Below are 44585 nucleotides of genomic sequence, written 5' to 3' on the forward strand. Positions count from 1 at the left end.
AGACGCACATGGCGGCGATCTTCGCGGACACCCGACCGCGAAGATCACAGCCACTGGATCACGCCACGCAGTTGATCAATTACCCCACACTTTCTCAGGCGGCGAGCGGACGGGCGTGCGAGTGCTCGTGCGGACGGGCGTACGGGTACCCGTGCGGGTAGGCGTGCGAGTGGTCGGCGCCGCCGTGCAGGGCGTGCAGGCCGGCGGCCAGGCGGGCCGGGTCCTGCCGCAGCCACAGCCGCAGGGCGGTGCCCAGCGCGGCGCAGGGCGTGGGCGGCCGGTCCGGGTACTGGGGCGGCGCCAGGCGGACGGCCAGCGCGGGGAGCAGCTCGGCGAGCTCCGGCGGCAGCCAGACCGTCACCGCGCACGGGGCGAACCGGCCCGGCTGCTCGGCGCCCCGGGGCGGGTCCTGGGCGAGCAGGGCGGGCAGCACGTCCAGCAGCGCGTCCGCGACCACCTCGGACACGTCGCCGCGGTGGCCGCGCGCCAGTCGGCGCAGCAGCGTCCGCTCCGCGGTGGTGAGCCGGACAGCCAGCATGACCTCGTCGGATTCCATCGCACGGCCTTCCTGGGCGCCCGCGCCCACCCGATCGGCCCGCCGCGCGGGCCGGACACATCGCTGACCTGGGGTCACTGTCCACACCCGCCCCGGACGCGGGGAAGGGCCGAACGGTCCCGGCCGCAGGGCCCGAACGGCAGCCCGAACGGCGGGCGGGTCGGCGGGCCGGTCGGCGGGCGGGGCGGCGGGCCGGGCGGCGCGGGGTGGAGGTGGGGTCAGCGCCCCGGTCACCGGGCCGCGGACTTCGCTCGGTGCGCCGCTATCAGGTCCCGGTACCAGGCGAACGAGGTCTTCGGGGTGCGCTGCTGCGTCGCGAAGTCGACGTGGACGAGGCCGAAGCGCTCGCCGAACCCCTCCGCCCACTCGAAGTTGTCCAGCAGGGACCAGGTGTAGTAGCCGCGGACGTCGATGCCGTCGGCGGTGGCGCGGGCGAGGGCGTCGAGGTGGCCGGCGAGGTAGTCGGTGCGGAAGGCGTCGTCGAGGGAGTCGTCGGTGGAGCAGCCGTTCTCGGTGACGGTGACCGGGGGGAGGGCGTCGCCGTAGCGCTCGCGGAGGGTCAGCAGCAGTTCGCGCAGCCCCTCCGGGACGACGGGCCAGCCGAAGTGGGTGCGGGGGACGCCCTCGACGGGGGCCTCGGCGAAGGGGAGGCCGGGCCCGGTGGGGGCGGCGATCCGGGTGGGGTTGTAGTAGTTGACGCCCAGTCCGCTCAGGCCGGGGCCGGCGACCAGGTCGAGGTCGCCGTCCCGGACCGCGCCGCACAGGTCCGGCCCGACCCCGTACGCGGACAGGTCGGGGTAGCGGCCCAGCAGCAGGGGGTCGGTGAACAGCCGGTTGTGCAGCGCGTCGTACGCCTCGGCCGCGGCCCGGTCCTCGGGGGCGTCGCTCGCCGGCCGCACCGGGGTCAGGTTGTTGGCGATCAGGACGTCGAGGCCGCGGCCGCGCAGGTCGGCGGCGGCCAGGCCGTGGGCGAGGAGCTGGTGGTGGGCGGCGGGCAGGGCGTCCAGCATCAGCGCGCGGCCGGGGGCGTGGATGCCGAGCGCGTAGCCGTACACCATGTGGACGAACGGCTCGTTCAGGGTGATCCAGGCCGGCACCCGGTCGCCCAGCCGGTCGGCGACGGTGCTCGCGTACTCGGCGAACCGGAAGGCGGTCTCCCGGCGGAGCCAGCCGCCGGTGTCTTCGAGGGCCTGCGGCAGGTCCCAGTGGAAGAGGGTGGGCAGCGGGGTGATGCCCGCGTCCAGCAGGCCGTCGACGAGCCGGTCGTAGAAGTCCAGTCCGGCGGCGTTCACGGGTCCGCGGCCGGTCGGGCGGACGCGGGGCCAGGCGATCGAGAACCGGTACCCGTCCACGCCCAGTTCCCGCATCAGCTCCACGTCCTGCGGCCACCGGCGGTAGTGGTCGCAGGCGACCCGCCCGCTCTCCCCGTTCCGCACCGCCCCGGGCCGCTCGCAGAACGCGTCCCAGACCGAGCGCCCCCGGCCGTCCTCGTCCACCGCGCCCTCGATCTGGTAGGCGGCGGTGGACACCCCCCAGCGGAACCCGGCGGGCAGATCGTGGCGGTCCGTCATGGCGGCCCCCTTGCGCTCGGCAATATGAGGACTGCTCACATTAGGGAGTCCGGCCGCCCGGCGCCAGGCCCCGGCACGGTGCCGGGGTGCGGTCCCAGGGTGCGGCGTCAGCCGGCGGTGGCCGGGCGGGACCGGCCGGGGACCCGTCCGGTGTCCGGAGCGGTATCCGGGGCGGCGTCCGGGGCGGTGTCGTACTGCCGGGCCTGGACCCGGTACATCCGGCCGTAGCGGGTGTCGCCGGCCATCAGCTCGGCGTGGGTGCCCTGTTCGACCAGGCGGCCGTGGTCGAGGACGGCGATGTGGTCGGCCTTGGCGGTGGCGGCGAGGCGGTGGGTGATCAGGATGACGGTGGCGCCGAGGTCGCGCAGGCGGCGGATCTGTTCGAACGCGGCGACCTCGGCGGCCGGGTCGAGGGCGGAGGTCGGTTCGTCGACGACGACCAGGGCCGGGCGGCGGCCGTCGGCGTCGGGGGTGGCCAGCCGCAGGTGGGTGCGGGCGAGCGCGATGGTCTGCCACTGGCCGCCGGAGAGGTTCACCCCGCCCTCGAAGCCCCGGGCCAGCAGGGTGTGCCAGCCCCGGGGGAGGCCGTCCAGGACGCGCTGCAGGTCCGCGTAGCCGGCGGAGGCGTCCAACTGCTGCTGTTCGACCGGGACTTCGGGGCGGCCGAGGAGCAGGTTGGCCTCCAGGGTGAAGGGCCAGCGCTGGTAGGTCTGGTCGAGCAGCACGGTGGAGCGGAACTGCTGGTGCCGGTCGGCACCGGCGGTGTCGACGGCGTCCCAGCGGATCCGGCCGGTCTGCGGCCGGTAGACCCCGCACAGCAGGTGGGCCAGCGTCGACTTGCCGGAGCCGTTGGCGCCGACCAGGGCGGTGACCTGCCCGCAGGGGATGGTGAGGCTGACCCGCTCCAGGGCGGGGGTCGGTTTGCCGGGGTAGGTGAAGGTGACGTCCTCGACGGTGATGGTCTTCGGGCGTTCGGGCAGCGGGGTGCCGCCGGTGGGGACGGCGCGGCGGTGGCCCTCGGTGCGCAGCCGGTCGAGGTCGCGGACGAACAGCGACTCCTCGTACAGCGAGTTGACCCGTTCGACCAGGCCCGCGATGCCGGCGGCGCCGGTGCGGATCGCCAGGACGGCGGTGAACGCGGCGGCGAGCGGGACGGCGTGGTCCAGGACGAGCCAGCCGAGCAGGGCGAAGGCGCCCGCGGTGGCGAGGCCGGCCAGGGTGGCGGTGAGCGTGTCGGTGACGGCCCGGGCGCGGGCGAGGCGGTTCTGTTCGCGTTCGGCGGCCTGGGACATCAGGGCGTAGTGGTGCAGCAGGAACGGGCCGGCGGCGTGGACGCGCTGCTCGGCCGCGGAGTAGGGGTGGATCAGCAGGTCGGCGATGGCGGTGCTGGCCCGGTTGTGCTGGAGCATCGCCCGGGTGGAGGTGTACTGGCGGCGGGCGGTGACCACCGCGCCCCAGCCGCGCGGCGCGGTGATCAGCACCAGCATGGCCAGCAGCAGCGGGTTCAGCACGGACAGCACCCCGGCGACCGAGAGCAGGGAGAGCGCGCCGGTCAGCACGGCGGTGGCCTGCCCGATGATGTTCTGCAGCGACCTCGCGCCCCAGCGGGCGCTGTCGACCACCTCCAGGAACTCCGGGTCCTCGATCGCCGCCAGCTCGGAGCGGCTGACCACCTCCAGGAACTCCAGCGTGGCCAGCCGGAACACGGCGGGCTCCAGCCGCCCGGCCGCCCAGGTCGACAGCGCCTGCAGCAGCGCCGAGGCGGCGGCCAGCGCCCCGGCCACCACCACCGCGGGCGCCGCCGCCCGCATCACCCGTTCGACGTCGCCCGGCGCCAGCAGCGCGGCCAGCACCCGGTTCACCGCGACCAGCGAGGCCGCCGCCGCGACTCCGCGCAGCACCTCGGAGACGACCAGTACGAGCAGCGCCCGCGGACCGGCCGTCCAGGCCATCCGCCCGGCCAGCAGCAGGAACCGCGGGATCTGCCGGGCCACCGCGAGGAACGAGAGCTTCCCGGCGGCGAGTTCGTGCCGGGCCCAGCCGTAGCTGTACCGCATCGGCCCGCCGAACAGCAGCCGCTCGCTGTCGGAGACCGGCGGGTCCGGATCCGCGGGCTTGGTCCTTCGCGTCATGGACACCCTTTCGCGTCGGAGGATCGGGGCGGAGCCGGGGCGCACGGGGGAGCGGCGAGCCGGGACGCACGGGGGAGCGGCGAGCCGGGACGGGCGACTGCGGGACGTCAGGGCGGTGTCAGCGGGTGGCGCCGAGGCGGTGGACGGGCCGGGGCCGGCCGACCCCCGCCGGGCCGGCCGACCCCCGCCGGGTTCGCCGGGTTCGCCCACCGCTTCCGGGTCAGGCGAGCAGGGCCTCCGCGATGGTGAGCAGGTGATCGTCCGGGAGGCCGACGGCGGCCAGCCGCCGCAGGACGGTGACGGCCTCGCGGGCGGCCGCCTGTGCCCGGCTCTCCTCCTCCGCTTCGCTCAGGTGGAGGGAGAGGAGCACCAGGTGCGTGGACAGGTGGTGCGCGTACTCGGTGAACCGCATCGCGCTCAGGTCGCGGAGGATCCTGACCGCGGCTCCGTTCAGTTCCAGTTCCAGTTCCTCGGCTCCTTCCACCGGTCGCAACTCGTTGATCCAGTCGACCAGTCGGGCTGCCAGGCGGTGGAGGATGGGGCGGGGAAGGCCCGCTCCGGCCAGCTCGCAGTGGATGTCGACGGCTTCGAGGGCCGACCGGACGGCCTGTTCCGGTTGTCCGTTCCTGGCAGAGAGCTCGGAGAGGTTGTCGAGGCTCAGGGCGAGATTGGCCAGGTTCTCCGCGGACGGGTCCGCGGCGACCAACCGGCGCCACAGTTCGAGGGCTTCCCGGGCGGCGGCCAGCCCGTCCGCGGCCCGTCCGGAATCGCTGGACCACTCGGCGAGGACGTCCAGGCTCTTCGCCAGCAGGGGGAGGTTCTCGTCGGGGTCGGTCGCGGCCAGCGTCCGGCGGATGTCCACCGACTCCTGGAAGGCGCGCGCGGCCTCGTCCCGGTGCCCCGCCTCCTGCAGAACGGTCGTGAGCTGGTACAGGCTCGGCGCGAGGCGCTTGAGGTAGGACTCCGGATCCGCGGCGGCCAGGACCCTGAAGAGCCCCACCGCTTCCCGGAGTTCGGGCAGCACCCGGACGGCCTCCCCCAGCATCTGGGAACAGGTGCAGAAGTCGATGAGGCTCAGCGCCAGGTCGTGCTGGAAGAGGTACGGGCGGGCGGCGGCGAGTTCGCGGTAGATGGCGACCTTCTCCCGGCCGGGCGCCAGCGCCTCGTCGATCCGGCCGGCCCCCTGCAGCGCGCGGAACAGGCGGTCCAGGCTCATGGCCAGGTCCGGGAGGCACTCCTCGGGGCGGGTGGCGGCCAACTGCCGCCAGAGCCGCACGGCTTCGGCGGCGGCCGCGAGTTCCTCGTCCGGCCGTCCCGCCAGGTGGATCGAGAGGTTGATCAGGCTGCCGGCGAGGAGCCGGGTGTGGACGGCCGGCTGGACGTCGGCCAGCCGCCGGCTGATGTCGACGGCCTCCCGGGCGGTGGCCAGGGCCTCGGCCGGCTCTCCCGCCTCGGCCAGTTCGAGGCTCAGGGTGTTCAGGCTGCCCGCCAGATCGGGGAGGTGCGCGTCGGGACGCGCCGCGGCGACCTGGCGCCACAGCGCGACGGATTCCGTGACGGCGGCGAGCGTCTCCCGGTGCTCTCCGACCGCCCGCAGCTGGATGGCGAGGTTGGCCAGGACCCCGGCCAGGTGGGGGAGGTGGGCGTCGGGCCGGTCGGCCGCGAGCGCGCGGGTGAGGTCCACGACCTCACGAGCCGCGGCCAACGCCTCCCCGGACCGTCCGACCGCTGCCAGCGCCGAGGCGTGACGGCTCAGACTGGTGGCGAGGTCGGAGCCCTGGGAGCCCGGGGAGTCCTGGGCGTTCGGGGAGTCCTGGGCGTCCGGGGAGCTCTGGGTGCCCCGGGCGAGGAGATCGCGCTCGATCTCCACGGCCTCGGCGGTCGCGGCCAGTGCCTCCTGGTGCCGGCCCACCCCCGCGAGGCAGTCGCCCAGGGTGGTTAGGGCCCCGGCCAGGGCGGAGCGGAAGTGCGCGGGGAGCCGGGCGGCCAGCAGGCGGCGCATCCACAGGGCCTCTTCGATCGCCGACAGCGCCTCCTCGGCCTGCCCCAGGGCGCTCAGGCGCGACGAGAGGGTGCCGAGGGTCATGGCCAGCGCGGGGAGGTGCCGCACCAGCCGCTGCGCGTCCAGGCCGCGCAGAAGTGCGGCGGCCTCGTTGGCGGCGGCCAGGGCCTGTTCCTCCTGCCCCGACTCGGCCAGCCGGAGGGCGAGGTTGTTCAGGTTCCCGGCGAGCCCGACGGTGGCGTCGGGATCGTCCGGGGCGGCCCCGCGGTATTCGTCCACGAGGCGCCGGCAGAGGAGCAGGGGCCAGTCGGCCAGGTTCTCGCTGGTCTCCGGGAGGCACGCGGAGAGCCGCTCCAGTTCGGCGAGCGGGACCGAGGGGTCGTCGCTGATCCGGCGGAGGGCGGCGAGCAGGGGGAGCGGGGACTCGACCCGGGTGACGGTGTCGACGGCCGTCCGGGCGAGGACCGTGCGGTGCCGGACGCACAGCTCGGTCAGCGACTCCCCGAGCCGGTGGTCGAAGACCCGGTGGGCGGCGGCCCGGGAGTAGACGGTCAGGAGTTGGGCGGCCTGCGCCTCGGTGGCGCCCTCGACCAGTGCGTGGGCCAGCTCGGGGTCGTCCGCGAGGCGTCGACCGATGAACCGCTCCGCGAGCCGGTCCGGCTGGAGGCTGTCCCAGGGGCGACCACCGGCCGAGGGGTAGAGGCTCCCGATCCAGCTGCGCACGGCGAGGAGCTCGTCGGCGGGCTGGCCGGCCAGCGCCGGAACCCGTTTCAGCAGGGAGTCCGCCTGCCGGTCGTCCTCGGCGCCGCAGAGGAAGGCGGCGACCATGACGTCGTCCCGGGTCCGCGCCTTCGACGACAGCTCCTGCACCTCGGCGGCCCGCTGCCAGTAGCGCTCCTCGTGGCCGAGGAGCCGGTCCTCCACGGGCCGGTCGTCCACGGGCCGGTCCTCCACGGGCCGGTCGGGCTGCGGCGAGCCGGTGGAGGCGCGCTCGGCGGCGTCGAGGAGGTCGACCAGGGCCGTCATGTGGAGGGTCAGCGCGTTCTCCAGGCCCGTCCGTCCCGCGGCAGGACGGGTGAGCTCCTTCGCCAACTCGCCCCAGGGAAGCCCCTGTTGCCCGTGCAGCCGGGGCAGGGCGGCGGCGAAGGCGTTGACGGCCAGCCCGTACGCCCGCGCCTGTCCGGCGGGATCCGGCTCCAACTGCGGGAGTTCGGTGACACCGGCGCCGTCCAGCAGCTCCTCGGTCGCCGGGGTGGACCTCCTCGCCTTCCGCCACCAGTCCCCGGCCGTGCGCGCGAGCATCAGCACCTTGAAGCGGCTCTCCCCCGAGTGCCGGGCGGCCGCGTCCAGCAGCGCGGTCAGCTGGGGTTCGCGCGTCTCGGCGTAGTCGACGATCACCAGCAGGTCGCCCGCCGAGTCCTTCAGCGCGCTCAGCGGCTCGGCCCCGGTGTCGGTCCGCAGCCAGAGGGCCGACCACCGACGGGAGTCCAGGCCGACCGCCAACTGCTGGGCCAGGCGGGTCTTGCCCTGGCCGCCGGACCCGTGGACGAGCCAGGCCCCGAACCCGGGCCGTTCGCACCAGGCGGTGAGCCGGTCCAGCAGCTCGCCGCGCCCGCGGAAGGGAACCACCTGGCGGCGGGCCCGCAGGAGGGCAGCCGGTGAGGTGAGCGGACCGCCGGGCCGGGTGACTTCGCCGGGGTCGGCGAGGTGCTGCCACTCGACCGGTTCCAGGACGTCCGCACCGGGTCCGCAGTGCTCCGCCAGGACGGCCCGGAACTCCGGATCGCGGTGGAGGACGTACGCCGGGACGGCCTCCAGCCGGGAGTGCGAGAAGCCGGCCGGGTCGGAGGCCACGACGCCGGCCAGCAGGCCGTCGCAGAACAGCGCCGCGCCCGACATGCCGCCCAGCGGCGAGGCGGAGGCACCGATCGGGACCGGCGCGGGCTCCTGGAAGATCATCACGTAGCGGTTCCCGACGAACCGGTCCCCGGGGTTGAGCGTGCCGGACGGGTGGAACGCGTCCACGGCCCGGTCGGGCCGCTGCACCACGTTGGGCACGCCCCAGCTCTCGCACTTCACGCCGGTCGTGTAGGTCACCGTGCGGCCCCAGCGCACCGGCGGTCCGGCGACCGGCTCCCAGGTCGGGTCGTCGACGCGCAGCAGGGCCGCGTCGTTCCGCCCGCCGGGTTTCCCCCGCCAGACCACCACCGCGTCGAAGACCGGCGCCCGGCCGGGCCTGAACAGCCGTACGGGCGCCCCGAGCGCCGGGACGACGTGCGCCGACGTCAGTACCAGCCGTGGCGCGACCACGTACCCCGACCCCAGTCCGTGCGGGCCCCGCACCGCCACGACACGCGTACGTTCCACCAGATGCCCCCCTTGCGAAACGTGACCGGTCCGGGCGCCGCCTCCCCGGGCGGCCACCCGGGTGGCGCCGCGTCACGATGCCCGCCGGTCATGGAAGTTGTACTGCACCGGGCCGGCGGAGGCGGGATCCGATGCCGTACCGGGACCGTCACGCGACCGGGGAGTTACCGGGCGGGTCGACGGGATTGTGCGGCAAGGAAATTGACGGTCCGTCAGCGTGTCGAGGGCCCGGCGGCCGCCGGCGTCCTGCCGTCCGCGGCCCCGCAGATTCCCGGTGCAGGGGGGTTGACCCGGGCCGGGAAGTGCCCAAAGGTGGCTCCGAAACATAAAGAACCGGTTTCGAAATTTTCGTAACCCCTGCCGTCGGGAGAGCCGCCATGCACCGACCAGCACCGCAGTTCACCACCGGACGCCGGGCCGCCCTCGGGCTGGGCCTGGGCCTGGGCCTCGCCGCCACCCCGCTGGGCGGGGCCCTCGGCCTGAGCGCCGAAGCCTGGGCCGCCGCGGGCGGCGAGGACGCCAACGGCAACGGCAACGGCAATGGCAACGGCAACGGCGGTGCCCGGCCGACCGATCCGGGCAGCTGGATCTCCTTCACCCCGAGCGCCGGCTGCCTCCCGCTGGTCGAGGACGGCCGCGCCGCCCCGCTGGTGGTCAGCGGCGCGGACCACCCCGGCGTGCTGCGCGTGGTCGGCGACCTCGCGGCCGACCTGGAGCGCGTCACCGGCGTCCGCCCCGCCGTCGTCCGCGACAGCGTCCCGCGCGGCCGCACCGCGGTGATCGTCGGCACCATCGGCCGCAGCCCGCTGATCGACGGCCTGGTCGCCGCCGGACGGCTCGACACCAGCGGCATCGCCGGCCGCTGGGAGACCTCGCTGCAGGCCGTCGTCGAGCACCCGCTGCCCGGCGTCGACCGCGCCCTGGTGATCGCCGGCAGCGACCAGCGCGGCACGATCTACGGCGCCTACGACGCCTCCCGCGGCATGGGCGTCTCGCCCTGGTACTGGTGGGACGACGTCGTCCCGCAGCACCGCGACGCGGTGTACGCGCTGCCCGGGCGGCACACCCAGGGCACCCCGGCGGTGAAGTACCGGGGCGTGTTCGTCAACGACGAGAACCCGGCGCTCGGCACCTGGGCGCCCGCCTTCTTCGGCCCCGGCAAGGCGCCCGGCTTCCCCGGCGGCTTCAACGCCGACTTCTACGCCAAGGTCTTCGAACTGCTGCTGCGGCTGCGCGCCAACTACCTGTGGCCCGCCGTCTGGGGCCGCGCCTTCGCCGAGGACGACCCGCTCAACCACGCCACCGCGACCGCCTACGGCATCGTGATGGGCACCTCGCACGAGGCCCCGATGATGCGCGGCATCGAGGAGTGGAACCGGCACGCCACCCCCGCCGTCCGCGACGCCGCGGGCAACGTCACCACCCCCGGCCACGACCCGTACGGCGGCACCGGCGAGTGGTCGTTCCGCCGAAACGCCGAAGCGGTGAAGGCGTACTGGGCGGACGGCGTGCGGCGGATGACCGAGCAGGGCTTCGAGGGCGTGGTCACCCTGGGCATGCGCGGCAACGGCGACGTCGGGCTGCCCGACGGCGACGGCATCGAGCTGATGACGGAGATCATCGCCGCCCAGCGGAAGATCCTCGCCGAGGTCACCGGCCGCGACCCGGCCGCCGTCCCGCAGGTCTGGACGCTCTACAAGGAGGTCCAGCGCTACTGGGACCGCGGGCTGCGGGTGCCCGAGGACGTCACCGTGGTGCTCACCGACGACAACTGGGGCAACGTCCGCAAGCTCCCCGACCCCGCCGAGGGGGCCCGCAGCGGCGGCTACGGCCTCTACTACCACTTCGACTACGTCGGCGTCGGCCGCAACTACAAGTGGGTGGACACCACCTGCCTGCCCAACATGTGGGAGCAGCTCGACCAGTGCCACGCGCACGGCAACCGCACGCTCTGGGTGACCAACGTCGGCGACCTCAAGGGCAACGAACTGCCAACCCAGTTCTTCCTCGACTACGCCTGGCAGCCCGAGCGCTGGCCGCTGGAGCGGCTGACCGAGTGGGAGACCGGCTACGCCCGGCTGCACTTCGGCGAGGCCCAGGCCCGGCAGATCGCCGAAGTGCTGTCCACCTACGGCCAGTTGCAGTCGGTCCGCAAGCCCGAGCTGCTCAACCGCAAGATCACCGTCGACCCGGCCAAGAACCCGGCCACCGACCCGTCCGCGATCGGCTACGACGACCGGGCCACGCCCTTCTCGCTCACCGACTACCGCGAACTGGAGACCGTCACCGCCCGCTGGCAGGACCTCGCCGCCACCGCCGAACGGATCGGGCGCCGGCTGCCCGCCTCCGCCCAGGACGCCTGGTACGAACTCGTCGGCTACGAGGTCGCCGCCACCGCCAACCTGTACGCGCTGCGCGCCGCCCAGTTCACCAACCTGCACTACGCGCCGCAGGGCCGGGCGCTGACCAACGAGCTGGCCACCACCGCCGAGGCCCGGCTCGCCGACGACTTCGCGCTCGCCGAACGCTTCAACACCCGGGTCGCGGGCGGCAAGTGGAACGGCTTCCAGACCCAGCCGCACATCGACTACGGCGACGTCGACCGGTACGGCCCCAACGCGCCCTGGCAGCAGCCCGAACGGGACAACGTCGCCCTGCCCGACGTGCTGTTCCCGGCCGTCGCCCGGATCGAACTGCCCGACACCGCCGAACTGGGCGTCGCGATCGACGGCTCCGCCGCCTGGTGGCCGCACGAGCAAGCCCCGGCCGTGCTGCCCGAGTTCAGCCCCTACCAGAGCCAACCCGCGCAGTACGTCGAGGTGTTCAACCGCGGCAGCCGGCCCTTCGACTACCGGATCACCACCGGCGCGCCCTGGCTCACCGCGGACCGCCCCGCCGGCCGGATCGACAAGCAGCAGCGGGTCGTCCTCACCGTCGACTGGAACCGGGCCCCGTACGGCAGGACCGAGCTGCCCGTCACCGTCAGCGGGCCGGACGGCGCCCGGGTCGTCGTCAAGGCCGTGGTCAACCGTCCGAAAGTTTCGAAGAACCTCCTGGTGGGCCACGTCGAGGCCAACGGCTACGTCGCCATCGACGCCGAGCACCACACCCGGGCCGTCGCGGCGGACGGCGTCTCCTGGCGGCTGATCCCCGGCATCGGCCGCACCACCGGCGGCATGACCCCCGTCCCCGTCACCGCGCCCCGGCGGACCCCCGGCGGCACCGGCCCGCGCCTGGAGTACCGGGTGACCCTGTTCACCACCGGACCGGTCACCGTCTGGGCCCACCTCTCCCCGCGCAACGACGCCCTCGCCACCGGCGGCCCGGCCTACGCCGTCTCCTTCGACGACCAGCCCCCGCAGACCGTCGAGACCGTGGCCCAGAGCGGCGCCGACTCCGGCACCATGAACGTCCAGTGGGCCCTGGGCACCTCCGACAACGTCCGCCGCAGCCCCACCGTCCACACCCTCACCACCCCCGGCCCGCACCGCCTCACCTTCTGGATGGTCGACCCCACCGTCGTCCTCCAGCGCCTGGTCATCGACACCGGCGGCCTGCGCCCCAGCCTGCTGGGCCCGCCGGAGAGCCACCGCGCCGACTGACGCCGCGCCGAGCGGGCCCGCGGCCCGCCGGACGCACGGAACGCCCGGCCGGAGGGATCCGGCCGGGCGTTCGCGGGTGGTCGGCGGTGTCGGGTCAGGCAGCGGCGGCGGGGACGTCGAGGCCGCGGGTGGTGACCAGGTGGGCGGTGCCGTCGACGAGGCGGTAGGAGAGGCCGACGACGGCGGTGGTGCCCGCGGCGACCGCGGCGGCGAGGGCCTGGGAGCGGTCGAGCAGCAGGGAGACGGTGTGCCGTATGTGCTCGTCGATGAAGTCGGAGTTGTCGGTGTAGCCGGCGGCGTTGGCGGCCAGCACGCTCGGGGTGACCCGCTCGATCACGTCGCGGACGAAGCCCTCGCCGCTGGCGCCGGCCGCGACGGCCTCCCGGGTGGCGCCGACGGCGCCGCAGGAGTCGTGGCCCAGGACGATCACCAGCGGGGTGCCCAGCACGCTCACGCCGTACTCGATGCTGCCGAGCACCTCGGGGCCGAGCACGTGGCCGGCGGTGCGGACCACGAACAGGTCGCCGAGGCCCTGATCGAAGATGATCTCGGCGGCGAGCCGGGAGTCGGAGCAGCCGAACAGCACCGCGAACGGGGCTTGGGAGGGGGCGGTCTGGGCGCGGCGGGCGGCGTCCTGGTTCGGGTGGCGCGGGGAACCGGCGACGAACCTGCCGTTGCCCGCCAACAGCATCTCGAAGGCGGCCTGGGGAGTGAGGTTCTCGGCGTCAGTCATGCCCGCAGACTACGTCCCCCGCCCGCCGCAGGTCGCGTCCGGGCCACCTCCTGGACGTTCCGACACCGGGAGCAAGCCATGATCAAACGGTGCATAGCGTTCGGAATCGTCCGGATATCGGGGTTGCGACGGCGATAATCGCATCCGCACCGGACGGCTGGTGCGAATACCATCGGTCCGGGGCCGGTCGCGGACCGGTGTTGACCGGCCCTGACCGACGGGTGCCGCCGGGGAGCGGCGGGCCGGAACGGGGGGCGCGGTGGGTGCGACGCACGACGGGCGGTCGGCGCCGTTCGACGCGGTGCTGTTCGACGTGGACGGGGTGCTGCTGGACTCGCTGCCCGCCTACCGCCGGATCTGGACGGCCTGGGCCGCACTGCGCGCCCTGGACGCCGAGCACGTCTGGCGGCACACCTTCGGCCGCCGCCCCGAGGACACCGTCCGCGAGGTCGCCCCCGCCCTCGACCCGGCCGCCGAGCGCCGCGTCCTGACCGGGCTGATGCACCGCGAGGGCGACGCCGCCTTCCCCGCGGCGGACGGCGCCGCCGAACTGCTGACGGCGCTGCGCCCGGGCGGCTGGGCCCTGGTCACCTCGGGCGTCCGCGACCCGGTGCGCCGCAGGTTCGCGCTGGCCGGGCTACCGCTGCCCGCCGTGCAGGTGTACGGGGACGACGTGCGGGAGGCCAAGCCGCACCCCGAGCCGTACCTGCTGGCCGCGCGCCGGCTGGGCGTCGACCCGCGGCGCTGCCTGGTGGTGGAGGACGCCCCGGCGGGCGTCGCGGCGGGGGCGGCGGCCGGGTGCACGGTGATCGGCCTGACCCTCTCCCACCCGCCCGCGGCCCTGCCCGGCGCGGCGCTGTGCGCGCCCTCGCTGCGGGCGGCCGGGGCGGAACTGGCGCGGCTGCTGGGGCCGGGCGGGGCGAGCGGGCCGGCGGGCGGCCGGGGTAGCGGGCGTCAGCCGAGGTCGGTGAGGTCGGTGTAGCGGTCGGGGGCGAAGGCGCGCAGGACGGCGGGCAGCTCGCGGCCCCGGTCGGGCAACCGGTCCAGGCGCAGCAGGACGTGGCCCAGGTGGCCGCGGTGGACGAAGCCGCGCGGGAAGGGCAGGACGCTGCCGGGCGCGGCGTACACCACCAGGTGCGGGTGCGCCTCGACGGTGTGCGGGAGGCGGCCGGTGGTGACGGCGCCGATCTCGGACCAGCGGGCGAACACCTCCGGGTCGGCGGGCTCGCGCAGGCCGATGCCGTCCGGGCCGATCCGCAGCCGCAGCGGGCGCAGGTGGCGGCGGACCATCCGCACGGACGCCCAGCACAGCGGGGCGGCGAACGGCACGCCCAGCACGGCCAGCGGTGCGGAGCCCAGCGCGCGGCCGAGGGCGACGGAACCGGCCAGCGGGACGGCGCAGATCGCGGCGGCGGTCGCGGTGACGGCCAGCCGGACGGCGGTGGGGTACCGGCGGCCGGTGAACTCCCGCTCCGTGCCGCCGAGTTCGGGGGAGCGCGCGTCCCGGGGGCCGGGCGGCAGCAGGTGCCGGGGCGCGGTCTCGAACCGGTGCCCGGCGAACTCCCGCAGTGCGCGGACGAGTTCGGACTGCGGCTGGTCGAGGTCGGTGCAGTCGAGCAGGGTGTGTTCGCGCGGGTCGGCGGCGCCGCGCTCGCGGCCCCGGGGCAGTTCCGCGCCCCGGGCGAGCCGCAGCACCAGTCGGGGCGGGGCGGGGCCGGAGTCGCCGTCCTCGGCGGACCGCGGCGGGTGCCGCAGCGCGATCGACTCGACCGCGTCCCAAGGCAGTCGGGCATCGTGCAGGGTGACGCCGGTGTCGTCCAGCACGAGCCGGAAGGGCTTGCGCAGGCGGCGCAGTTCGAGGACGCCGCGCAGCAGCAGGCCCGTGCACAGGACGAGCAGGGCCAGCGCGCCCCGGCGGGCTCCCCCGCCGTCGGTGGCGGCGGCCCAGAGCGCGCTGCCGAGCACGCCGGGCGCGGACCAGCCGATCAGCCGCAGCCCGCGCCGGCGGATCCGCCCGCTGATGGTGAACTCCATGCCCCCGCCCGTCCGTTCGGCTCCACCCGGTGGGGCAATCCTGCCCGCCCGCCCCCGGTTCGGACCGCACGCGGGGACGGGTATGGCGGGGCTGTGACCGACCGGGGCCGCCCGTTCACCCGGCGGCTGCCTGCCGGTGGCGAACGCCGGTGCCCGGCCGGCGCCTTGGAGCCGCCGGCCGGGCACCGTGCCGCTGTCACCCGAGGAGCGGTCAGTAGCAGCGGTACTCCCTGGTGCCCGCGCTCGACACGATGCCGGCCGAGTTGTGGAAGACCACCTTGTAGTCGCCGTAGGCGAGGCCGTTGGCGGCGACGAACCGCTTGGTGAGCGTCTGGGTGTAGGTGCCGCCGCTGGCGCTGTTGTTGTACACGGACGGGCAGCCCTTGCCGGTCAGGTCGGTCGGGCCGGTGGCCGCGAACGCGGCGCCGCCCAGGGTGAGGGCCAGTCCGCCGGCGAGGGCGAGGGTGGTGGCGGCCTTGGCCGCGGTGCGGATGCGCATGAGAACTCCCCGTGGTGGTGGTGTCGGGGCGGGGTCCGGTGCGGGCCGCCCCGTTTCGGTCCTGCTCTGTCGCCGTTCGGCGGGGAGTCGACCCCGCCGAACGGTCACCGTGCCGCTGTCACCCGAAGGGTGGTCAGTAGCAGCGGTACTCCTTGGTGCCCTCGTTCGAGAGGCCGCCGGCCGGGGTGCGGAAGACCACCTTGTAGGTGCCGTACTGGGAGCCGTTCCCGGCGATGAACTTCTTGGTCAGGGTCTGGGTCCACTGGCCGCCGCCGTCGCTGTTGCTGTAGACGGACGGGCAGCCCTTGCCGGTCAGGTTGGTCGGGCCGGTGAGTGCGAAGGCGGAGCCGCCCAGGGTGAGGGCCAGTCCGCCGGCGAGGGCGAGGGTGGTGGCGGCCTTGGCCGCGGTGCTGATGCGCATCGGGATTCCTCTGCTGGTGGGGGTCGGGAAGGAGGAACGGGGCCGGTGGGTGGTGCCCCGTCGCGGGCACGGCCCCCGTCCGCCGTCGGGGGCCGTGCCGCGGGCCGCCGCCCCGAAGGCGCGGCCGGTGCCGGTGGGTGCCGTCGGCCCGGTGGTGTCGGGCCGACGGCACCGCGTCGGATCGCCGCGCGGCCCGGGCGGCACGGGTCGGACGGGGCGGCAACGGCCCGGTCGGACGGGTGCGGGGGCGGGGCGGCGGGCCCGTCCGGGGTGGCCGGACGGGGAGAGCCTCGGGAGGGAGCCCGGGAGAGGGTCGGTGGGGGAGGGTCAGTGGGGGAGGCGCTCCTGCCGCGGGCGCCTCGAAGGGTCGGGCGCACCGGTGGCGGCGCGGGGGCTGACGTCGGGTCCGCCGTGCGGGGGGCCGTCGGCGGCGGTGCGGGTCTGCATGGGGTTCCTTGCTCTGGCCGGATCGTGGGGGACGCCGGAGGCGCAGGGGCCACCTGGTGCGGATGGGGTCCGTTCCGATGCCGACGATCCTCGGTCCGCCACCGGGAACCGTCAATGGTCTGGACCACGGGTCGGCAATCGTGGCCGGATCCACCCCCTCGGGCGGCCGCTCCAGCAGTGGCGATGTCTTCCCGTCATGGCTCGATGGCCGGATCCCGACGCCCCGTACACGAAACCGACCGATCGTCAGAAAGCATGATCAGTGCGGTGGTCGGGCGGATCACCGGGCGCACCGGGCTACCCGGCGGATCGGTGGGCGGACCGGGCGAACCGTGACAGGATCGGCCGGAACGGACCGGAGGGCGGAGGCGCGCATGGGCGAGGGCTGGCAGTGGGACGACACGCTGTTCGCGGGAGCGGCCCCGCACTACGCCCGCGGCCGCCTCCCGTACGCGCCGGGCCTGGCCGACGCGCTCGCCCGGGTGCTGCGGCCGGACGGCACCGGCCGCCTGCTGGACGTCGGCTGCGGGCCCGGCACCCTCGCGCTGGAGCTCGCCGACCGCTTCGCCGAGACGGTCGGCCTGGACGCGGACGCCGGCATGGTCGCCGAGGCCGCCCGGGCCGCCGACCGGGCCGGCCTGGCCGGGCGCACCCGCTGGGTGCACGCCCGCGCCGAGCAACTCCCGCTCGGGCTCGGCCGCTTCGACGTCGTCGCGTTCGCCCAGTCCTTCCACTGGATGGACCGGGACCGGGTCGCCGCGACCGTCCGCGGCATGCTGCGCCCCGGCGGCGTGCTGCTGCACCTGTCCGACTGGAAGGACGAGCCCCGCCCGGTCGGGCCGCTGCCGCACCCGCCGGTGCCGCGGGACGGGATCGACGCCCTGGTCCGCCGCCACCTCGGCCCGGTCCGCCGGGCCGGCCGGGGGCTGCTGCCGGACGGCACCCCCGGCGGTGAGTCGCTGGTCTACGCCCGGGCCGGACTGCTCGGCCCCGAGCGGCTGGTCGTCCCCGGCGGCCGCACGCTGGAGCGCGACGCGGACGAGGTGGTGTCCGGGGTGCTGTCGCTGTCCTCCTCCGCGCCGCACCTGTTCGGCGCCCGACTGCCGCTGTTCGAGGGCGAGTTGCGCACCCTGCTGCGCGAGACCTCGCCGTCCGGGCGGTTCTCGGTGCGGCAGCCCGGCAGCGAGGCCGCGCTGTGGCGCAGGCCGGAGGAGTGAGCCCGGAGGGCCCGGAAGGTGCCGGGTCGGGGCGGTGGCGCGCCGTCAAAGCGTGAGAATCATCTGAAATCGGACATTGATCATTACGCTGGCGCGGGTGACCCCCATGCTCCGCGCCCCGCTCGCCGCCGCCCTCGCGCTCCTGCTCGGCCTGTCCGCCGCCGGAGCCGCGCCCGCCCAACCCGTCAAGGACTACCCGAGCGGCTGCGCCTCACCCGGCGCCACCGTCATCGACGGGCCCAGCACCGCGACCCTGGACCTGAGCGCCGGCAGCGTGGTGCGGATCACCGTCACCGGCGACTTCACCGGCGGCCTCGGCAACTTCCCGGCCGGCGCGCTGGTCTGCGTCGAATCCGGCGGCCGCTTCGCCCCCGGCTGGGCCGGCACCCCGAACGGCACCGTCGCCGTCGCCCCCGGCGGCCGCGCGCTGTTCTCCTACCTGTCCGTCGGGCCGACGTTCCTGCTGCTCAACCAGGGCACCACCACCCTGAACGGCTCCTTCAACGTCAACGGCTCCGGCTACCTGGACAACGCCAAGGGTGCCACCCTCCAGGGCAACGGCATCCTCAACCTCGGCAACGGCGCCGTCCTGGAGAGCGACGGCACCGTCACCCAGCAGAACCTGACCCTCAACCAGGGCAGCCGGCTGCGCAACGGCGGCACCCTCACCGTCGAGGGAGTCATCGACTCCAACGGCGCCATCGCCAACACCGGCACCCTGAAATCCGCCGGACTGCTCACCAACAGCGGCGCCCCGCTCACCAACCAGTGCGTCCTGGAACTCACCGGCAACTGGGAGAACAGCTCCACCGCCACCAACTCCGGCCTGCTGCTGATGGACGGACACCGCTTCGACAACAGCGGCAACTACCGGCAGGACGTCGGCGGCCTGATCTCCGCCGCCGAGTTCGGCAACGACGGCACCGTCACCGGCTTCGGCGACTACCACTTCACCGGACACACCTCCACCCAGGGCAGCTTCGTCGGCGACGAGGCGTCCTCCCCGATCCAGGTCGACTCCACCGCCCCCGCCGGGCAGATCTTCGACGCCGAGAGCGGCGCCCTCGCCAACACCGTCCGGGCCACCGTCCCCGTCGACCCGAACGCCCACCCCGCCGGCTGCACCGACCGCGCCCCCACCACCGCCGACCTGGTCGCCACCAAGACCGGCCCCGCCACCGTCCCGCCCGGCGCCCCCGTCAGCTACACCCTCACCCTCCGCAACCTCGGGCCGGCCCCCGCCGCCGACACCGTCCTGACCGACGCCGTCCCGCCCGCCCTGACCGGCGTCCAGCTCTCCGACGGCGGACAGCTCGACGGCAGCACCGCCCGCTGGAGCATCGGCACCCTCCCCGCCGGCGCCGTGCTCACCCGCACCGTCACCGGCACCGCGCCCGCGAGCGGCAGCTTCACCGACACCGTCTCCGCCACCACCTCCACCCCGCAGACCGCCACCACCGACAGCGACGGCACCAGCTCCGCCGCCAACGTCACCACCACCGTCCAGGCCGACCCGCCCCCCAACCGGCCCCCCACCACCGCCGACCAGCGCTGGAACACCCTGGTCGACACCCCGGTCAGCGGCGCCCTGGCCGCCTCCGACCCCGACGAGGGCCAGGAACTGCGCTGGTCCCTGATCACCGGACCCGCCCGCGGCACCGTCGCACTGCGCCCCGACGGAACGTTCCTCTACCAGCCGCAACCCGGCCGGACCGGCCTGGACACCTTCGTCGGACGGGTCTGCGACAACGGGCAGCCCTCGCTGTGCGCCGACGCCACCGCGACCGTCGCCGTCGCCCCGCTCGCCCAGGACGTCTCCGCCACCACCTTCCAGGGCGAGGCCGTCACCGTCCCGCTCACCGTCAACGACGTCGGCGCCGCCACCGACCCGGTCATCGCCGCCCCGCCCGCCCACGGCACCGTCACGCTCGGCCCCGGCGGCACCGCCACCTACACCCCGGACCCCGGCTTCCTCGGCGTCGACACCTTCCGCTACCGGGTGTGCAGCCCCGACGCCCCCCAGATCTGCTCCGCCGCCGACGCCACCATCACCGTCGAACCCCACCCCGTCGTCCCGCCGACCGCCCAGCCGCAGACCGTCGACACCGTCGCCGGACGCCCCGCCACCGGCCAGGCCGAGGCCAGCGGCCCCACCGCGCTCGCCTTCTCCCTCGGCACCGCCCCCACCCGCGGCACCGCCACCGTCGCCGCCGACGGCGCCTTCACCTACACCCCCGACCCCGACGCCACCGGCCGCGACACCTTCACCTTCCGCGCCTGCGACACCGGCGGCCGCTGCGCCACCGCCCAGGTCACCGTGCTGATCAGCCCCGACGTGGTCGGCGACGCCGCCACCGCGACCGTCGGCACCCCCGTCGACCTGGACGTCACCGCCAACGACACCGGCGCCGCCGGACCGCCCGAGATCACCACCGCCCCCACCCTCGGCACCGCCACCGTGCTGCCCGACGGGCGCGTCCGCTACACCGCCACCGCCACCGGACGGGACACCTTCCAGTACCGGCGCTGCACCACCGACGGCACCCAACTGTGCGGCACCGCAACGGTACTGGTCTCCGTCGAGGCCGGGCTCGCGGTGCACGCCGACGACCTGGCGGTGGACGGCGACGTCGACCAGCCGATCGGCGGACGGCTCACCGGCGTCACCACCGCCGGGACGCTCGCCTTCACCCCCGGCACCGCCCCCGCCCACGGCGCCGTCACCGTCGCCGCCGACGGCGCCTTCACCTACACCCCCGCCGCGGGCTTCACCGGCACCGACACCTTCACCGCCCGGGCCTGCTCCGGCCAGGTCTGCGCCGAGGCCACCGTCACCGCCACCGTCCGCCCGCTCGCCGCGCCCGGCCGGCTCGCCACCGTCAGCGGCACGGCCGTCTCCCTCGACCTCGCCGCGCTCACCACCGGCAGCGGACTCGTCCTCGGCATCACCACCCCGCCGGTGAACGGCACGGCCCTGCTGGACGGCACCCACGTCGAGTACGTCCCCGCCACCGGCTACGCGGGCACCGACACCGCCGTCTACCGGGCCTGCAGCCCGCAGGCGCCCACCGTCTGCGCGGAGGGCCGACTGCGGATCACCGTCAGCCCCGAGGCCGGCGGCGCCGCCGTCACCACCCCCGCGACCGTCCCCGTCACCGTCGACCTGTTCACCGGCACCATCGGCGCCCGCGGCCTCGGCACCGTCACCAGCATCGTCACCCCGCCCGCGCACGGACAGGCCGTCCTGCTCCCCGACGGCCTGCTGCGCTACACCCCCGACGGCACCTGGACCGGCGTCGACACCCTGCTCTACCAGCTCGCCGTCCCCGGCTTCCCCGACGAGGGCCCGCTCGCCGCCCAGGCCGCCGTCACCGTCACCGTGGTGCCGAACCCCGGCGACGACCTCGCCGAGACCGAGGAGAGCACCCCCGTCACCCTGGACGTCACCCCCAACGACATCGGCGACGCCGGACCTCCCCGCCTCCTGCTGCCGCCCACCCGGGGCACCGTCACCTTCCGCGGCCCCGAGGCCACCTACACCCCGCTGGCCGGCTTCACCGGCACCGACTCCTTCACCTACCTGGTCTGCAGCCCCCGCACCCCCACCGCCTGCGCCAGCGCCCTGGTCACCGTCGTGGTCCACCCCGGGCCCACCCCGACCCCGACCCCCACCCCGACCCCGACGCCCACCCCGACCCCGACGCCGACGCCCGCCCCGGAGCCCCCGCCCGGGCCCACCCCCGCGCCCAAGCCGCACGGCCGCCTCCCGCACACCGGCACCTCCGGCGGCCCGCTGCTGCTGACCGGCCTGCTCGCCGCCGTGCTGGCCCTCGCGGGCGCGGTCCTCACCCGGGCCGGGCGACACCGGCACTGAGACCCGCCCGGCACGACCCGCACGGCACGACCCGCTCAGGACGACCCGCTCAGGACGGCCGCCCCCGGAGGAGCACCCCGGTGGCGGCCGTCAGCGCGCCCGCCGCGACCAGCGCCCAGCCGCCCTGCCCGTGCAGCACCAGCACCGCGCCGGGGACGACCCCGGCGAGCATGGTCAGGGCGGCCAGCACCCGGCGCCGCCGCCGGGGCGAACGCGGCTCGGCGGCCAGGCCGGTGAGCGTCATGGTCAGCACGGTGGTGGTCAGGTCCGGCACGCCGAGGCTGCGCACCGTCGCGTTGCGCAGGCCCATCGCCAGCGCCAGCAGCGCGATCACCCCGTACTGGACCGCCCCGCCGGTGCCGGCGGCGAACACCACGGCCGCCGCCGCGAGGTGCAGCACGCACTCCGCGGCCAGCGCGGGCCGCAGCCGCCCCGCGGTCAGCCGCCCGGCCAGCGCCGCGCCGAGCAGGAACGCCGCCAGCGCGGTGGTCGAGCCGAGGACGGAGAAGCCGGGCGCACCGGCCAGGCCGAAGCCGATCACGACCACGTTGCCGGTCATGTTGGCGGCGAAGACGTGCCCGAGCCCGAGGTAGCTGACGGCGTCGATCAGCCCGCTCACCACGGTCAGCCCGAACAGCGCCAGCGCCAGCGGATCGCCGTCCCCGGCGTCCGCCCCGACGGCCTCGCTCCTGCTCACGGTGCTCCTCCCGGACGGCGCTCGACGGCTGCTCAGCAGTGTGCCGGACCCGCCGCGGGGGCGGCGGATCCGGCGGGGCCGGGCGCGGCGGGGCCGGCGGTCAGCAGCAGTGGCGGGCCGGGGCGGCCGGGAGGCCGATGGCGTGGCGGGCCTGGGTGAGGGCGGAGCCCCAGTCGCCGGTGAAGCGGATGGCGCGGTCGTCGATGTAGACGGCGGCGCCCAGCTTCTTGTTGGTCACCAGCAGGCAGTCGCCCTGCCAGTAGGCGCGCTCCGGGTCCTCGTCGACCAGCGTCTCCAGGCCGGAGTGCTCGCGCAGCCAGCCCGCCACGGCGGGGTGGAAGCGGCGGGGGCGGGCGGTCATGATGAACACCGAGCGGACCCGCTTCAGCGCGTGCAGGGACTCGATCGCCCCCGGGACGGGCGCGCCGTAGATCCGGCCGTCCTGCCAGCCGTCGTGGTGGGCGACCAGGGTCTGGTCGAAGTCGATGCCGACGGCGTGCGAGGCGGGCGAGGCGGGGTCGAGCGGAACGACGGTCATGGGACCGGGTCTCCTTCTGGTGCGGTCGCGGCCGGTTCTCGGCCGGTTCGCAGGAGAGGAGTCGCCCGGCCCGCCCCGCTTACCGGGTTCCGCCGCGTTCGGTGATCAATTAACTCCCAGGGGTGATTCCCGGCGGCGGAGGACCGGTCGGCGGGCCTCACTCCGGGGTCAGCGCGATCAGCGCGATGTCGTCGGCCAGGTGGTGGCTCCAGTCGCGCACGTCCCGCTCCAGGAACAGCAGCACCTCCGCCGGGCCGACCCGGCCTGCGGGGGCCGGCGGACCGAACGCCGCCGACAGCCGTTCCGCCGCCGGGTAGAACTCCCGGGAGGCGTTGCGCGCCTCGGTCAGCCCGTCCGTGTACAGCAGCAGCACCTCCCCGGCGGGCAGCGGCACCCGCCGGGGCTCCGGCGCGTCCCCGCCCAGCCCGCCGAAGCCCAGCGGCAGCAGGGCCGGCGCCGGCACCTCGCGCACCCCCGCCGCGTCCAGCGCCAGCGGCGCCAGGTGCCCGCAGTTCACCACCTCCACGTGGCCGTCCGGCGCCCGGTGCTGCAGCAGCAGCGCCGTCGCGAACAGCTCCTGGTCGCCACGGGCCGCCGCGCTGCGCGCCGTGTGCCGGTCCAGCCGGGCCGCCAGCTCGCCCAGGTCCGCCGTCTCGTGCGCCTGCGAGCGGAAGCACCCCAGCAGGTCCGTCACCGTCTGCACCGCCTGCAGGCCCTTGCCCCGGACGTCCCCGATCAGCACCCGCGTCCCGTGCGGGGTCTGCACCGCCTCCAGGAAGTCCCCGCCGATGCCCGTCCCCGCCGTGGCCGGCTGGTACCGGGACGCCAACCGCAGACCGCCCAGGCATTCCGGGACCGGGTGCAGCACCGCCTCCTGCAGGGCCGCCTCGCTGGCCAGGCTCGCCGCCAGCCGGTCGCTGCGCTGGCGCCGCCCCCACAGCGCCAGCCCCGTCACCACCCCCACCGCCAGCGCCGCCCCCTGCGCCAGCGGCCGCTGCGCCAGCTCCGGACCGGCCAGCGTCCGCATCAGCAGCCACTCCCCGGCCGCCGCCCCCACCACCCCCAGCACCACCACCGGCAGCCCCGCGACCAGCGCACCCGCCGCGACCACCGCCGCCGCCACCCACAGCAGGTTCTCCGCCTGCCGCCCGCTGGGCCCCGCGCTCACCGCCGAGGTGTACGGCAGCGCCTGCGCCGCCGCCGTCCCCAGCAGCACCGACACCGGGTGGAACGCCGCCGCCGTCCCCAGCCGCCCGCGCGGCAGCGCCGACAGGAACCACGCCATCTGCGGCACCTGCGCCATCATCACGCCCACGCCCGTCAGCAGCGCCGCCAGCGTGCCCAGCACCATGCCGGTGACCGCCCGCGTCGGCAGCGCGTGGCACAGCGACAGCCCGACCACCGCCAGCGGCAGCCCCAGCGTGCAGCCCGTCACCGGCGAGATCCGTCGGCCCCGCACCAGCAGGCAGCCCGCCGCCCCGCCCGCCCCGTACGCCGAGACCATCAGCGCCGTCAGCCACACCCCGAGGCCGGACGCCGCCGCCAGCACCGGCAGCGCCAGCAGCAGCGCGAGCTGGGTGAAGCCCACCGCGACGCCGGTGGCCAGCGCCATCGAGGTGATCCGCGGCGGCACCGAGAAGAAGCGCCGCCGCCAGCGCCGCCCCGCCAGCGCCGCCGCCAGCGGCAGCAGCGCCAGCAGCGACACCGTCCGCGGATCCGCCCACCCCCACACCGGGCCGACCTGCAGCGCCGTCACCGCCGCGGCCAGCGCCACCGCCAGCGCCAGCAGGAACGGCCGGTCCAGCGGCACCGGCGGATCGCCCGCCTCCGGCAGCCGCCGCCGCGCCAGCAGCAACAGGCCCACCGCGATCAGCGCGCCCAGGCCCGCGCTCACCCGCAGGCCCGGCATCGACGGGGCCCGCGGGACCAGGTTCGCCGCGACGAAGAACGCCACCGACATCACCGCCAGCCAGCCGCCCAGCGCCTCCCGCATCCGGCCCGGCGGATTCAGCGCCGCCACCGAGGCCAGGCAGCCGGCGAAGGACGCCGACACCCCGACGATCACCACCGACCGGCCCAGCAGGTACGACCAGCCGGAGAACGCCGCCGTCTCCACCACCAGCCCCGCCGCCAGCACCCCCAGCGACTGGACCAGCACCCGGCGCCGCCCCCAGGCGTCGCCCGCCCGGCCCGCCGCGAACAGCGACAGCACCATCAGCGCGCCGCCGCCCACCTTCATCCCCACCACCTGCTGCGGGCCCAGCCCGAACCGGGCCCGCACCGCGGGCAGCGCCGCGCCCTGCAGCACCGGCGACACCACGTAGAACACCGCGGCCGCCGCCAGCAGCACCCACACCGACCGCCCGACCCCCACCCGCCCCAGCACGGACGGAGCGCTCACGGGCACGGGCGCGGGGGAGGCCGTGGGGGTCGCGGCCATCGGGGACCTCGTTCTGTTCGGCGAGCGGAAGGACCACCCCACTGTGCCAGGTCGAACCGGGTGAAAGTGGACGAAAGGGACAGAAACCCCGGTCCGGGGGCGCCCGGGTGAACAGCGCCCGCCACCTCATCCGCGACGGGATGAATTGCTTCTCGGACACCTGCACGACTGACGGGTCCACGCGCGAGGAGAAGTGCGCCTCGCCGCTGCGGGGCCCCGGCCGCGGACTTCGAGGAGACGCGACGAACTGGACCGCGTCAGGTCCACGCGTCGACCCGTCCGGCCCGCATGGCATCGAGCAGCATGGTGGCGATCTGTGCGCGGACCCGTCCTCTGCGTCCGCCCGGTGCGAATGCCGTCGACTCGGTCCGGGGGCAGCTGTTCCGGGATGCGCGTAGGTGTTGTCGAAGGAGACGGGCTTCGTTCCGTGGTCGGCGCAGGCATCGATGACGTTGCGCATGAGGACGGGGAACTGCCGCTCCCACGGCTGCGAGTCCAGGGGGGAGGCCGACGGTGCGGTAGGCGGTGTCGCCGACCGCACCGTACCGGCACTTCAAGGACCGCGACGCCCTTGAGTCCGCGCTGGCCGTCGAGGGTTTCCGCAACCTGCTGGCCGACCTGGGCAGCGGGCGCGGCCTGCCCGCCTCCGCCCCGGACCTGGCCGAGTTCGCCGTCGCCTACGTCGCCTACGTCGCCTTCGCGCTGCGGCGCCCGGCCCTGTTCGGCGTGATGTTCGGCAAGCCGTGCGACGACGCCGCCGACGAGCGGGTCGAGGCCGCCGACGCCCTGCACACGCTGCTGGCCGACGCGCTGGATCACGTCTTCCCGACGCGGACGCCTCGGCGCTGACGTCGGCAGGGTGGGGGCTCGCCCACGGGCTGGCCTGCCTGCACCTCGACGGCAAGCTGCAAGCCATATCGGAGGAGGAGGTCGCCGACCGGGTGCGCAGCGCCTTCCTGGTCATCACGTCGGTCGGCTCCTGATCCGTGCCGTCCGGCCCGCACATGCCCTGCACTGCGACGGAGCGACACCTCGCCGTCCCGGCCCGCACGAAGGAAGATCAGTCATGACCAAGCGCGTCCTCCACGTCGTCACCAACGTCGGCCACTACGACGACCCGTCCCACGCCACGGGCCTGTGGCTCTCCGAGCTCACGCACGCCTGGCACGTCTTCGAGGAACACGGCTACGAGCAGACACTCGTCAGCCCGGCCGGCGGCGCGGTGCCCCTCGAGCCGCGCGCCCTGAAGTTCCCGAACTACGACAAGACCGCCAAAGCCTGGCGTGCCGACCCCGGGAAGACGGCACTGCTAGAGAACACGGCTAGCCCGGACCGGATCGACCCCTCCGAGTACGACGCGGTCTACTTCACCGGCGGCCACGCGGTGATGTACGACTTCCCCGACAGCGAGGGCCTGCAGCGCATCACCCGCGAGATCCACGAGCGCGGTGGCATCGTCTCCTCGGTCTGCCACGGCTACTGCGGCCTGCTCGACACCCGGCTGTCCGACGGCTCCTACCTCATCGCCGGCCGCAAGATGACGGGGTTCGCCTGGACCGAGGAAGTCCTCGCCCGTGTCGACAAACTGGTCCCCTACAACGCCGAGGAGAAGGCCAAGCAGCGCGGCGCGCTCTACGAGAAGGCGGCACTGCCGTTCGTCCCCTACGTCGTCACCGACGGCAACCTCGTCACCGGCCAGAATCCTGGCTCGGCCAAGGCCACCGCGAAGAAGGTCGTCCAGGCCCTCGAGGGCAGCGCGTCCAAAGGGCGCGGCTGAGTCGAGACGCCGTCCTCCATGGGATCCTGACCCGTCAGCTCCCCCTTTCCAGGGCGCGCATGTTGACCGAGCCGACCGCGCAGCGGGACCGGTCCAGCTCACCGCGGCTGCCGAGTTCGTCCAGGAGCACCCGATGGAGCTCGGCCCACACCCGAGCCTTGCTCCACCCCCGTGCCGCCGGCGACCGCCGCCCTGCGGACGTACCGACGCAGTCGGCACCACCCACTGGAACAGCTCCCACGACTCATCCGGCGCCAGCCGCTCCACGGGCTTCACCAGCGAAGCCCGCCCAGTCGAGGGCTGCTGATCAGTGCGCGAGCCAGCCGAGGACGATGAGGACGTCCGGACGGCGGAGGGCGTGTGCCGGCTGCGTCGGGCTCCGCCTATCGGGTGAATCCCGGCCTCGCCCCGAGTCCGGTCAATTGATGGACTGTCAGGATCTCCCTGCATGCGAACCACTACGGCGACCAGGGATGTACTGATGACCGAGAACCCGCAAGAGATCCGCGCGGAGCGCCCCCAGCAGCCGAACGAGCCCGGTCCGTACGATGTCGTGCTCGCCGGGGGGCGCGTGGTGGATCCGGAGAGGGAGGTCGACGGCATCCTCCACGTGGGGATCACGGGGGACCGGATCGCGGCGATCTCGCCCGAGCCTCTGGAGGGCGGGACGGTGATCGACGCCACGGGCCTGGTCGTCGCTCCCGGGTTCATCGACCTCCACGCCCACGGCCAGCAGCTGCCCGCCGCGTGGATGCAGGCCTTCGACGGGGTGACCACCGCGCTCGAACTGGAGTCGGGACTCCTGCCGATCGCGAACTTCTACGACAAGGTGGCCGCCGAGGGCCGCCCGATCAACTACGGCGCCTCCGCCGCGTGGACGTACGCGCGCATCGCGGAGAAGGAGAAGGACTTGGCGCCCCCAAGGCCGAACTGACCTGGTTCCAGAAGGCGTTCGAGCGCAACGGCTGGCAACAGAGCCTGGCCGACGAGGAGGAGGTGAAGCGCATCATCGCCGGCGTCGAGGAAGGGCTGGAGCAGGGCGCCCTGGGCATCGGCATCAACGGCGGCTACGCGCCCGGCTACGGCCGCAAGGAGTACCACGCACTCGCCCAGCTCGCCGCCAGGCACGGGGTGCCGACCTTCACCCACATCCGCTACCTCTCCGTCCAGGAGCCGGACAGCGGCTTCGAAGGACTCGGCGAACTCATCTCCCTCGCCGCGGCGACCGGCGCGCACATGCACATCTGCCACCTCAACAGCGTCGCCGGCCGGGACATCAAGGCCTGCGTGGAACTCGTCACCGAAGCCCAGGAACGCGGTCTGCCGATCACCGTCGAGGCCTACCCCTACGGCGCGTGCTCCAGCACCGTGGGCGCCGAGGTCTTCAAGAACGACTGGCTCGCACGCTGGGGCGTGGACGACGCCTCCGCGATGGAGTACAACGGCGAACCCCTGACCCAGGAAAGGATCGACGAACTGCAGAAGGAGGACCCCGGCGCCGTCATCGTGATGCACTTCCTGCACCCCGACGACAACGCCGAGGACGCCGAGATGCTCGACCTCTCCGTCCTGCACCCCGGGGCCGCGATCGCCTCCGACGCGATGCCGTGGGCACGCAAGGACGGCACGATCATCGAGGGCGACGCCTGGCCGCTGCCCGAGGACGCCTTCGCCCACCCGCGTTCGGCCGGCTGCTACGCCCGCTTCCTCGCCCGCTGGGCCCGCGGCGGCCCCGAGCGCACCGAGCCCAAGCTGACGCTGGTCGAGGCGATCCGCAAGACGAGCCTCATCCCCGCGCAGATCCTGGAGAAGGCCGTGCCCCAGATGCGCAGCAAGGGCCGCATCCAGGTCGGCGCGGACGCGGACATCGTCGTGTTCGACCTCGCCACCGTGCGGGACAACGCCACCTTCACCGAGCCCGCGCAACGCTCCACCGGCTTCCGGCACGTGATCGTGAACGGCACCCCCGTCATCCAGGACGGCAAGGAGGTCCTGGAGGCGCGCCCCGGCCGCCCGATCCGCCGCCCCACGGCGCCGGAGGCATCGGTGTAACCGGCCGCCACCGCCACAGAACGAGCCGAACCGCAGTACTTGCCCTCGGCGATCTCGGTCGGTCGGGTACCCGGGTGCGTGCTGACCTTGTCCCGGACGACCTGTGGGAGCGGGCGGCGCCACTGCTGCCACCCGCTCCCGAACGACGCCACCGCCACCCCGGAAGACTCCGCGTTCCGGACAGGGCGGCCCTCGCCGGCGTCATCTACGTCCTGCGGGCCGGCATCGCCTGGCGCGACGTCCCCACCGCCACCATCGGCTGCTCCGGAGTCGCCGCCTGGCGCCGACTGCGCGACTGGACCGAGGCCGGCGTGCGGCCCCGCCTGCACACCGCGCTCCTGACCGAACTGCGGTCGGCGGGCCTGCTGGAGATGGACGATGCGGGGATCGACGGCTCGCACGTCAGGGCCCTCAAGGGGGGCTCACACCGGACCTTCGCCGGTCGACCGGGGCCGGCCGGGCAGCAAACACCACCTGATCGTCGACCGGCACGGTACCCCGCTCGCCATCACGCTCACCGGCGGAAACCGCCACCACGTCACCCAGTTGCTGCCGCTGCTGGACGCGATACCGCGCATCCGGGGCCTGGGCGGACGGCCACGACACCGGCCGCGCAGGCTCTTCGCCGACCGCGGCTACGACAAGTACCGCCGCATCCTCCGGCGCTGCGGCATCACCCCCCAGATCGCCCGCCGCGGCGTCGCCCACGGCTCCGGACTCGGCAACAGCCGTCGGGTGGTCGAGAGGACCTTCGCCCGGCTGCACCAGTTCGAGCGCCTGCGGATCCGCCACGAGATACAAACCGACCTCCACCTGGGCCTGCTTCAACTCGCCTGCAGCATCATCTGCCCGAGGAAGCTCCGAACCTCATTCTGAAATGATCATTAAGTCGCCGGGCCGAACCAGCGCGCCAGGGCCTCCGGCAACCCCTCCCCGGCCCCCGGCTCCTCACCGACCCAGGCCACGTGCCCGTCCGGACGCAGCAGCACCGCCGCCGCCCCCAGCTCCGGGCAGCCGTCCACCAGCACGTCCACCCGGTCCTCCCGGCCGACCGCCGACAGCAGCCCCGACCGGTCCAGCAGCACGCCCCGCCCCGCGTGCATCCGCCCGTACAGCCGGTCCGCCGGCGCCGGGGCGTCGACCAGTCGGACGTCCCGCAGCCGACGGCCCAGCAGGGCCGGGCCCGGGCCGAAGTCGTAGCGGACGTCCACCCCCGAGATCACGCCCGTGATGTACCGGTTGACGTCCGGGAAGTCCATCAAGCGGGCGAACACCCCGCGCAGCGCCACCGCGCCCGGCGCCGTGCCCAGCAGCGTCATCTGCGCCCGGGTGTGCGCGATCACCGCCGCGCCCACCGGGTGCCGCTCCGCGTGGTAGCTGTCCAGCAGGCCCGGCGGGGCCCAGCCGGCCACCTCGGCGGCCAGCTTCCAGCCCAGGTTGAACGCGTCCTGCACGCCCAGGTTCAACCCCTGGCCGCCCGTCGGCGGATGGACGTGCGCCGCGTCCCCCGCCAGCAGGACCCGGCCCGCCCGGTACCGCTCCGCCTGCCGCGTCGCGTCCCCGAACCGGGACAGCCAGCGCGGCGAGTGCACCCCGAAGTCCGTGCCCGCCACCGCGCGCAGCCGGGCCCGGAACTCCTCCAGCGTCGGCGCCGCGCGGTCCTCCGAGACGCCCTCCGCCGGAACGATCACCCGGTACACCCCGCCGCCCTCGTGGTGCAGCCCGAACCGCAGCTGCGTGCGCCGCACCTCGGCCACCACCTCGGCGATCCGCTCCGGATCCTCCGCCGCCGCCATCTGCCCCAGCAGCGTCTGCACCGTCGCCGGCTCGCCCGGGAACGCCACGCCCGCCAGCCGGCGCACCGTGCTGCGCCCGCCGTCGCACCCCACCAGCCAGCGCGCGCGCAACCGCGAGCCGTCCGCCAGTTCGGCCTCCACCCCCTCCTCGTCCTGCGCCAGGCCCACCAGTTCGCAGCCGCGCCGCAGCTCCGCGCCCAGCTCCTCGGCCCGCTCCCACAGCAGCCGCTCCGTCACCGGCTGCGGCGTCGCCAGCCCGTACGGGTGCGCCGTGTCCATCCCCTCCGGCCACGCGCGCGCCTCGCCCGCGAACAGCCCGCCGACCCGGAACTCCTCGCTCACCGCCCGGAACCGCTCCAACAAGCCGCGCTGATCCATCACCTCCACACTGCGCGCGTGCAACCCCTGCCCCCGGGACTCCCCGGTCGGTGCCGTCAGCCGCTCAAGGACCACCACCTCCACCCCGTGCAGCCGCAACTCGCAGGCCAGCATCAACCCGGTCGGCCCGCCGCCGACCACCAGCACGTCGATCATCAACCCTCCGAAAACGTCCGACAAGTGATTTTCCGTCAGCTTGCGGACTTCTCTCCGCCATCCCGTCACCAGCCGGACATTCTGGGCCATCGACCGGGCCTTGCGGCAAGGCCCCCGGCGCGCGGTACCTTGGAAGTGGCGGGGCGGGGCCTCCGGGGCGGGGCTCAGCGGACCACGTCGAAGACGTTCTTCTGCACGCCGTTGGAGTACGCCGCGAACTCGACCAGTTCGAGCTTCTGCACGTCCTTGTCGGTGTCGCTGAACAGCCGCCGCCCCGCACCCAGCAGCAGCGGGAAGACCAGCAGGTGGTAGCGGTCGACCAGGCCCGCGTCGGACAGGGCGTGGTTCAGGCGGGCGCTGCCGTGCAGGACGATCGGGCCGCCGTCGGTCTCCTTCAGGGCGGCCACCTCGTCCACCGAGCGGAGGATCGCGGTCGGCCCCCAGTCGGAGACCAGCTCGTCCTCGCCGAGGGTGGTCGACACCACGTACTTCGGCAGCTCCTTGTAGCGGGCGAACTCCGCCATCCCCGGCCACACCGGGCTGAACGCCTGGTAGCTGACCCGGCCCAGCAGCACCGCCCCGGCCTCCTCCTGCTCCCGGCCCTTGATCTCGAACGCCTCCGGGACGAAGTCGATGTCCTTGAACGTCCAGCCGGCGTTGCGGTAGCCCGGCTCGCCGCCGGGGGCCTCCATCACGCCGTCCAGGGAGACGAAGGCGGTGCTGATCAGGGTGCGCATCGGTGGTACCTCGTTCTGCTGCGAAGGGGGAAACGGGTCGGGGGTCAGCGGGCGGGCAGGGCGGAGAGCCAGTGCTGCCAGGCGGACTCGGCCGCCGCGGCGGCCGGGGCCGGTTCGGCGAACAGGTGGTGGAAGAGCAGCAGCACGCCCGGCGGGTGCAGGAAGGCGTACAGGCCGTCGGCGGTGCGGACCTCGAAGCGCTCCTCGTCCGACCAGACCAACTCGCCGTCCAGCGGCGGCAGTCCGGGCAGATCGGCGCGGACCCGGGTGCCGGCCGGCGGGTCGGCCGGGAGGGCGAGCGCGGCGGTCAGCGCGGCGCGGACCCCGGCGGTCGGGAGGCCGGCGGTCGGCCGCACGGCGAACACCGGGACGGCGGTGCGGCCCGCGAAGTGCGTCAGGTACTCGCGCAGTGTGTGCAGGTGGAACGGCCAGCCGCGACGCAGCGCGTCGTACTCGTCCGCCCAGTCGTCGCCGAGCACGCCGCTGTGCACCACCCGGAGCACGGTGCTGCCGCCGTCGCGGCCCTCGACCAGGTACTCGAAGGCCATGAACCGGCCGTCCCCGCCCGGCTCGGTGCGGGTGGCGAAGCGCTTGCCCGGCTCGTACGCGGTGACCGTCGAGGTCTCCCGGTGGCCGCCGGTCTCCATCGAGGCCGCGCCGCCGACCCGGGGGTCGACCTCGTTGCGGCCCATGAACCAGGAGTCGATGCCCGGGCCGGTGGCGATCGCCGCCCAGACCTGCTCGGGATCGGCCGGCAGGGTCAGTTCGAATTCCAGCTCGAAGGGGTGCGGCACGGTGTCAGTCCTCCTGCGGGGCGGCCGGGTCGGTGGTCGGGGCGGGCGCGTCGGTGGTCGGGGCGGCCGGGATCTGGTGCAGGCCGACCACCAGTCGGTGGTCGCGGCCCTGCGGGGCGGACTCGTCGTGGTAGCGGCCCACCAGGGCGGTGACCGCCTGCGAGAGCTCCTCGGCGAAAGCCGCCCGGTCGGCCGCCGAGGCGAACCGCACCCGGGCGTCGATCCCGAACGAGGCCACCCGCTGCCGGGCCCGGGCCGCGCCGGTCAGCAGCGAGCCGACCTCCTGCACCAGCCGGGCGCCGAGGGCCAGCAGCCAGCGCGCCGAGAGCTGGTCGGGCGAGCGGGCCGGATCCGGACTGACCGCCGCGAGGGCGGCCGGCGAGATCACGTACGAGGCGGCCGTCGCCCGGTACACCCGCTCCGTCACGCTCCCCTTGCGGCGCTCCTCGGCCAGCTCCACCAGGCCGTGCCGCTCCAGCTCCTTCAGGTGGTAGTTCACCTTCTGCCGGGGCAGCCCCAGCCGGGCGGCCAGCATGGCGGCCGAGCCCGGCTCGGCCAGGGCCGCCAGCAGGCGGGCCCGCATCGGGTCCAGCGAGGCTTCGGCGGCGGCGGGTTCTTCGATCACGGCTACGTCCAGCACCCCTCCAGGATCCTGCCGACAAATTTTCTTGTCAAGGAGGAAAAGTTTGTCGGCGCGGCGTGGTGCGGCGCGGCGCGGACGGGTACCGGGGAGGGCCGGACGGGCGCCGGGGGAGGGGCGGGCGGGCGCCGGGGGAGGGGCGGGCGGGGGTCACCCGTTCGGGCGATCGGCCTTGCGGGGGGCGGACGGGGCGGGAAGCGTCCGTTCGGGGGCCGGTCCGAATGCGAGGAGCACGCGAGCATGATGTCGGACGATCTGCGGACGCTCGCCCACGAGGCGTACGTGTACCTGTACCCGCTGGTGACCATGGACGTCACCCGGCGGCAGGCGGTGTCCGTGCCCAACGGGATCAAACCGGCCTTCGGGCCGCCCAACGAGTTCCACCACCTGCGGGAGTTCCCCTCGGCGGAGTTCCGCTCGGTGGTGCGGCCGAACTTCGACACCCTGTACTCGTCCGCCTGGCTGGACCTGACGAACGGCCCGGTGGAACTGCACGTGTCGGACACCGGCGGCCGGTACTTCATGGTGCCGCTGCTGGACATGTGGACCGACGTGTTCGCCACCCTCGGCCCGCGCACCACCGGCTCCGGCGACCAGGACCACCTGGTGGTCGGCCCCGACCACCGGGGCGAACTCCCGGCCGGGGTGCGGGTGCTGCGCTCGCCCACCCCGTACGCGTGGGTGATCGGACGGATCCAGACCAACGGCCCGGCCGACTACGAGAAGGTCCGGGAGGTCCAGGACGGCCTGACGGTACGGGCCCTCGAACCGGTCGAGCACCCGGCCGACCCGGCGGCGGACGTGACCACCCCGCCGCTGGACACCGTCAACGGGTTCGGCGCCGTCGAGTTCTTCACCCGGGCCGCCCGGGCGCTGGCCGTCAATCCGCCGCACCCCACCGACTTCGCCGTCCTGGCACGCATCGCCCACCTGGGCGTCGTCCCCGGCCGGGAGTTCGACCCCGGGCGGTTCTCCGACGCCGAACTGGCCGAGCTGGAGGCGGGAGCCCGGGCCGCCCGGGAGGCGATCCTGGCGTCCCCCGCCGTCATCGGCACGGCCGTCAACGGCTGGCGGGTCACCGCCGAGACGATGGGCGTCTACGGCAACGCCTACTTCAAGCGGGCCGCCGTCACCGCGATCGGGCTGGGCGCCAACCCGCCGGAGGACGCGATCTACCCCGTCCTGGCCCTCGACGCGGACGGGGCCCGCGTCACCGGCGAGCACGACTACCTGCTGCACTTCCCGGCGGACGGCCTGCCGCCCGTCAACGCGTTCTGGTCGGTGACGATGTACGACGCCGCGGGCTTCCAGGTCGCCAACGCGCTCGACCGCTTCGCCCTGGGCGACCGCGACCCGCTCGCGTACAACCCGGACGGCTCGCTCGACATCCTGGTCTCGCACCGGGACCCCGGCCCGGAACGGCGGTCGAACTGGCTGCCCGCGCCGAACGGCCCGCTCGGCCTCACCCTGCGCCTGTACGCGCCCCGGCCGGAGGCCCTCGACGGGCGCTGGGCCCCGCCCGCCGTCCGCCGGACCGGCTGACCGCCGCCCGCCGCCGGGCCCAGGGCCGGTTCACAGGGCCGGGGCCAGCCGGGTGGCGGTCTCCAGCAGGAGGGCGTGGACGAACGCCTGCGGCAGGTTGCCGCGGAGCTGGCGCTGGGCGATGTCGTACTCCTCGGCGTAGAGGCCGGGCGGGCCGCAGGCGGCGCGGTTGCGCTCGTACCAGCGGAGGGCCTCGGGGAGGTTCCCCTGGGCGAGGTGGGAGAGGGAGACCAGGAAGCCGCAGAGCAGGAAGGCGCCCTCGGCCTCGGCCAGCGGGCCGGGGGCGTGCCGGAAGCGGTAGCAGTGGTGGTCGTCGGCGAGGTCGGCCAGGACGGCCGCGAGGGTGGCCCGGCTGGGGCGGGCCCGGGGCGGGACGGCGCCGCGCAGGGCGGGGAGCAGCAGGGCGGCGTCCACGGCGGGGTCGGTCGGGGAGCGCTGCCAGCGTCCGCCGGAGTGCAGGGAGTCGGTGAGGGCGGCGGCGGTGAGGCGTTCGGCGAGGGGCAGCCAGTCGGGGCGGCGCAGGGCGTCGGCCGCGGCGCGCAGGCCGGCCGCGCAGGTGAGGCGGCTGTGGGTCCAGTGGTCGGGGTGGATCTCCCAGATGCCGCTGTCGGGTTCGCGGTACCGGGCGGCGATCGCCTCGACGGCGACCCGGGCGGCCCGGTGCCCGTCGGCGTCCAGCTGGTCGTTCCGGGCGGCGGCGGCCAGCAGGAGCAGGCTCTCGCCGAACCCGTCGAGCTGGAACTGCCGGTTCACCCGGTTCCCGGCCACGTCGAACCCGCCCGGGTAGCCCGGGAGTTCGAGCCTGCGCAGGTCGGGGACGGGTCCGCCGTCGACGGTGTACGCGGGGGCCAGCCGCGGCCCGTCGGTGAGCAGCCGGGCGGTGACGAAGCGGGCCGAGCCGGCCAGCAGCGGGTGCGGTCCGCGGGCCGCGACGGCCTGGCCGATGTACGCCTGGTCGCGGATCCACACGTACCGGTAGTCGTAGTTGCGGCCCTGTTCGGCGCGTTCGGGCAGGCTGGTGGTGGCCGCGGCGACGGTGCCGCCGTCCGGGCCGGTCAGGCCGGCGAGGACGGCGTGGGCGTGCCGGGCGTCCCGGCGGCCGGGCAGGCCGGCCAGTTCGTCCAGGGGCGGGACGTCCGCGGCCCAGGCCGCCCCGGTGGCCGCCCAGGCGCGGTCCGGATCCGGCGGGGCCTCGCGGAGCGGACGGTCGGCGAGCTCCAGCACCAGGTCGTACGAGGCGCCCGGCGCCACCCGCAGCACCGCGTGCAGCCCGCCGCAGCGCTCCGGCCGGGCCTCCGGCAGACCGGTCAGCCGGGCGTGCAGCGGGCCGGTGCGCAGCGTCCAGCGGCCCGCGGCGTCCCGCTCCGGGGCGGTGGCGGGCGCGGTGCCGAAACCGGCGGCCAGGTGCAGGGAGACGTCGAGCTCGGTCGGGCCGTCCACGGCCAGCACGCGGCGCAGCAGCACCGTCCGGTGCGGCTCGGCCGGACGGGCCAGGGCCTCCCGGCACTCCACCACCCCGCCCCGGGTGACCCAGCGGCTGCGGTGCACCAGCCCGCCGTCCTCGTACCGGCCGCCCGGCACGTACGTCCCCGTCGGGGTCAGGCCGAACCAGCCCGGGCCGCCGATCAGCGAGGACAGCACCGCGTCGCTGTCCCAGCGCGGCGCGCACAGCCAGCCGAGCACGCCGTCCGGGTCGAGCAGCGCGCCGCGGCGGCCGTCGGCGAGCAGGGCGTAGTCGCGCAGCGGGTGCGGGGCGGGCGGGGCGCAGGGACGGGACGCGACGGGCACGGCGGCCTCCGGGAGTCGGGCGGCTCTCGCGGTTGCGGCTGTCCGCTCCGGCGCCGCCGGAAACCTCCGGTCCGTTTCCGGCCCCGGGCGCCGGGCAGACGCCCGGCGCACGCGCCGGCCCCCGGGCCGGCGGCGGAACGACGCGAGGAGACGGCGATGGGACGGCAGGAACGTCCGCTGCACGACATGGGCGGGGCGATCGGCCCCGCGGACCAGGGACGGCGGGACGAACCCGGCCCGGCGGGCGACGGTCCCGGACGCGAGCCCGCACCGATCGGCAAGGGCGGCACGCCGAACGTGGCGGGCAGCGACGAGCAGCAGCCCGAGATCGCCGAGGGGCCGGTGCCGGGCGTCCAGCCGGACGAGACGGACGGCGGGCACGGCGACGGTGACGGGGACGGCGGTGACGGCGGGGACGGGGACGGCGGGAGAGGGGTGACCCGGGAGCTCGACCCGCCGGGCCCGCCGCGCGCCCCGTCCCGCCCGGTGCGCCCCGACGCGGTGGAGGACGCCCCCGCCGCGCTCGACCCCGAACGGGCCCGCCCCGCCGACCCGGGCGCGGACCCGCGGGACGAGGGGCTCCCGAACCTCGCGGACGGCTCGCCCACCGCCGACCGCGCCGCCGACCCGCAGCGCCCGTCGGTGCCGGGGGACCGGCCGGTCGCGGCCGAGGCGTTCGGGGTGACGGGGGAGGAGCAGGCGCTCGGCGAACCGCTGGAGGACAAGCTGGCGGCGGAGCAGCCGGAGGTCTGGGAGGAGCAGCCGGAGCGGGCGGACGACCGCCCCGGGGCGTCGGCGGAGGAGGCGGCGGTGCGGGAGGAGGGGGAGTGACGGCCCGTCGGGGGAAGCACCGGTGACGGTGCCCGGCGGTGCGCGGGGCTTCGCGGGGCGTCGAGGGCCGGTGCCGTCAGCGGGCGGGCGGCGCAGGGTGCCGGAAGCGGTGCGGTAGCGGGCGGCGTCCAGGTGGGCCGGCGGGGTGGCGTCGAGGTGGCGGCGGAACGCGGACTGCAGCGCGCGCGGGGTGACGTACGCGGCGCGGGCGATGTCGGCGGGCGTGCCGTCCTGGTCGGCGTGGGCGTCGGTCCGGGCCAGGGCCCGGCGCAGGGTGGCGGGCGTGGCGTCGCGGTGGTCGGCGCGGGTGCGGGCGGTGCCGTTGGTGCGGGCAGGTGTGCGGGAGGGCGGCCGGGGCCGGGGCGGCGAGCTGCCGGGCGGCGGTCGAGACGAGCAGCCCGGTCGGCGGATGCTCCGCGCTGCCCAGGACGTGGTCGCGCAGGCGGGCAACGGCCGAGCCGAGGGGCCGCCCGGCGGCCGGATCGTCGAGGTCACCGGCGAGGCCGACACGGACACCGCCCCGCAACTCGCCCGGGCCCTGCGCGGGGAGATCGGCGGCAGACCGGCGCCGCACGTCCTCGTGGTGGACCGCTCGCGGCTGGGCTCCTGCTCCTCCTCCGGCCTCGACGGGCTGATCAGGGCCCGGCGGGCGGCCCTCGCGGCGGGCGTCGCGTTCCGGCCCGGCGCGCCGAGCGGCCAGCTGGTGCGGCTGCTGCGGATCACCGAGACGGACCGGGTGTTCCAGGTGGGCGACCCCGTCCGGTGGTGGCCGACCGGCCGCCACGCTGCCAGGAGCCCTGTGCGCGGGCGGGGTTCGGGGCGTCGGTTTCCGGCGGGGGCCCCGGGGAGGCGCTCGGCACGGGGTGGACCGATCGGGGCCCGCGAGGGCCCGGACTCCGTCCGCCACCGCGCGGCGGCCGGGAGCCGGGTCCTGCCGGGGAGAGGCCCGCGGGGGCGGGGTTTGAGACGCGCGGCCCTGGTCAGCCGCTGGGTATGGAGTTCACGCCGGAGTACCTGGAACCGCTGCCCACCGCCGACCGGTGCTCGGGGGGCGGTGGGCAGCGACCGTCCGCACCGTGGGTGGTGGTGCGGGACGCGGGCGGGCGTCGGGCGGCCGGGGACGGGGACGGCGGGGTGGCGGTGCTGTTCGACCGGGACGCCGTGCTGATCGAGGACATCGCGTACAACGGCGACCCCGGCCGGGTCTACCCCCGGCCCGGCGCCCGCCGGGCGGTCGACGAACTGCGGGAGCTCGGCGTCCGGTTGGGGGTGCTCACCGAGCAACCCGGGATCGCCCGGGGGGTCCTGACCCGGCGTCGGGTCGAGATCGTCCAGCACCGGATCGAGGAACTGTTCGGCCCGTTCGACGCCTGGGCGCTCTGCCCGCACGGCCCGGCCGAGCGCTGCGGCTGCCGCGCGCCGGCCCCCGGACTGGTCCTCGCCGCGACCCGGGCGCTGCGGGTGCGACCGGCCCGCACCACCGTCATCGGCGGCACCGCCGCCGGCCTGGTCGCCGCCGCCGAGGCCGGGGCGCACGGCCTGCTCGTCCCCACCGCGGTCACCCGCCCCGGGGAGATCAGCGCGGCGGGGCACCGCCGGGCGGCGGACCTGGGTGGGGCGGTGCGGCTGGTGGTCGCGGGCGGGGCGGTGCGCTGAGGGGTGAGCGGGGGACCGCTCCCGGCCGGGGCGGGCGGCCGGAGGGCGGTGGGGCGGGGGTTGGGGCAACGCCCCGGGGGTATGCGCGGGGCGCGGGCCCGCGGCCGTGGGCCGGGCGGGTCATGGAGGAGCAGGGTCAGGTGGGTGTCATGGACGGGCCGCACGGTTACCGGATCGCCGTTCCCGGGCGGCCGGGGGCGCACGCGCCGCAGCTGATGGTGGTGGTGTACCGCTCCTCGGAGACCACGGAGGAGGGCCTGGCCGTGTACGTGGGGGCGGACGGGCTGCGGGTGACGGTGCACGGCACGGTGGCCTGCTTCCTGGCGCCGTACCCGCCCGGCCTCGGGCACCCCTACGGGTACGCCTACCCGCTGGCCGCCGCCTGAGGGCGGACGCGCCGGGGCCGCCGGGCCGGGGACCGGCTTCCGGATCCTTCCCGGCGGCTCCACACTGGCCGGATGGGTACCGAGACCGAGCCGTTCCGCGCCGTTCCCGCCGAAGTGCGGCCCTACCTGACGGAGCTCGTGCACCGCACGCGCGCGGTGTGCGGCTCCCGGCTGACCGCGGTGGTCGCGGTCGGGTCCCTCGCGCTGGGCGACTACCGGCACGGCCGCAGCGACGTCGACGTCACGGTCGTCCTGGAGGGCCCGCCCCCGGACGGGGTGCTGCGCGAGCTGGCCGAGGTCCTCGACCACCGGCGGCTGCCGTGCCCGGCGGCGGGGCTGGAACTGGTCTGCTACGCGGCCGACTTCGCCCGGGTCCCGTCCGGGGAGGCCGGCTACCTGCTGGACCTCAACACCGGCGCCCAACTGCCGGGCCGGGCGGCCTTCGGCCCGGACGGGGGGCCGTCGTTCTGGTACGTCATCGACCGCTCGGTGGCCCACCAGTCCGGGATCGCGCTGTACGGCCCGCCCGCGCCGGAGGTGATCGCGGAGCCCCGGCCGGCCGACCTGTACGCCGCGGTCCGGGCCTCGGTGCGCGAGCACGGCGACGGCGAGGGGCACCTCGCCGACAACCGGGTCCTCAACGGCTGCCGCTCCGTGGTCCGGTGCCGCACCGGGCGCTGGTTCGCCAAGCGCGACGCGGCCGGGCGGGTCGCCGCCGCGGAGGAGGAGTTCCGTCCGCTGATCGAGGCCGCGGTCCGCAGCTTCGAACTCCCCCGGGCCGCCGCGCTGCCCCTGCCCGCTCCGCGGGTCCGGGAGTTCCTGGGCTGGGTGCGCGCCCGCGTCGAGGAGAGCGCCGCGGCGGCCGGGGCCTGACCGGCCCGGACCGGGCGTCACCCGTACGGGCGGCCCGTCCGGGGCGGAGGCGGAGGCGGCGGCCGGATCCCGGCCCCGGGCGGACGTCAGGGGGTGGCGAAGGCGGTGACCAGGGCGCGGTCGAAGGCCGGGAGGTCGTCCGGCTTCCGGCTGGAGACCAGGGTGTTGGGGCCGTCGGTGCAGACCACCACCTCGCGGTCCACCCAGTGCGCGCCCGCGTTGGCCAGGTCGGTGCGCAGGCTCGGCCAGGAGGTCATGGTGCGGTCGCGGACCGCGTCGGCCTCGATCAGCGTCCACGGGCCGTGGCAGATCACCGCGACGGGCTTGCCGCGGCCGAAGAACCCGGCGACGAACTCCACGGCCCGCTGGTCGGTGCGCAGGAAGTCCGGGTTGGCGACGCCGCCGGGCAGCACCAGGGCGTCGAAGTCGGCGGCCGAGACGTCCTTGACGGCCGCGTCCACCATGAACGGGTCGGCCCGGTCGAGGTGGTGGAACGCCCGGATCTCGCCCAGCTCGGTGGAGACCAGGCGCGGGGTGCCGCCGTGGTCCAGGACGGTCTGCCAGGGCGAGGTCAGCTCGACCTGCTCGGTGCCCTCGGGCGCGACCAGGAACGCCACGGTCAGACCGGCCAGCTCGTCCGGCCGCCCGGTGCCGGCGGCGGCGGTGGCGGTGGCGTCGGCGGTGGTTTCGGTGTCGGTGGGGGTGTCGTTCACGACGGTGCTCCGTTCTTCGATCGGGCGGACGTGCGGGGGAACCCCCGTGCGGGGCGTCTGGCCGCGAACGGTGCCCGGCAAACCGGTGGGAAAGGTGTGGATCGGGCGAACGGTCGGCATAGGGTGGAAGCCGGGCGGAGGCTGGGTGGAGGCCGGGCGGAGGAGGTGGAGGACGCGGTGGACTGTGAGCGGGGCGAACTGGAGGCCACGGTCGACCGGCTGCGCACCGAACTGGAGGGCGTGCGCACCGCGATGCGGACCCGGGCCGTGATCGAACAGGCCAAGGGCGTCCTGGTCGAGCGGCTCGGCTGCGCGCCCGAGCGGGCCTTCGACGAACTGGTGCGCCGCTCCCAGGACGGGAACCGCAAGCTGGCGCTGGTCGCCGCCGACCTGGTCGCCGCCGCCGCCCCGCCCCCGGCCGCCCGCGAAGCCCCGCCCGGACCGGCGCCCGAACCGGCGCCCGCCGCCGGACCACCGGACGCACCGGACGCACCGGTGGAGCCGGTGCGCGGAGCGGGTGCGGACGGGGGCGAGGACGAGGGCGCGCTGGCCTCCCGCTTCCACCTGGCCGCCGCCGCCCTCGCCACCGCCACCGGCCCCGACGAGGTCGCCGAACAGCTGCACCGGACGGCCCTCGGGCCGCTCGGCGCCCAGGCCCTCGCCCTGGCCGTGCGCGAACCCGACGACGCGCTGCGCCTGGTCGGCGCGCACGGGGTCACCTCGCGCCAGCTCAGCCAGTGGCAGCGCATCCCGCCGCACACCCGGGTCCCGCTCACCGAGGCCGTCCGCACCGACCGGCCGGTGTGGGTGGGCGACCGGCGCGAGTTCGCCTCCCGCTACCCCGACCTGACCGGCGAGGACCTGGTGCCCGGCAGCACCGTCTGCGCCCTCCCGCTGCACGCCGGCGGACGGCTGCTCGGCGCGCTCAAGATCGGCTGGGCGGACCGCCGACCCCCCGACCCGGCCGTCACGGCCCACCTGGCCGCGCTCGCCGACCTCGCCGCCGACGCCCTGCTGCGCCTGTTCGACGCCCTGCCGTCCGCCGCGCCGTCCGCCGCTTCCGCCGCGGCGGTCCCCGGCGCGCTGGAACCGGCCGGCACCCCCTGGTTCCGGGCCGTGCTGGACGGCCTGCTGGACCCGGTACTGCTGCTGCGCACCGTCCGCGACCAGGACGGGAAGGTCACCGACCTGCGGGTCGAGCACGCCAACGCGCCCACCGTCGACCTGGCCGGACGGGACGCCGCCGAACTGCGCGGCCGACGGCTCACCGAGCTGTACCCGGGCATGGTCGCCTCCGGCACCTTCGACCGGCTGCGCACCGCCGCCGCCGACGGCATCCCCTACCGGGGCGAGGCCGAACGGTACGTCGAGACCGTCGCGGGCAGCACCCGCTCCAGCGCGATGACCGTGCACGCCACCCCCTTCCAGGACGGCCTGCTGCTCACCTGGCGGGCCCACGACGAACGCGACCGGCGGATCGCCCAGCTCGCCCAGACCGCCCGGCTGGCCCGGGTCGGCACCTGGGAGTGGCACCCCGGCGAACGCCGGATCACCTGCTCGGACGGCGTCCCGCAACTCTTCGGCGCCCCCACCGGCACCGCCGGCCTCGACCCGCGCGCCGCCCTGGACGCGGTCGCCCCCGCCGACCGCGAAGCCGTCCGGACCGCCGCCCGGGCCCTGCTGGACGGCCGCACCCCCGTCACCGCCGACTTCGCCGTCCGGGCCGCCGACGGCCGGCGCGACCTGCGCGCCCTCGGCGAGGCCACCCGCGCCGACGACGGCCGACTGCTCGCGCTCAGCGGTGTCGTCCAGGACGTCACCCCCTGGCGGCGCGCCGAACAGGCCCTCAACGACACCCGCGACCGCCTCGCCGACCAGCGCCGCCGCACCGAGGACGAGCAGCGCGCCGTCCGCGCCCTCCAACAGACCCTGATGCGCGCCCCCGCCGGCCGCCCCGTCCCCGGGCTCGACACCGCCGCCCGCTACCTGCCCGCCGAACGCGAACGCAAGGTCGGCGGCGACTGGTACGACCTGCTCGACCTGCCCGACGGCACCGTCCTGCTCGCCGTCGGCGACGTCTCCGGACACGGCCTGCCCGCAGCCGGAGTGATGTCCCAACTCCGGTACGCGCTCCGGGGGATCGCCTACGACGGTGCCCCGCCCGGACAGCTCCTCGACCGGCTCGACCGGATGCTCTGCCACCAGCGCGCCGACCACATCGCCGCCGTCACCGTCGCCCGGCTCGACCCCCGCACCGGACACCTCGCCTGGGCCCGGGCCGGCCAACTGCCCCCCGTCCTGATCCACGACGGCACCGCCCGCACCCTCGACCCGCCACCCGGCCTGGTCCTCGGCGTCACCCCCGGCGCCCACCGCCCCACCGCCGAACTCCACCTCGCCCCCGGCGACACCCTGCTGCTGCACACCGACGGCCTGGTCGAACGGCGCAGCCCCGGCGCGGGCTCCGACGCGGGCACCGCCCGACTGCTGCGCGCCTGCGCCGACTACCGGGCCGCCCCCGACCCGGGCGCACTGGCCGACCACCTGCTGCGCCGCCTCGGCGGCCCCAACCCCTTCGACGACATCTGCCTGCTCGCCGTCCGCCGCCGCGACGCCTGACCTTCCGGGATCACGCCCGGCTGGAGTCGCCGAAGCGGAAGCGCCGGTGCATCCGCTCGCGCCAGGGCAGTTCCGGGGCCACCAGTTCGTCCGGCGGGGCCTGGGCCAGCGGGCCCGGGAGCGGCATCGCGGAAGCCTCCGCCTCGGTGGCCCGGACCTGGGCGCCCAGGGCGGCCAGCCGCACCGGGGCGAGCCGCTCGCGAACCGCCGGGAACACCCGCGCCTCCTCCCGGCCGAAGTGCCCGGTCGCCGCCTCGACCAGCCGGGCCACCAACCGGTCGAACTCGGCCGAGCCCGGCGCCGCCCCGCGCAGCTCCCGGACCAGGGCCCGCAGTGCGGCGTGCGACTGCAGACCGTGGTCCACCGCGTCGTCCCCCGGCGGGTGGCCCGGCCGGGCGAGCGGGTACAGGTGCTCCTCCTCGGCCGTCAGGTGCCGCACCAGGGCGTCGGCGGTGACCGCCGCCAGCCGGCAGCGCCGGGGGCCGCCCAGCGGCAGCCCCGCGAGTTCGCTGAAACGCACCCGCAGCACCTCGTGATCGGTCGTCAGCTGCTCCAGCAGGTCGGGTTCGCGACGGGTGGCCATCTCCACGCGCCTCCTCGGCGCGCGCCTGCCCACCGGCGGGGTGCGGAAACACCGGCGGGGTGCGGGAGCCCGGGCGGGGTGCGGGAGCCCGGGCGCGGCCGAGGGGCGGGGCCCGGGTAGCCGTCCCGGGCCCC

General features: G+C 75.7%; 33 protein-coding genes and 3 pseudogenes. 16 read left to right on the forward strand and 20 right to left on the reverse strand.

What is annotated here, in order from left to right:
• Positions 1-94: 94 nt before the first annotated feature.
• The 4 genes from ACWEO5_RS20550 to ACWEO5_RS20565 all read right to left on the reverse strand — a co-directional run bounded on the left by ACWEO5_RS20550 (position 95) and on the right by ACWEO5_RS20565 (position 8628).
• Positions 95-556, reverse strand: coding sequence for a hypothetical protein (locus ACWEO5_RS20550; RefSeq protein WP_452163736.1), 462 nt, complete (start codon positions 554-556; stop codon positions 95-97).
• 230 nt (positions 557-786) lie between these two features.
• Entirely contained in the window at positions 787-2127 is a 1341-nt protein-coding gene (locus tag ACWEO5_RS20555; protein WP_452163737.1) for a GH1 family beta-glucosidase, read from the reverse strand.
• A 107-nt stretch (positions 2128-2234) separates the two neighbouring features.
• Positions 2235-4259 (reverse strand): ABC transporter ATP-binding protein, encoded by a 2025-nt coding sequence (locus ACWEO5_RS20560; RefSeq protein ID WP_452163738.1) that lies wholly within the window; start codon positions 4257-4259, stop codon positions 2235-2237.
• A 220-nt stretch (positions 4260-4479) separates the two neighbouring features.
• Complete coding sequence (locus ACWEO5_RS20565) at positions 4480-8628, reverse strand: tetratricopeptide repeat protein (RefSeq protein ID WP_452163739.1); 4149 nt, start codon at positions 8626-8628, stop codon at positions 4480-4482.
• 377 nt (positions 8629-9005) lie between these two features.
• Here ACWEO5_RS20565 and ACWEO5_RS20570 point away from each other — a divergent pair, with 377 nt between their 5' ends.
• The gene (locus tag ACWEO5_RS20570) at positions 9006-12230 is read left to right on the forward strand and encodes a glycosyl hydrolase 115 family protein (protein WP_452163741.1); all 3225 of its coding nucleotides are present in this window, start codon (positions 9006-9008) and stop codon (positions 12228-12230) included.
• A 94-nt stretch (positions 12231-12324) separates the two neighbouring features.
• Here ACWEO5_RS20570 and ACWEO5_RS20575 read toward each other — a convergent pair whose 3' ends face one another.
• Complete coding sequence (locus ACWEO5_RS20575) at positions 12325-12963, reverse strand: carbonic anhydrase (RefSeq protein ID WP_452163742.1); 639 nt, start codon at positions 12961-12963, stop codon at positions 12325-12327.
• 259 nt (positions 12964-13222) lie between these two features.
• On the opposite strand from ACWEO5_RS20575, the gene ACWEO5_RS20580 reads away from it, so the two are divergent.
• Positions 13223-13945, forward strand: a complete 723-nt coding sequence (locus ACWEO5_RS20580; RefSeq protein ID WP_452163743.1) for an HAD-IA family hydrolase — start codon at positions 13223-13225, stop codon at positions 13943-13945.
• On the opposite strand, the gene ACWEO5_RS20585 is transcribed toward ACWEO5_RS20580, so the two are convergent.
• The 3 genes from ACWEO5_RS20585 to ACWEO5_RS20595 form a co-directional block, all read right to left on the reverse strand.
• Positions 13918-14997, reverse strand: coding sequence for a hypothetical protein (locus ACWEO5_RS20585; protein ID WP_452163744.1), 1080 nt, complete (start codon positions 14995-14997; stop codon positions 13918-13920). The two genes, ACWEO5_RS20580 and ACWEO5_RS20585, sit on opposite strands and share 28 nt — an antisense overlap.
• Positions 14998-15208: 211 nt before the next feature.
• Positions 15209-15496 carry a hypothetical protein gene (locus tag ACWEO5_RS20590; protein WP_452163745.1) on the reverse strand — a complete coding sequence of 96 codons (288 nt, stop codon included), beginning with the start codon at positions 15494-15496 and terminating at the stop codon, positions 15209-15211.
• Between the two features lie 133 nt (positions 15497-15629).
• Positions 15630-15917: a hypothetical protein gene (locus ACWEO5_RS20595; protein WP_452163746.1), complete on the reverse strand. Its 288-nt coding sequence runs from the start codon at positions 15915-15917 to the stop codon at positions 15630-15632.
• Between the two features lie 821 nt (positions 15918-16738).
• On the opposite strand from ACWEO5_RS20595, the gene ACWEO5_RS20600 reads away from it, so the two are divergent.
• Both ACWEO5_RS20600 and ACWEO5_RS20605 read left to right on the forward strand, forming a co-directional pair.
• Positions 16739-17581: a class I SAM-dependent methyltransferase gene (locus tag ACWEO5_RS20600; protein ID WP_452163747.1), complete on the forward strand. Its 843-nt coding sequence runs from the start codon at positions 16739-16741 to the stop codon at positions 17579-17581.
• Positions 17582-17687: 106 nt separating this feature from the next.
• A complete protein-coding gene (locus ACWEO5_RS20605) occupies positions 17688-21455 on the forward strand; it encodes an Ig-like domain-containing protein (RefSeq protein WP_452163767.1) in 3768 nt (1255 codons plus the stop codon).
• Between the two features lie 49 nt (positions 21456-21504).
• Here ACWEO5_RS20605 and ACWEO5_RS20610 read toward each other — a convergent pair whose 3' ends face one another.
• The 4 genes and pseudogenes from ACWEO5_RS20610 to ACWEO5_RS20625 form a co-directional block, all read right to left on the reverse strand.
• A complete protein-coding gene (locus ACWEO5_RS20610) occupies positions 21505-22152 on the reverse strand; it encodes a YoaK family protein (RefSeq protein ID WP_452163748.1) in 648 nt (215 codons plus the stop codon).
• A gap of 100 nt (positions 22153-22252) precedes the next feature.
• A complete protein-coding gene (locus tag ACWEO5_RS20615; RefSeq protein ID WP_452163749.1) occupies positions 22253-22690 on the reverse strand; it encodes a hypothetical protein in 438 nt (145 codons plus the stop codon).
• A gap of 157 nt (positions 22691-22847) precedes the next feature.
• The gene (locus tag ACWEO5_RS20620) at positions 22848-25091 is read right to left on the reverse strand and encodes an MFS transporter (protein WP_452163751.1); all 2244 of its coding nucleotides are present in this window, start codon (positions 25089-25091) and stop codon (positions 22848-22850) included.
• Between the two features lie 305 nt (positions 25092-25396).
• Positions 25397-25660, reverse strand: a pseudogene (locus ACWEO5_RS20625) (NAD-dependent epimerase); the annotation flags it as partial.
• Between the two features lie 199 nt (positions 25661-25859).
• Here ACWEO5_RS20625 and ACWEO5_RS20630 point away from each other — a divergent pair.
• Both ACWEO5_RS20630 and ACWEO5_RS20635 read left to right on the forward strand, forming a co-directional pair.
• Complete coding sequence (locus tag ACWEO5_RS20630) at positions 25860-25979, forward strand: hypothetical protein (protein ID WP_452163768.1); 120 nt, start codon at positions 25860-25862, stop codon at positions 25977-25979.
• Between the two features lie 217 nt (positions 25980-26196).
• Positions 26197-26907, forward strand: a complete 711-nt coding sequence (locus ACWEO5_RS20635; RefSeq protein WP_452163752.1) for a type 1 glutamine amidotransferase domain-containing protein — start codon at positions 26197-26199, stop codon at positions 26905-26907.
• A gap of 8 nt (positions 26908-26915) precedes the next feature.
• Here ACWEO5_RS20635 and ACWEO5_RS20640 read toward each other — a convergent pair.
• A pseudogene (locus ACWEO5_RS20640) lies at positions 26916-27186 on the reverse strand (IS5/IS1182 family transposase); the annotation flags it as partial.
• A gap of 202 nt (positions 27187-27388) precedes the next feature.
• On the opposite strand from ACWEO5_RS20640, the gene ACWEO5_RS20645 reads away from it, so the two are divergent.
• From ACWEO5_RS20645 to ACWEO5_RS20655, 3 genes are all read left to right on the forward strand, one after another.
• A complete protein-coding gene (locus tag ACWEO5_RS20645) occupies positions 27389-27841 on the forward strand; it encodes an amidohydrolase family protein (protein ID WP_452163753.1) in 453 nt (150 codons plus the stop codon).
• Positions 27781-28959, forward strand: coding sequence for an amidohydrolase family protein (locus ACWEO5_RS20650; protein WP_452163754.1), 1179 nt, complete (start codon positions 27781-27783; stop codon positions 28957-28959). Before ACWEO5_RS20645 ends, ACWEO5_RS20650 begins: the two co-directional genes overlap by 61 nt.
• A 74-nt stretch (positions 28960-29033) precedes the next feature.
• Positions 29034-29835 (forward strand): IS5 family transposase gene (locus ACWEO5_RS20655; RefSeq protein ID WP_452163755.1). Its coding sequence is split into 2 segments (ribosomal slippage): positions 29034-29360 and positions 29362-29835, totalling 801 coding nucleotides; the frame shifts between segments, so codons are not numbered across the junction.
• Positions 29836-29843: 8 nt separating this feature from the next.
• On the opposite strand, the gene ACWEO5_RS20660 is transcribed toward ACWEO5_RS20655, so the two are convergent.
• The 4 genes from ACWEO5_RS20660 to ACWEO5_RS20675 form a co-directional block, all read right to left on the reverse strand.
• Positions 29844-31289 (reverse strand): FAD-dependent monooxygenase, encoded by a 1446-nt coding sequence (locus ACWEO5_RS20660; protein WP_452163756.1) that lies wholly within the window; start codon positions 31287-31289, stop codon positions 29844-29846.
• A 164-nt stretch (positions 31290-31453) separates the two neighbouring features.
• On the reverse strand, positions 31454-32026 hold the full coding sequence (locus tag ACWEO5_RS20665) for a dihydrofolate reductase family protein (RefSeq protein WP_344555842.1): 573 nt from the start codon (positions 32024-32026) through the stop codon (positions 31454-31456).
• A gap of 44 nt (positions 32027-32070) precedes the next feature.
• Positions 32071-32820: an SRPBCC family protein gene (locus ACWEO5_RS20670; protein ID WP_452163757.1), complete on the reverse strand. Its 750-nt coding sequence runs from the start codon at positions 32818-32820 to the stop codon at positions 32071-32073.
• A gap of 4 nt (positions 32821-32824) precedes the next feature.
• Complete coding sequence (locus ACWEO5_RS20675) at positions 32825-33460, reverse strand: ArsR/SmtB family transcription factor (protein WP_452163758.1); 636 nt, start codon at positions 33458-33460, stop codon at positions 32825-32827.
• A gap of 240 nt (positions 33461-33700) precedes the next feature.
• On the opposite strand from ACWEO5_RS20675, the gene ACWEO5_RS20680 reads away from it, so the two are divergent.
• On the forward strand, positions 33701-35002 hold the full coding sequence (locus tag ACWEO5_RS20680; RefSeq protein ID WP_452163759.1) for a DUF1254 domain-containing protein: 1302 nt from the start codon (positions 33701-33703) through the stop codon (positions 35000-35002).
• Between the two features lie 30 nt (positions 35003-35032).
• Here the strand turns inward: ACWEO5_RS20680 and ACWEO5_RS20685 are convergent, their stop codons facing one another.
• Positions 35033-36790 (reverse strand): glycoside hydrolase family 15 protein, encoded by a 1758-nt coding sequence (locus ACWEO5_RS20685; protein ID WP_452163760.1) that lies wholly within the window; start codon positions 36788-36790, stop codon positions 35033-35035.
• Positions 36791-36946: 156 nt separating this feature from the next.
• On the opposite strand from ACWEO5_RS20685, the gene ACWEO5_RS20690 reads away from it, so the two are divergent.
• From ACWEO5_RS20690 to ACWEO5_RS20710, 5 genes and pseudogenes are all read left to right on the forward strand, one after another.
• Positions 36947-37621, forward strand: a complete 675-nt coding sequence (locus ACWEO5_RS20690) for a hypothetical protein (RefSeq protein WP_452163761.1) — start codon at positions 36947-36949, stop codon at positions 37619-37621.
• Between the two features lie 409 nt (positions 37622-38030).
• Positions 38031-38357, forward strand: a pseudogene (locus ACWEO5_RS20695) (STAS domain-containing protein); the annotation flags it as partial.
• A gap of 257 nt (positions 38358-38614) precedes the next feature.
• The gene (locus ACWEO5_RS20700; RefSeq protein WP_452163762.1) at positions 38615-39277 is read left to right on the forward strand and encodes an HAD-IIIA family hydrolase; all 663 of its coding nucleotides are present in this window, start codon (positions 38615-38617) and stop codon (positions 39275-39277) included.
• A gap of 149 nt (positions 39278-39426) precedes the next feature.
• Positions 39427-39663, forward strand: coding sequence for a DUF6296 family protein (locus ACWEO5_RS20705; protein ID WP_452163763.1), 237 nt, complete (start codon positions 39427-39429; stop codon positions 39661-39663).
• A gap of 72 nt (positions 39664-39735) precedes the next feature.
• Positions 39736-40536, forward strand: coding sequence for a nucleotidyltransferase domain-containing protein (locus ACWEO5_RS20710; protein ID WP_452163764.1), 801 nt, complete (start codon positions 39736-39738; stop codon positions 40534-40536).
• 86 nt (positions 40537-40622) lie between these two features.
• Here the strand turns inward: ACWEO5_RS20710 and ACWEO5_RS20715 are convergent, their stop codons facing one another.
• The gene (locus tag ACWEO5_RS20715; protein WP_452163769.1) at positions 40623-41159 is read right to left on the reverse strand and encodes a type 1 glutamine amidotransferase domain-containing protein; all 537 of its coding nucleotides are present in this window, start codon (positions 41157-41159) and stop codon (positions 40623-40625) included.
• 267 nt (positions 41160-41426) lie between these two features.
• On the opposite strand from ACWEO5_RS20715, the gene ACWEO5_RS20720 reads away from it, so the two are divergent.
• Complete coding sequence (locus tag ACWEO5_RS20720) at positions 41427-43868, forward strand: SpoIIE family protein phosphatase (protein WP_452163765.1); 2442 nt, start codon at positions 41427-41429, stop codon at positions 43866-43868.
• A 10-nt stretch (positions 43869-43878) separates the two neighbouring features.
• On the opposite strand, the gene ACWEO5_RS20725 is transcribed toward ACWEO5_RS20720, so the two are convergent.
• The gene (locus ACWEO5_RS20725; RefSeq protein WP_452163766.1) at positions 43879-44451 is read right to left on the reverse strand and encodes a hemerythrin domain-containing protein; all 573 of its coding nucleotides are present in this window, start codon (positions 44449-44451) and stop codon (positions 43879-43881) included.
• Between the last annotated feature and the right edge of the window lie 134 nt (positions 44452-44585).

This window comes from Kitasatospora sp. NPDC004272 (assembly GCF_053603035.1).

Bases quoted from the DNA above. Each gene is read 5' to 3' on its own strand.
- ACWEO5_RS20550 (WP_452163736.1), bottom strand. From the start codon at position 556: ATGGAATCCGACGAGGTCATGCTGGCTGTCCGGCTCACCACCGCGGAG.
- ACWEO5_RS20555 (WP_452163737.1), bottom strand. From the start codon at position 2,127: ATGACGGACCGCCACGATCTGCCCGCCGGGTTCCGCTGGGGGGTGTCC.
- ACWEO5_RS20560 (WP_452163738.1), bottom strand. From the start codon at position 4,259: ATGACGCGAAGGACCAAGCCCGCGGATCCGGACCCGCCGGTCTCCGAC.
- ACWEO5_RS20570 (WP_452163741.1), top strand. From the start codon at position 9,006: ATGCACCGACCAGCACCGCAGTTCACCACCGGACGCCGGGCCGCCCTC.
- ACWEO5_RS20575 (WP_452163742.1), bottom strand. From the start codon at position 12,963: ATGACTGACGCCGAGAACCTCACTCCCCAGGCCGCCTTCGAGATGCTG.
- ACWEO5_RS20585 (WP_452163744.1), bottom strand. From the start codon at position 14,997: ATGGAGTTCACCATCAGCGGGCGGATCCGCCGGCGCGGGCTGCGGCTG.
- ACWEO5_RS20590 (WP_452163745.1), bottom strand. From the start codon at position 15,496: ATGCGCATCCGCACCGCGGCCAAGGCCGCCACCACCCTCGCCCTCGCC.
- ACWEO5_RS20595 (WP_452163746.1), bottom strand. From the start codon at position 15,917: ATGCGCATCAGCACCGCGGCCAAGGCCGCCACCACCCTCGCCCTCGCC.
- ACWEO5_RS20600 (WP_452163747.1), top strand. From the start codon at position 16,739: ATGGGCGAGGGCTGGCAGTGGGACGACACGCTGTTCGCGGGAGCGGCC.
- ACWEO5_RS20605 (WP_452163767.1), top strand. From the start codon at position 17,688: ATGCTCCGCGCCCCGCTCGCCGCCGCCCTCGCGCTCCTGCTCGGCCTG.
- ACWEO5_RS20615 (WP_452163749.1), bottom strand. From the start codon at position 22,690: ATGACCGTCGTTCCGCTCGACCCCGCCTCGCCCGCCTCGCACGCCGTC.
- ACWEO5_RS20630 (WP_452163768.1), top strand. From the start codon at position 25,860: ATGTTCGGCAAGCCGTGCGACGACGCCGCCGACGAGCGGGTCGAGGCC.
- ACWEO5_RS20635 (WP_452163752.1), top strand. From the start codon at position 26,197: ATGACCAAGCGCGTCCTCCACGTCGTCACCAACGTCGGCCACTACGAC.
- ACWEO5_RS20645 (WP_452163753.1), top strand. From the start codon at position 27,389: ATGACCGAGAACCCGCAAGAGATCCGCGCGGAGCGCCCCCAGCAGCCG.
- ACWEO5_RS20660 (WP_452163756.1), bottom strand. From the start codon at position 31,289: ATGATCGACGTGCTGGTGGTCGGCGGCGGGCCGACCGGGTTGATGCTG.
- ACWEO5_RS20665 (WP_344555842.1), bottom strand. From the start codon at position 32,026: ATGCGCACCCTGATCAGCACCGCCTTCGTCTCCCTGGACGGCGTGATG.
- ACWEO5_RS20680 (WP_452163759.1), top strand. From the start codon at position 33,701: ATGATGTCGGACGATCTGCGGACGCTCGCCCACGAGGCGTACGTGTAC.
- ACWEO5_RS20690 (WP_452163761.1), top strand. From the start codon at position 36,947: ATGGGACGGCAGGAACGTCCGCTGCACGACATGGGCGGGGCGATCGGC.
- ACWEO5_RS20700 (WP_452163762.1), top strand. From the start codon at position 38,615: ATGGAGTTCACGCCGGAGTACCTGGAACCGCTGCCCACCGCCGACCGG.
- ACWEO5_RS20705 (WP_452163763.1), top strand. From the start codon at position 39,427: ATGGACGGGCCGCACGGTTACCGGATCGCCGTTCCCGGGCGGCCGGGG.
- ACWEO5_RS20710 (WP_452163764.1), top strand. From the start codon at position 39,736: ATGGGTACCGAGACCGAGCCGTTCCGCGCCGTTCCCGCCGAAGTGCGG.
- ACWEO5_RS20725 (WP_452163766.1), bottom strand. From the start codon at position 44,451: ATGGCCACCCGTCGCGAACCCGACCTGCTGGAGCAGCTGACGACCGAT.